General features: G+C 30.6%; 58 protein-coding genes and 1 other RNA gene (2 of these 59 running past the window's edge). 37 read left to right on the top strand and 22 right to left on the bottom strand.

The window, feature by feature from the left end; genetic code table 11:
• Positions 1-1,024, top strand: the 3' portion of a protein-coding gene (locus Q1B05_RS12435; protein WP_299781129.1) for a GTP cyclohydrolase. Its footprint begins 95 nt before the window's first position; 1,024 of the gene's 1,119 nt are visible here — the last part of the coding sequence; the start codon falls outside the window, past its left edge; the stop codon is at positions 1,022-1,024.
• A 67-nt stretch (positions 1,025-1,091) separates the two neighbouring features.
• On the opposite strand, the gene Q1B05_RS12440 is transcribed toward Q1B05_RS12435, so the two are convergent.
• The 3 genes from Q1B05_RS12440 to Q1B05_RS12450 form a co-directional block, all read right to left on the bottom strand.
• On the bottom strand, positions 1,092-2,348 hold the full coding sequence (locus tag Q1B05_RS12440; protein WP_299781131.1) for an aminotransferase class I/II-fold pyridoxal phosphate-dependent enzyme: 1,257 nt from the start codon (positions 2,346-2,348) through the stop codon (positions 1,092-1,094).
• 132 nt (positions 2,349-2,480) lie between these two features.
• The gene (locus tag Q1B05_RS12445; RefSeq protein WP_299781133.1) at positions 2,481-3,521 is read right to left on the bottom strand and encodes a PLP-dependent cysteine synthase family protein; all 1,041 of its coding nucleotides are present in this window, start codon (positions 3,519-3,521) and stop codon (positions 2,481-2,483) included.
• Between the two features lie 74 nt (positions 3,522-3,595).
• Positions 3,596-5,653, bottom strand: coding sequence for a S9 family peptidase (locus Q1B05_RS12450; RefSeq protein ID WP_299781135.1), 2,058 nt, complete (start codon positions 5,651-5,653; stop codon positions 3,596-3,598).
• Between the two features lie 81 nt (positions 5,654-5,734).
• Here Q1B05_RS12450 and Q1B05_RS12455 point away from each other — a divergent pair, with 81 nt between their 5' ends.
• Entirely contained in the window at positions 5,735-6,058 is a 324-nt protein-coding gene (locus Q1B05_RS12455; protein ID WP_299781136.1) for a YbaB/EbfC family nucleoid-associated protein, read from the top strand.
• Positions 6,059-6,133: 75 nt separating this feature from the next.
• On the opposite strand, the gene Q1B05_RS12460 is transcribed toward Q1B05_RS12455, so the two are convergent.
• Both Q1B05_RS12460 and Q1B05_RS12465 read right to left on the bottom strand, forming a co-directional pair.
• Positions 6,134-6,310, bottom strand: coding sequence for a hypothetical protein (locus Q1B05_RS12460; RefSeq protein ID WP_299781138.1), 177 nt, complete (start codon positions 6,308-6,310; stop codon positions 6,134-6,136).
• Positions 6,311-6,404: 94 nt separating this feature from the next.
• On the bottom strand, positions 6,405-7,046 hold the full coding sequence (locus tag Q1B05_RS12465; RefSeq protein ID WP_299781140.1) for a peroxiredoxin: 642 nt from the start codon (positions 7,044-7,046) through the stop codon (positions 6,405-6,407).
• A gap of 176 nt (positions 7,047-7,222) precedes the next feature.
• Here Q1B05_RS12465 and fumC point away from each other — a divergent pair, with 176 nt between their 5' ends.
• Entirely contained in the window at positions 7,223-8,617 is a 1,395-nt protein-coding gene (gene fumC / locus Q1B05_RS12470; RefSeq protein WP_299781142.1) for a class II fumarate hydratase, read from the top strand.
• Positions 8,618-8,688: 71 nt separating this feature from the next.
• On the opposite strand, the gene Q1B05_RS12475 is transcribed toward fumC, so the two are convergent.
• Positions 8,689-10,239 (bottom strand): NAD(P)H-hydrate dehydratase, encoded by a 1,551-nt coding sequence (locus Q1B05_RS12475; RefSeq protein ID WP_299781144.1) that lies wholly within the window; start codon positions 10,237-10,239, stop codon positions 8,689-8,691.
• A gap of 360 nt (positions 10,240-10,599) precedes the next feature.
• On the opposite strand from Q1B05_RS12475, the gene thrA reads away from it, so the two are divergent.
• From thrA to Q1B05_RS12520, 9 genes are all read left to right on the top strand, one after another.
• Positions 10,600-13,044 carry a bifunctional aspartate kinase/homoserine dehydrogenase I gene (thrA, locus tag Q1B05_RS12480; RefSeq protein ID WP_299781146.1) on the top strand — a complete coding sequence of 815 codons (2,445 nt, stop codon included), beginning with the start codon at positions 10,600-10,602 and terminating at the stop codon, positions 13,042-13,044.
• A 61-nt stretch (positions 13,045-13,105) separates the two neighbouring features.
• Complete coding sequence (locus tag Q1B05_RS12485; protein ID WP_299781148.1) at positions 13,106-14,029, top strand: homoserine kinase; 924 nt, start codon at positions 13,106-13,108, stop codon at positions 14,027-14,029.
• A gap of 41 nt (positions 14,030-14,070) precedes the next feature.
• Positions 14,071-15,369: a threonine synthase gene (thrC, locus tag Q1B05_RS12490; protein ID WP_299781150.1), complete on the top strand. Its 1,299-nt coding sequence runs from the start codon at positions 14,071-14,073 to the stop codon at positions 15,367-15,369.
• A gap of 222 nt (positions 15,370-15,591) precedes the next feature.
• On the top strand, positions 15,592-16,662 hold the full coding sequence (gene gcvT / locus Q1B05_RS12495) for a glycine cleavage system aminomethyltransferase GcvT (protein ID WP_299781152.1): 1,071 nt from the start codon (positions 15,592-15,594) through the stop codon (positions 16,660-16,662).
• A gap of 30 nt (positions 16,663-16,692) precedes the next feature.
• The gene (locus Q1B05_RS12500) at positions 16,693-17,523 is read left to right on the top strand and encodes a sugar nucleotide-binding protein (protein ID WP_299781154.1); all 831 of its coding nucleotides are present in this window, start codon (positions 16,693-16,695) and stop codon (positions 17,521-17,523) included.
• 55 nt (positions 17,524-17,578) lie between these two features.
• The gene (locus Q1B05_RS12505) at positions 17,579-17,872 is read left to right on the top strand and encodes a 4a-hydroxytetrahydrobiopterin dehydratase (protein ID WP_299781156.1); all 294 of its coding nucleotides are present in this window, start codon (positions 17,579-17,581) and stop codon (positions 17,870-17,872) included.
• A 72-nt stretch (positions 17,873-17,944) separates the two neighbouring features.
• A complete protein-coding gene (locus Q1B05_RS12510) occupies positions 17,945-18,673 on the top strand; it encodes a YebC/PmpR family DNA-binding transcriptional regulator (RefSeq protein WP_299781158.1) in 729 nt (242 codons plus the stop codon).
• Positions 18,674-18,840: 167 nt separating this feature from the next.
• Positions 18,841-19,623 (top strand): DUF3050 domain-containing protein, encoded by a 783-nt coding sequence (locus Q1B05_RS12515; RefSeq protein WP_299781160.1) that lies wholly within the window; start codon positions 18,841-18,843, stop codon positions 19,621-19,623.
• A 39-nt stretch (positions 19,624-19,662) separates the two neighbouring features.
• Positions 19,663-19,989, top strand: a complete 327-nt coding sequence (locus tag Q1B05_RS12520; RefSeq protein WP_159023160.1) for a multidrug efflux SMR transporter — start codon at positions 19,663-19,665, stop codon at positions 19,987-19,989.
• Here Q1B05_RS12520 and Q1B05_RS12525 read toward each other — a convergent pair.
• The 4 genes from Q1B05_RS12525 to kdsB are packed head-to-tail and all read right to left on the bottom strand — an operon-like array spanning position 19,986 to position 23,101.
• Entirely contained in the window at positions 19,986-20,537 is a 552-nt protein-coding gene (locus Q1B05_RS12525; RefSeq protein WP_299781310.1) for a 1-acyl-sn-glycerol-3-phosphate acyltransferase, read from the bottom strand. The genes Q1B05_RS12520 and Q1B05_RS12525 overlap by 4 nt on opposite strands.
• 27 nt (positions 20,538-20,564) lie before the next feature.
• Positions 20,565-21,647: an iron-containing alcohol dehydrogenase family protein gene (locus Q1B05_RS12530; RefSeq protein WP_299781164.1), complete on the bottom strand. Its 1,083-nt coding sequence runs from the start codon at positions 21,645-21,647 to the stop codon at positions 20,565-20,567.
• A 30-nt stretch (positions 21,648-21,677) separates the two neighbouring features.
• Positions 21,678-22,382, bottom strand: a complete 705-nt coding sequence (locus tag Q1B05_RS12535) for an HAD family hydrolase (protein ID WP_299781166.1) — start codon at positions 22,380-22,382, stop codon at positions 21,678-21,680.
• Positions 22,373-23,101, bottom strand: coding sequence for a 3-deoxy-manno-octulosonate cytidylyltransferase (gene kdsB / locus Q1B05_RS12540; RefSeq protein ID WP_299781168.1), 729 nt, complete (start codon positions 23,099-23,101; stop codon positions 22,373-22,375). Before kdsB ends, Q1B05_RS12535 begins: the two co-directional genes overlap by 10 nt.
• Before the next feature lie 184 nt (positions 23,102-23,285).
• On the opposite strand from kdsB, the gene Q1B05_RS12545 reads away from it, so the two are divergent.
• The 5 genes from Q1B05_RS12545 to Q1B05_RS12565 all read left to right on the top strand — a co-directional run bounded on the left by Q1B05_RS12545 (position 23,286) and on the right by Q1B05_RS12565 (position 27,635).
• Positions 23,286-23,933, top strand: coding sequence for a DUF937 domain-containing protein (locus tag Q1B05_RS12545; protein ID WP_299781170.1), 648 nt, complete (start codon positions 23,286-23,288; stop codon positions 23,931-23,933).
• 128 nt (positions 23,934-24,061) lie between these two features.
• Entirely contained in the window at positions 24,062-24,502 is a 441-nt protein-coding gene (locus tag Q1B05_RS12550) for a DUF6146 family protein (RefSeq protein ID WP_299781172.1), read from the top strand.
• 25 nt (positions 24,503-24,527) lie between these two features.
• Complete coding sequence (locus Q1B05_RS12555) at positions 24,528-25,022, top strand: DUF6787 family protein (RefSeq protein ID WP_299781174.1); 495 nt, start codon at positions 24,528-24,530, stop codon at positions 25,020-25,022.
• Position 25,023: 1 nt separating this feature from the next.
• Positions 25,024-25,356 (top strand): hypothetical protein, encoded by a 333-nt coding sequence (locus Q1B05_RS12560; protein WP_299781176.1) that lies wholly within the window; start codon positions 25,024-25,026, stop codon positions 25,354-25,356.
• A 56-nt stretch (positions 25,357-25,412) separates the two neighbouring features.
• Positions 25,413-27,635 carry a TonB-dependent receptor gene (locus tag Q1B05_RS12565; protein WP_299781178.1) on the top strand — a complete coding sequence of 741 codons (2,223 nt, stop codon included), beginning with the start codon at positions 25,413-25,415 and terminating at the stop codon, positions 27,633-27,635.
• Between the two features lie 38 nt (positions 27,636-27,673).
• On the opposite strand, the gene Q1B05_RS12570 is transcribed toward Q1B05_RS12565, so the two are convergent.
• Positions 27,674-27,985, bottom strand: coding sequence for a hypothetical protein (locus tag Q1B05_RS12570; protein ID WP_299781180.1), 312 nt, complete (start codon positions 27,983-27,985; stop codon positions 27,674-27,676).
• A 51-nt stretch (positions 27,986-28,036) separates the two neighbouring features.
• Positions 28,037-28,633, bottom strand: coding sequence for a GTP cyclohydrolase I FolE (gene folE / locus Q1B05_RS12575; RefSeq protein WP_299781182.1), 597 nt, complete (start codon positions 28,631-28,633; stop codon positions 28,037-28,039).
• A gap of 224 nt (positions 28,634-28,857) precedes the next feature.
• Between folE and Q1B05_RS12580 the strand changes: the two genes are divergently transcribed.
• Genes Q1B05_RS12580 through Q1B05_RS12595 form a run of 4 tightly spaced genes read left to right on the top strand, consistent with a single transcriptional unit; the run spans position 28,858 to position 32,403 of the window.
• Positions 28,858-29,520 (top strand): ABC transporter ATP-binding protein, encoded by a 663-nt coding sequence (locus Q1B05_RS12580; protein ID WP_299781185.1) that lies wholly within the window; start codon positions 28,858-28,860, stop codon positions 29,518-29,520.
• Positions 29,501-30,082 carry a CPBP family intramembrane glutamic endopeptidase gene (locus Q1B05_RS12585; protein ID WP_299781187.1) on the top strand — a complete coding sequence of 194 codons (582 nt, stop codon included), beginning with the start codon at positions 29,501-29,503 and terminating at the stop codon, positions 30,080-30,082. The genes Q1B05_RS12580 and Q1B05_RS12585 overlap by 20 nt, the downstream gene beginning before the upstream one ends.
• Positions 30,082-30,846 carry a TIGR02757 family protein gene (locus tag Q1B05_RS12590; RefSeq protein ID WP_299781189.1) on the top strand — a complete coding sequence of 255 codons (765 nt, stop codon included), beginning with the start codon at positions 30,082-30,084 and terminating at the stop codon, positions 30,844-30,846. Before Q1B05_RS12585 ends, Q1B05_RS12590 begins: the two co-directional genes overlap by 1 nt.
• A gap of 60 nt (positions 30,847-30,906) precedes the next feature.
• On the top strand, positions 30,907-32,403 hold the full coding sequence (locus tag Q1B05_RS12595; protein WP_299781191.1) for a carboxypeptidase: 1,497 nt from the start codon (positions 30,907-30,909) through the stop codon (positions 32,401-32,403).
• 269 nt (positions 32,404-32,672) lie between these two features.
• Here the strand turns inward: Q1B05_RS12595 and rny are convergent, their stop codons facing one another.
• The 4 genes from rny to Q1B05_RS12615 all read right to left on the bottom strand — a co-directional run bounded on the left by rny (position 32,673) and on the right by Q1B05_RS12615 (position 35,093).
• The gene (gene rny / locus Q1B05_RS12600; RefSeq protein ID WP_299781193.1) at positions 32,673-34,247 is read right to left on the bottom strand and encodes a ribonuclease Y; all 1,575 of its coding nucleotides are present in this window, start codon (positions 34,245-34,247) and stop codon (positions 32,673-32,675) included.
• Positions 34,248-34,306: 59 nt separating this feature from the next.
• A non-coding RNA gene (ssrS, locus tag Q1B05_RS12605) (6S RNA) lies at positions 34,307-34,436 on the bottom strand.
• Between the two features lie 53 nt (positions 34,437-34,489).
• Positions 34,490-34,783: a cell division protein ZapA gene (locus Q1B05_RS12610; RefSeq protein ID WP_299781195.1), complete on the bottom strand. Its 294-nt coding sequence runs from the start codon at positions 34,781-34,783 to the stop codon at positions 34,490-34,492.
• Positions 34,784-34,802: 19 nt separating this feature from the next.
• Positions 34,803-35,093 (bottom strand): hypothetical protein, encoded by a 291-nt coding sequence (locus Q1B05_RS12615; RefSeq protein ID WP_299781197.1) that lies wholly within the window; start codon positions 35,091-35,093, stop codon positions 34,803-34,805.
• A 179-nt stretch (positions 35,094-35,272) separates the two neighbouring features.
• On the opposite strand from Q1B05_RS12615, the gene Q1B05_RS12620 reads away from it, so the two are divergent.
• From Q1B05_RS12620 to Q1B05_RS12650, 7 genes are all read left to right on the top strand, one after another.
• Positions 35,273-36,961 carry a M23 family metallopeptidase gene (locus Q1B05_RS12620; RefSeq protein WP_299781199.1) on the top strand — a complete coding sequence of 563 codons (1,689 nt, stop codon included), beginning with the start codon at positions 35,273-35,275 and terminating at the stop codon, positions 36,959-36,961.
• Between the two features lie 54 nt (positions 36,962-37,015).
• Positions 37,016-39,436 (top strand): carboxypeptidase-like regulatory domain-containing protein, encoded by a 2,421-nt coding sequence (locus Q1B05_RS12625; protein WP_299781312.1) that lies wholly within the window; start codon positions 37,016-37,018, stop codon positions 39,434-39,436.
• A gap of 474 nt (positions 39,437-39,910) precedes the next feature.
• Positions 39,911-40,630 carry a hypothetical protein gene (locus Q1B05_RS12630; protein WP_299781201.1) on the top strand — a complete coding sequence of 240 codons (720 nt, stop codon included), beginning with the start codon at positions 39,911-39,913 and terminating at the stop codon, positions 40,628-40,630.
• A 561-nt stretch (positions 40,631-41,191) separates the two neighbouring features.
• Positions 41,192-41,773, top strand: coding sequence for a hypothetical protein (locus tag Q1B05_RS12635; protein ID WP_299781203.1), 582 nt, complete (start codon positions 41,192-41,194; stop codon positions 41,771-41,773).
• Between the two features lie 241 nt (positions 41,774-42,014).
• Positions 42,015-42,485: a hypothetical protein gene (locus tag Q1B05_RS12640; RefSeq protein WP_299781205.1), complete on the top strand. Its 471-nt coding sequence runs from the start codon at positions 42,015-42,017 to the stop codon at positions 42,483-42,485.
• Positions 42,486-42,664: 179 nt separating this feature from the next.
• The gene (locus Q1B05_RS12645; protein WP_299781207.1) at positions 42,665-43,123 is read left to right on the top strand and encodes a hypothetical protein; all 459 of its coding nucleotides are present in this window, start codon (positions 42,665-42,667) and stop codon (positions 43,121-43,123) included.
• A gap of 3 nt (positions 43,124-43,126) precedes the next feature.
• Complete coding sequence (locus Q1B05_RS12650) at positions 43,127-43,552, top strand: hypothetical protein (RefSeq protein ID WP_299781209.1); 426 nt, start codon at positions 43,127-43,129, stop codon at positions 43,550-43,552.
• 1,108 nt (positions 43,553-44,660) lie between these two features.
• Here Q1B05_RS12650 and Q1B05_RS12655 read toward each other — a convergent pair.
• Positions 44,661-45,293: a hypothetical protein gene (locus Q1B05_RS12655; protein ID WP_299781211.1), complete on the bottom strand. Its 633-nt coding sequence runs from the start codon at positions 45,291-45,293 to the stop codon at positions 44,661-44,663.
• Positions 45,294-45,337: 44 nt separating this feature from the next.
• Positions 45,338-45,928: a hypothetical protein gene (locus Q1B05_RS12660; RefSeq protein ID WP_299781213.1), complete on the bottom strand. Its 591-nt coding sequence runs from the start codon at positions 45,926-45,928 to the stop codon at positions 45,338-45,340.
• 634 nt (positions 45,929-46,562) lie between these two features.
• Here Q1B05_RS12660 and Q1B05_RS12665 point away from each other — a divergent pair.
• The 9 genes from Q1B05_RS12665 (at position 46,563) to Q1B05_RS12705 (ending at position 55,924) form a co-directional block, all read left to right on the top strand.
• Positions 46,563-46,832 (top strand): hypothetical protein, encoded by a 270-nt coding sequence (locus Q1B05_RS12665; RefSeq protein WP_299781215.1) that lies wholly within the window; start codon positions 46,563-46,565, stop codon positions 46,830-46,832.
• 1 nt (position 46,833) lies between these two features.
• Positions 46,834-47,454 carry a hypothetical protein gene (locus tag Q1B05_RS12670; protein ID WP_299781217.1) on the top strand — a complete coding sequence of 207 codons (621 nt, stop codon included), beginning with the start codon at positions 46,834-46,836 and terminating at the stop codon, positions 47,452-47,454.
• A 588-nt stretch (positions 47,455-48,042) separates the two neighbouring features.
• Positions 48,043-49,371, top strand: coding sequence for an ankyrin repeat domain-containing protein (locus Q1B05_RS12675; protein ID WP_299781219.1), 1,329 nt, complete (start codon positions 48,043-48,045; stop codon positions 49,369-49,371).
• Positions 49,361-51,046: a histidine kinase gene (locus Q1B05_RS12680; RefSeq protein WP_299781221.1), complete on the top strand. Its 1,686-nt coding sequence runs from the start codon at positions 49,361-49,363 to the stop codon at positions 51,044-51,046. Before Q1B05_RS12675 ends, Q1B05_RS12680 begins: the two co-directional genes overlap by 11 nt.
• The gene (locus Q1B05_RS12685) at positions 51,043-51,780 is read left to right on the top strand and encodes a LytTR family DNA-binding domain-containing protein (RefSeq protein WP_299781223.1); all 738 of its coding nucleotides are present in this window, start codon (positions 51,043-51,045) and stop codon (positions 51,778-51,780) included. The genes Q1B05_RS12680 and Q1B05_RS12685 overlap by 4 nt, the downstream gene beginning before the upstream one ends.
• A gap of 294 nt (positions 51,781-52,074) precedes the next feature.
• Entirely contained in the window at positions 52,075-52,488 is a 414-nt protein-coding gene (locus Q1B05_RS12690) for a hypothetical protein (protein ID WP_299781225.1), read from the top strand.
• 339 nt (positions 52,489-52,827) lie between these two features.
• Entirely contained in the window at positions 52,828-53,574 is a 747-nt protein-coding gene (locus tag Q1B05_RS12695) for an AraC family transcriptional regulator (protein WP_299781227.1), read from the top strand.
• A gap of 96 nt (positions 53,575-53,670) precedes the next feature.
• Entirely contained in the window at positions 53,671-54,567 is an 897-nt protein-coding gene (locus Q1B05_RS12700) for a 3-hydroxyacyl-CoA dehydrogenase (RefSeq protein ID WP_299781228.1), read from the top strand.
• Positions 54,568-55,156: 589 nt separating this feature from the next.
• Positions 55,157-55,924: a hypothetical protein gene (locus tag Q1B05_RS12705; RefSeq protein WP_299781230.1), complete on the top strand. Its 768-nt coding sequence runs from the start codon at positions 55,157-55,159 to the stop codon at positions 55,922-55,924.
• Between the two features lie 34 nt (positions 55,925-55,958).
• Here the strand turns inward: Q1B05_RS12705 and Q1B05_RS12710 are convergent, their stop codons facing one another.
• From Q1B05_RS12710 to Q1B05_RS12725, 4 genes are all read right to left on the bottom strand, one after another.
• Positions 55,959-56,804 (bottom strand): hypothetical protein, encoded by an 846-nt coding sequence (locus Q1B05_RS12710; protein WP_299781232.1) that lies wholly within the window; start codon positions 56,802-56,804, stop codon positions 55,959-55,961.
• A 213-nt stretch (positions 56,805-57,017) separates the two neighbouring features.
• A complete protein-coding gene (locus tag Q1B05_RS12715; protein WP_299781234.1) occupies positions 57,018-57,308 on the bottom strand; it encodes an antibiotic biosynthesis monooxygenase in 291 nt (96 codons plus the stop codon).
• A 4-nt stretch (positions 57,309-57,312) separates the two neighbouring features.
• The gene (locus Q1B05_RS12720; protein WP_299781236.1) at positions 57,313-57,504 is read right to left on the bottom strand and encodes a hypothetical protein; all 192 of its coding nucleotides are present in this window, start codon (positions 57,502-57,504) and stop codon (positions 57,313-57,315) included.
• 1 nt (position 57,505) lies between these two features.
• On the bottom strand, positions 57,506-57,671 hold the 3' portion of the coding sequence (locus tag Q1B05_RS12725) for an aspartyl protease family protein (RefSeq protein ID WP_299781238.1). 1,040 nt of this gene lie beyond the right edge of the window; the window shows 166 of its 1,206 coding nt (coding positions 1,041-1,206); its start codon lies beyond the right edge, outside the window; it ends in the stop codon at positions 57,506-57,508.

The raw sequence follows: 57,671 nt of genomic DNA on the forward strand, positions 1-57,671 counted from the left end.
TCCTATTATTTCACAAGAAATGGAGGTGTTTAACAAAGATAAAAACCCAATATTTAATAATGCCAAAGCGCATTTATTTGTAGCTCTTAAAAATAATAAAATAGTAGGTAGAATTGCTATAATTATAAACAGTTTAGATTTAAAACAATCTCAAAACAAAATACGTTTTGGATGGTTCGATGTTGTAGATGATATAGAAGTTACAAAAACATTATTAAACAAAGTAAACACTATTGGTAAACAGCATAATCTAGAGTATATGGAAGGACCTATTGGTTTTTCTAATTTAGATAAAGTTGGTGTTTTAACTGAAGGTTACGACCATATTGGATCTATGATTACTTGGTATAATCACCCATATTATGTAAATCATTTAGAAAAATTAGGCTTAATACAAGAAAAAGAATATCAAGAAAACAAGTTTCCGTTTTCTAATGTAAAGCCAGAATTTTTCAAGAGAATAAATAATTTAGTTAAAAAGCGTTATGGTTTACACCCATTAAATTTTACCAAAACAAAAGATTTAATGCCATATGTAGACCAAATGTTTGATCTCTTTAATAATAGTTATTCAGAATTAGCTTCTTTTGTTGAAATTACAGAAAGACAGAAAGACTATTTTAAGAAAAAATTTATCTCCTTTATCAACCCTGAATTTATAAAATTTGTGATGGATGAAAATGATAATATGGTTGCTTTTGCTGTAGTTATGCCTTCTTTTGCTGAGGCACTACAAAAAGCAAATGGTAAGCTTTTCCCTTTTGGTTTTTTACATTTATTGAAAGCAAAAAAGAAATGTGAAACGGTTTCCTTTTACTTAATTGGAGTTGAACCTAAATATAAAAACAAGGGTGTTACCGCTATTATTTTTAATGAATACTATGAAACCTTAAAGCCTATGGGCGTTAAAAATTGTATTCGTACTCCTGAATTAGAAGAAAACTATGCATCTCATCAAATTTGGAAACATTTTGATGCAAAAACGTATAAACGTCGAAAAACATATCGTAAAGATTTAGAATAAAATTAAAACATAAAAAAACCGAAACTTTAAAGTTTCGGTTTTTTATATAAATAATAAACTGTTTTCTTTATTCCATTGCTGCTGCAACAGAAGCAGATAAACGTTTGTAAGTTCCATTTTCTAGACGAGAACGAATCGCTTCAAAAGCATCTAATGTTTCATTTACATCTTGAATATCGTGAGTAGCCGTAGGAATTAATCTTAATAAAATTAATCCTTTAGGAATTACAGGGTATACAACTATAGAACAGAAAATTCCGTAATTTTCACGTAAATCTTTAACTAAAGCCATAGCTTCAGGAATACTTCCTTTTAAATATACAGGTGTTACACAACTTTGCGTTGTACCAATATCAAAACCACGAGATTTTAATCCCGATTGTAAAGCATTCGTATTTTCCCAAAGTTTAGCTTTCAATTCTGGCATGGTTCTAAGCATATCTAAACGCTTTAAAGCCCCAACAACCAGTTGCATTTGTAATGATTTAGCAAACATTTGAGAACGTAAATTATATTTTAAATAATCTACAATTTCTTGATCTGCAGCAATAAAAGCGCCTGTACTCGCTAAAGCTTTTGCAAAAGTTGCAAAATAGACATCTATTCCATCTTGAACACCTTGCTGTTCACCTGTTCCTGCACCTGTTTTACCTTGAGTTCCAAACCCATGTGCATCATCAACTAAAAATCTAAAGCTATATTTTTCTTTTAAAGCAACAATTTCTTTTAAACGACCTTGTTCTCCTCGCATACCAAAAACACCTTCAGAAATTACTAAAATTCCTCCACCAGTGTGTTCTGCCATTTTCGTAGCACGATCTAGATTTTTTTCTAGACTTTCAATGTCGTTATGTTTATAAGTAAAACGTTTACCCATATGTAAACGAACACCATCAATAATACATGCATGTGCATCTACATCGTAAACAATAATGTCGTCTTTAGATACTAAAGCATCAATAGTAGACAACATCCCTTGGTAACCAAAGTTTAATAAATAAGCAGCCTCTTTACTTACAAATTGAGCTAACTCATTTTGTAACTTTTCATGAAGATCTGTATGACCAGACATCATCCTTGCTCCCATTGGATAAGCAGAACCATAAGCTACACCAGCTTCTGCATCTACCTTCCTCACTTCTGGATGATTTGCTAATCCTAAATAATCATTGATACTCCAAGTAATCACATCTTTGCCTTGGAACTTCATTCTGTTAGATATTTCTCCTTCAATTTTAGGAAAAACGAAATAACCTTCTGCTTGAGATGCCCATTTTCCTAAAGGTCCTTTATCCTTATATATTTTTTCAAATAAATCTTTCATTTAAGCTACTAATATTATGTTATGCAAAACTAGCCATTTTTGACATTATGGCATAATAATTTTAAACTCTGTTGTTAACAAACTTAATAACAAAGCACAATGTGTCTAAAATCAAAACATTGTGCTCTATTATTATTTTATATATTCTATATTTTGTACTGTTTTTTTATTTACACTATCAAAAAAACCCTGTTCAGTCATCCATTTATCGCTATAAATCTTACTCATATAACGAGAACCATGATCTGGAAAAATAACAACTACAACATCTTTTTCTGAAAATCTGTTATCTGCTCCTAGCTGTAAAACAGCTTGCATGGCTGCTCCAGATGTGTAACCTACAAATAGCCCCTCTGTTTTAGCAATATGTCTTGCTGTATGAGCACTTTCTGCGTCTGTTACTTTTATAAATTCATCTATAACATCAAAATCAGTAGCTGTAGGAATTAAGTTTTTGCCTAATCCTTCTATACGATAGGGATAAATTTCCTTTTCGTCGAACTCTTTAGTTTCATGATATTTTTTTAATACCGAACCAAAAGCGTCTACACCTAATATTTGAATATTCGGATTTTGTTCTTTTAAATATTTTGCAGTACCTGAGATTGTTCCTCCTGTACCACTACACGCTACTAAATGTGTAATTTTACCTGCCGTTTGTTCCCAAATTTCAGGCCCAGTAGATTTATAATGTGCATCAATATTTAATTTATTAAAATATTGATTAATGTATACAGATCCTTTTATTTCTTCATGTAATTTTTTAGCAACCTCATAATACGATCTGGGATCGTCTGCGCTTACATTTGCTGGACAAATATAAACTTTAGCTCCCATAGTTCTTAACATATCAATTTTATCTGCTGAAGATTTAGAACTTACAGCTAATATGCAATTATATCCTTTAATAATACTAACCATAGCAATACTAAATCCTGTATTACCTGATGTTGTTTCGATTATGGTATCTCCGGGTTTTAAAAAGCCTTGTTTTTCTGCTTGCTCTAAAATGTATAATGCAATTCTATCTTTAGAAGAATGCCCTGGATTGAAGGCTTCTACTTTGGCGTAAAAATCACCATTTAATTGAGACGTAATTTTATTTAGCTTTATTAAGGGAGTGCTTCCAACTAAATCCAATACGTTATCAAAAACTTGATTTTTGTGTTCCATAAATACTATTTTAAAGCCACTTCATTTTCACATGAAATAACTAAAACCTGACAAAAATAAGCATTTTTTTTTATTTAACACTTGATTCCTTCTAATTCCAACAGAAAAGCATACTCTAAAGCCACTTCTTTTAAACTTTCAAATCGGCCGGAAGCCCCACCATGTCCTGCATCCATGTCTGTTTGAAACAGCAGAAGGTTAGAATGAGTTTTAACATCTCTTAACTTTGCTACCCATTTTGCCGGCTCCCAATATTGCACTTGAGAGTCGTGCAAACCTGTAGTGACTAACATATTTGGATATGCTTTTGGTTCTACATTATCGTATGGTGAATAGGACTTCATATACTTATAATAAGTCTCTTCATTTGGATTTCCCCATTCGTCATATTCCCCAGTTGTTAGCGGAATAGTATCATCTAACATTGTAGTTACAACATCTACAAAAGGTACTGCCGCAAGTACACCATTATACAGTTCAGGATTCATATTAATAATAGCTCCCATTAATAATCCGCCTGCAGAACCACCATAGGCATACATATGTTTGGTAGATGTATATTTTTCGTTTATTAAATGTTTTGTACAATCTATAAAATCGTAAAACGTATTAAGTTTAGTTAGTAATTTACCATTTTCGTACCAATCTCTTCCTAAGTATTCGCCTCCTCTAATATGTGCAATTGCATAAATAAATCCGCGATCTAAAAGACTTAATCTTACCGTAGAAAAATACGGATCGATTGTTGCTCCATAAGAACCGTAAGCATATAATAACAATGGATTTTCACCATTCATTTCTAAATCTTTCTTATAAACCAAAGTAACCGGAACCTTAACTCCGTCTCTTGCCTTGGCCCAAACACGTTTTGAGGTATAATTGTCCTTATTAAAAGTATCTCCTAAAACCTCTTGTTGTTTTCTAACTATTTCGGTTTTCGTTTTAAAATTATAATCTATAACAGAACTTGGTGTTGTTAATGAATTGTAACTGTAACGTAAGAATTCACTATCAAAATCAGGATTATTACCTGTATTAGCCGTATATGTTTCACTATTAAATGGTAAATAATAATCTTCTTTACCGTCCCAGCTCATGATTCTAATATTATTTAAACCGTTTTCACGCTCGCTAACAACCAAATAATCTTTAAAAATCTCGATATCTTCTAAAAGTACATCTTTACGGTGTGGTAAAACCTCTTTCCAAAATGCTTTTTCGGTTTGGGTTTCATTAGTTTTTAGAAGCTTAAAGTTCGTTGCTCCATCTGCATTTGTAATCACATAAAAACTATCTTTATAATGTGCGATAGCATAATCTAATTCTCGAATACGTTCCTGAAATATTTTAAATTCTTCATCTGGAGTATTCGCATTTACAAACCGGTATTCTGAAGTTAAAGTACTAGAAGATCCAATGACTATATACTTATCAGATTTTGTTTTATACACAAATGTATTATAGGTTTCGTCTGTTTCATGAAACACCTCTTCATCCTCTAAATTTGCATGTAATTTATGCTTATATACTTTGTCTGAGCGTAATGTAACCTCATCTTTTCGTGTATAAAAAAACGTTTTACCGTCATTTGCCCAAGTTGCACTACCCGTAGTATTTAATATCTTATCTTCATACACTTCACCTGTAATTAAATTTTTAACCTGGAGTGTATATTGCCTTCTACTAACCGTATCTACAGAAAAGGCTGCTAACGTATTATCTTCACTAATTGAGATACCTCCTAACTTAAAATAAGAGAAACCTTTAGCCATTTCATTACAATCAAAAATCACCTCTTCTTCTGCTTCTAGAGTATCTTTTTTTCTAGTGTAAACGGGATAATCTTTACCTTTTTCGTAACGTGTTATATACCAATACCCATTTAATTTATAAGGTACAGACTCATCATCTTCCTTAATTCTAGACTTCATTTCTTCGAACAAATCTTTTTGAAATTGTTCTGTATGTGCCATTTTTTGTTTGGTATATTCGTTTTCAGCATTTAAATATGCAATAACATCATCATCTTCTCTATCATTTAACCAAAAATAATTATCGATTCTTATATCGTTATGAATTATTAATTTTTTGGGTATTTTTTTTGCTATTGGGGGTTGAATATCTTTTTTCAAATGCTTTTTATTTATTCTTAAATTTAACCTTCAAATGTATAAAAATTAAATAATTTTGCGTTGAATTTAAAATATAAAAATATGTTTGGAGACCTAATGGGAATGATGGGTAAATTAAAAGAAACCCAACAAAAAGTTGAAGACACAAAAAAACGATTAAATACAGTTTTAATTGACGAAAAAAGCAATGATGGTAAGTTAAAAATTACTTTAACTGCCAACAGAGAAATAAAATCTATTGAAGTAGACGAATCGTTGCTTGAAGACAAAGAACAACTAGAGGATTATTTAATTTTAACCTTAAATAAGGCGATTGAAAAAGCAACAGCTATAAACGAAGCCGAATTAGCTGCTGTTGCTAAAGATGGCATGCCAAATATTCCAGGAATGGATATGTTTAAATAATTAAAACTTAAACGCAATAAAAAAGGGAGCTACAATGTAGCTCCCTTTTTTTATATAATATTATAAGAATGAGAATTAAAGCGCTTCTCTTTGTGCTTTCTTTTCTTCTTTAATTTCTTTAAAACGTTCTAATAAAGCTCCACCAATCCAATAAGGAACTACAAAAGTTAATAAGAATGTCAATAACCAAAACCCAATGGTTAAGATTGTTAAAAATGCTAAAAAGCCTAAATATTGATCAAATTCGAACATAATTGGTGTGTTTCTATATTATAATAGTGGCAAATATATATTAAAAGCTTTTTTTAAACAATAGCTATTTAATATTTTATTAAAAGATTTTAAATTATTTTAAATCCGGTTGTGGAGTCATTCTTAAATACGGTTTAATTTCTGTATATCCTTTTGGAAAAATATCAGGAATATCTTTAGATTCAATATTTGGAGACACCACACAATCGTCTCCGTTTTTCCAGTTTGCAGGTGTTGCCACTTTATTATAAGCTGTTAATTGAAGGGAATCGATAACACGTAAAAGTTCATCAAAATTACGACCAGTAGATGCTGGATACGTGATAATAAGTTTTACTTTTTTATCTGGATCAATTACAAATACAGAACGTACTGTTAATTTGTTATTTGCATTTGGATGAATCATATCGTACAATTCTGAGACTTTATGATCTTCATCTGCTATAATAGGAAAATTAACTGTTGTATTTTGAGTTTCATTAATATCATTAATCCAACCTTTATGCGACTCTAAACCATCTACACTTAAAGCTACAACTTTAACGTTACGCTTATCGAATTCGTCTTTATATTTTGCTACTGTACCTAATTCGGTTGTACAAACAGGAGTATAATCTGCTGGGTGCGAAAATAATATTCCCCAACTGCTACCTAACCATTCATGAAAATTAATATCTCCTTCTGTTGTTTTTGCTGTGAAATTTGGAGCTTCATCTCCTAATCTTATTGTTGACATAATTTTTATAATTTATTGATTATTTTAATGCCTACTAAATTAATAGATTTATAAAATATAATCAACTAATCCATCTTAAGTTTATCTTAAATTTTCGTTATAAAAAATATATGTACGAAGTGTTAAAATGAAATTCAAAATCGTTAAATTTGTTACTCATAAAACTATAATTAAAAATGGACTATCGGATAGAAAAAGACACCATGGGCGAAGTTAAAGTGCCTGCAGATAAACTTTGGGGTGCACAAACAGAACGTTCTCGTAATAATTTTAAAATTGGTGCTCCTGCATCGATGCCAATAGAAATTGTTTATGGATTTGCATACTTAAAAAAAGCTGCTGCTTACTCTAACCACGACTTGGGTGTACTTTCAAAAGAAAAACGTGATTTAATTGCAAAAGTTTGCGATGAAATTTTAGAAGGAAAGCACGACGATCAATTCCCATTAGTGGTTTGGCAAACAGGTTCAGGTACACAAAGCAACATGAACGCTAATGAAGTTATTGCCAATAGAGCTCACCAACTTGCTGGTAAAGTTATTGGAGAAGGCGAAAAAACAATTCAGCCTAACGACGATGTAAATAAATCTCAATCTTCTAACGACACCTTCCCTACTGGAATGCACATTGCTGCTTATAAAAAAATAGTAGAAAACACTATTCCTGCAGTAACACAACTACGTGATACACTTCTTAAAAAAACAGAAGAATTTAAAGATGTAGTTAAAATTGGACGTACCCACTTAATGGATGCGACACCGCTTACTTTAGGTCAAGAATTCTCTGGTTACGCATCTCAATTAGATCATGGTTTAAAAGCTTTAAAAAACACATTACCTCATTTAAGCGAATTAGCTTTAGGAGGAACTGCTGTAGGAACAGGTTTAAACACACCTAAAGGCTACTCTGAAAATGTTGCAGGATTTATTGCTAAATTTACAGGTCTTCCTTTTGTGACTGCTGAAAATAAATTTGAAGCTTTAGCTGCTCACGATGCTATCGTAGAAACTCATGGTGCTTTAAAACAATTAGCAGTGTCTTTAAATAAGATAGCTAACGATGTTAGAATGATGGCTTCCGGACCACGTAGTGGAATTGGAGAAATTATTATCCCTGCAAACGAGCCAGGAAGCTCTATTATGCCAGGAAAAGTAAACCCTACACAATGTGAAGCTTTAACAATGGTTTGTGCTCAAGTAATTGGTAACGATGTGGCTATTTCTATTGCAGGTACACAAGGACATTACGAACTTAACGTGTTTAAACCTATTATGGCTTTAAACTTCTTACAATCGGCTCAATTATTAGGAGATGCTTGTGTAAGTTTCGATATTCACTGTGCTCAAGGGATTAAACCTAATCATTCAAAAATTAATGAATTATTAAACAATTCGTTAATGCTTGTAACTGCTTTAAACACAAAAATTGGTTATTACAAATCTGCTGAAATAGCAAACACCGCTCACAAAAACGGTACTACACTTAAAGAAGAAGCCGTGAATTTAGGATATGTTACTGCTGAAGAATATGACGAATGGGTTAAACCAGAAGACATGATTGGATCTTTATAATAATTCCTATTTATAGATAAATAAAAATCCCTTGAAATAAAAACTTCAAGGGATTTTTATTTTTGAAAAACCTATTGCACTTCCTGCTTGGGTTGTTCTGAAGAAATTTCTGTTTGTTCGAATAAATCTAAATACGCTTGTCCTAAATAATCAGTCACATCTGAAGCTATTAAACTTTGGTATCCTTTAGTCTCTACTGCTATATCTGCAGACTTTCCATGTAAATACATACCAAAACAAGTTGCCTCAAGAGCTGTATATCCTTGAGAGACTAAACCTGTTATAATTCCCGTTAATACATCACCTGTTCCGCCCGTAGCTAATCCTGGATTTCCTGTAGAATTTACATAAAGTTTATCTTTATATACAGCTATAGAATTAGCGCCTTTAATAAGTACTAAAACTTTATATTTTTCAGCAAATGCTTTAGTTTTCTTTAGTTTATCAAAATCATCTTCCCAAACTCCTATTAAGCGTTCCAATTCTTTAGGATGTGGCGTTAAAATGGTATCTTCTTTTAAATGCTTTAGCAAATTTCTGTTTTTAGATAAAATATTTAGTCCATCAGCATCTATAACTAATGGTACAATATTAGTTTTTAAAAAGTTTTGTAAAGCTTGTTCTGTTTCTTTAGCGGTTCCAATACCTATACCTAATCCTATAACGGTTGGTTTTATAGTATATTCAATATTAGTAATTATTTTTTTTCCTGTATCTGTAATAACCATAGCTTCAGGGAAAGCTGTTTGTAAAGGTATGTATCCGCATTTAGGTACAAACGCTGTTACCAAACCTGCTCCAGCAACTAAAGCCGAACGACATGCCAATTGCACTGCCCCTATTTTACCGTAACTTCCACCAATAATTAAACTGTGACCACAAGTTCCTTTATGAGCAAACTTATCACGTTGTTTATACATGGGCAACACATCAAATTTTCCTAAAATCTCAGCTTCCGTCTCTGTATTCTGTAAAAATTCAGGATCTATACCTATATCTAAAGCTTCCCATTGTTCTATATACTTTGAAGTTTCAGGCAAGAAAAATACTAATTTAGGTGTTTGAAAACTCAAAATAAAATTAGATTTAACAACATGATCTTCATGCTTTGGTATTCGATCTGTAAATAATCCAGATGGAATATCGACTGAAACGGTAAGTGCACCTGAAGCTTTAATATGCTTAAATAAAGTAACTACCCAGTCTGAAATAGATCGATTTAATCCCACTCCAAAAACAGCATCAATAATAATATCGTTATTCGTGATTTCAGGAAAATCGTCTACAGTATGTATACTAACTGGCCAATCGGTAGTGGTTTCTTTTAAGCATTCGTAATTCTGTAAAAAATCTGGAGAGCGCTTATCACTAAAATCTACAATAAAGGTTTTTACATTATAACCATGTATCACTAAATGTCGTGCTAAAACTAATCCATCTCCTCCATTATTTCCAATACCACAAAACACTAAAATGGGAACAGGTGCACCTTGCAAGCGCAAGTCTAACCAATTAAACAGACTCGTACCAGCACGTTCCATTAAATCGGCTGAGCTTATATTTTGTTTTTTTATAGTTAATCTATCTCCTTCATAGATTTGTTCTTTAGAAAAAATTTTCATTGTTATTTTTTTAAAAAATTCATTAAAGATTATTCAGTTAAATAGATTTAAATTGGTTTTAAATAAACGATTTAAGCATAACAATAAATAATCTGTAAAAACGTATAATACATTTTTTTATAAGAGTAAAAGTAATACATTTGAGAAGCTTAGTAGTAAAAAATGCAAAATACAGAACATACAATTCGTTTTATTTCTAGACCGACAATCGTTGGTAGCATTGCTATTATTATTACCTCTATTACAAACATTATTACCCCTTGGGGTAATTAATTATATATCTTCCGTCCACAGAATTTGTAATATTATGTTACAATATCAAAAATATTTAGCTATTAAATTTATACAATCTACTTTAAAATGAAAGTATTAAAATTCGGAGGAACATCTGTTGGGTCCTCAAAAAACATAACTAACGTTGTATCCATCTTAACCAAATATGCCCAAACAGACAAAGTTATTTGTGTTGTTTCTGCAGTAGGTGGAATTACAGATAAATTACTAGAAGCTGGTCAATTAGCACAATCTAAAAATAGTGCTTACAGCGACTCTTTTACCAACATTAAAAACATTCACTTAAATATTATTAAAGAATTAATACCTACTAATAATGAGGCTGTAATACAGCATGTTGAATCTAAATTAGAGGCTTTAAAGAATCTTTTAGATGGTATTTATTTAATTAATGAATTATCACCTAAAACATCAGACAAGCTAGTCAGTTTTGGAGAACTATTATCGTCTTATATTATTGGTGAAACTTTAAAAAGTAAAGGTGCTAATGCAGAACGTAAAAACAGTCAGGAGTTAATCACTACGAACTCTAACTTTACAAAAGCAGAAGTAAATTACAACATTACAAACACAAATATTCAAGAGTATTTTAAAACAAGTACTTTCGATATTACTATACTTCCTGGATTTATTTCAAAGTCGGTTACTGGAGAAATTACAACTTTAGGGCGTGGTGGATCAGATTTTACTGCGGCAATTGTAGCAGCAGCTTTAGAAGTAGATCAATTAGAAATCTGGACAGATGTTAGTGGTATGTATACTGCAAATCCTAAATTGGTAAAACAAGCTCTTCCTATCGATAAATTATCGTATCAAGAAGCTATGGAATTATCTCATTTTGGTGCAAAAGTATTATACCCACCAACAGTACAACCCGTATTGAGTTTACAAATTCCAATTCATATTAAAAACACTTTAGATCCAGATGCTGTAGGAACTATTATATCTAAAGACGGTAGTAACGTAAACAATACTGCTAAAGGAATTACAAACATTAGTAATATATCGTTATTAACCCTTCAAGGGAATGGAATGGTTGGAATTCCTGGTTTTTCTAGACGTTTATTCCAAACTTTATCTCAAGAAAAAATAAATGTAATATTAATCACACAAGCATCATCAGAACACTCTATATGTTTTGGTATTGATGAAAAAGATGCGGTTTCTGCTAAATCGGCTATCGATGCTGAATTTGAAAATGAAATTTCTTTAAAGAAAATCGACCCTATTTTAGTTGAAAGTAACTTATCTATTATTGCTCTAATTGGCGATAGTATGAAAAGCCACCAAGGTATTAGCGGAAAAATGTTTAGTGCTTTAGGAAAAAATAACATTAATATTCGTGCAATTGCTCAAGGAGCTTCAGAACGTAACATTTCAGCAATCATCTCTCAAAATGATGTCAAAAAAGCGTTGAATATTTTACACGAAGTTTTCTTTGAAGGGAATATTAAACAATTAAATGTATTTATTACAGGTGTTGGTAATGTTGGTGAACGCTTAGTTGAACAAATAAAACAACAACGTAAATACTTAAAAGAAAACTTAAAAATCAATCTTCGAGTAGTTGGACTTTCTAATTCTAGAAAAATGATTTTTGATGCAGATGGATTATCATTAAAAAACTGGAAAGAACAGTTGGTAGATGGTGAAGATGCAACTTTAGAAGGGTTTTACCAATCTGTAAAAAAATTAAATTTACGTAACAGTGTCTTTGTAGATGTTACAGCAAATAAAGACGTTGCAGACTTATACGCGATGTATTTAAAGCAAAGTATTGCTGTTGTAGCATGTAACAAAATTGCATGTTCTAGTAAATTAGAAAAATATAAAGAATTAAAACAATTATCATTTAAATATAATGCTCCTTATTTATTTGAAACTAATGTTGGCGCTGGTTTACCAGTAATTGACACTTTAAATAACTTAATTGCTTCTGGAGATAAAGTAACCTCTATACAAGCCGTATTATCAGGAAGTTTAAACTTTGTATTTAATAACTTTAACGATACCACTAAGTTTTACGATGTGGTTAAGCAAGCCGCTGCCGAAGGTTATACAGAACCAGATCCGCGTATTGATTTAAGTGGTGTAGATGTTGCTAGAAAAATCTTAATTCTTGCTCGTGAAAGCGGTACAGAAATGGATTTAGAAGACATAGACAACACACCATTCTTATCAGATTCTGGTATAAAAAGTGATACTGTGGCCGATTTCTACGACACTTTAATTGCAGACGAAGCACATTACCAAAAATTATATGCTTCAGCAAAAGCAAACAACAGCCAGTTAAAGTATGTAGCCGAATTTAACAACGGTCAAGCTAAAGTTGGATTAAAAGAAATCCCTGAAGGTCACCCGTTTTATAATTTAGAAGGAAAAGATAATATCGTTATGTTTTATACGCAACGTTACCCAGAACAGCCTATGATTATTAAAGGTGCTGGTGCAGGAGCAGATGTTACTGCTTCCGGTTTATTTGCAGACATTATACGTATAGGAAACAACTAATTATAATCTTAAAAGACAATTTTTATCTTAGAATTTTAATAAAGTTGTCACTTTAGAACTTATGAATGAAATAAGAATATTTTCACCTGCAACTGTAGCGAACGTCTCTTGCGGATTCGACGTTCTTGGCTTCTGCCTAGATAGTGTTGGAGATGAAATGATAATACGTAAAACCGATAAAAAAGGAATCTTTATCACTAAAATTGAAGGTTACGATTTACCCTTTGAAGCCGAAAAAAACGTCGCTGGAGTTTCTGCTCTAGCAATGTATGCAGCTGCTAAACCTGATTGTGGTTTCGAAATAGAAATTTATAAAAAAATTAAGCCAGGAAGTGGTGTTGGTAGTAGTTCTGCTAGTGCTGCAGGTAGCGTTTATGGTATGAATGTATTATTAGGAAAACCTTATAATAATACAGAGCTATCTTATTTTGCCATGAAAGGTGAAGCTTTAGCTAGCCAAAGTGAACATGCAGATAATATTGCTCCTGCCCTATTTGGTGGGTTTACTTTAGTAAAAAGTGTATCGCCTTTAGAAATTTTAGAAATCCCTACGCCTAATAATTTATATGCCACAATTATTCATCCGCAAATAGAAATTAAAACGTCTGAAGCGCGTGCTATTTTACCAAAAGAAGTCGCTTTAAAAGATGCCATTTCACAATGGGCAAATGTAGGGAGTTTAATCCATGGTTTACACACTAGTAACTACGGATTGATTGAACGTTCGTTACACGATTCGATTGTAGAACCGCACAGAAGTAAACTCATACCATTGTATCACGATGTAAAAGCTTCAGCAAAAGCAGCAGGTGCTTTAGGATGTGGTATTTCTGGTTCAGGCCCTTCTATTTTCTCACTATGCGAAGGTATAGACTCGGCTAAAAAAGTAGAACAGGCTATTAGAAAAGTGTATGCAGAAAGTGATATTGAATTCGACACCTATGTATCGAAAATTAATGCTGAAGGTATGAAAATCCTGAAGTAATACGAATAAAAAAAGCTTAGACAAAACCAAAACAAACTGCTATGAATTATTTTAGTTTAAACAAAAAAGCTCCTAATACAACATTCAAAGATGCTGTAATTAGAGGACTTGCTCCTGACCGAGGTTTATATTTCCCAGAAACCATAACGCCTTTACCAGAATCCTTCTTCAAGAATATTGATAATTTATCTCATTCAGAAATAGCTTTTGAGGCGATTAAACAATTTGTGACTCCAGAAATTCCTGAAGCCGATTTAAAAACAATTATTGAAGACACTTTAGCGTTCGATTTTCCGATTATAGAACTCAATAAAAACATTTCATTTTTAGAATTGTTTCACGGTCCAACCATGGCTTTTAAAGATGTAGGTGCACGATTTATGGCACGTTGTTTAAGTCATTTTTCTAAAGAAGATGCTAAACAAGATGTTACTGTTTTAGTTGCGACTTCTGGAGATACAGGAGGTGCTGTAGCAAATGGTTTTTTAGGTGTAGAAGGTGTGAAAGTCGTTATTCTATATCCTAGCGGAAAAGTAAGCGATATTCAAGAAAAACAATTAACCACTTTAAAAAAGAATATCACCGCATTAGAAGTAGACGGAACGTTTGACGATTGTCAAGATATGGTAAAGCAAGCCTTTTTAGACACAGAATTAACAGATAAAATGAAGTTAACCTCTGCTAACTCCATAAACGTAGCGCGTTGGTTACCACAATTATTCTACTTTATGTTTGCTTACAAAGCCCTACATAATAAACATGATAATTTAGTATTTTCTGTACCTAGTGGAAATTTTGGTAATGTTTGTGCAGGAATGATGGCGCAACAGTTAGGTTTACCTATAAAACATTTTATTGCATCTAACAACGAAAACAACGTAGTTACCCGCTTCTTAGAATCTGAAAACTACGAACCAAAACCATCGGTACAGACTATTTCTAATGCCATGGATGTTGGAAACCCTAGTAACTTTGTAAGAATTCAAGAAATTTATAAAAACGATTTTAATGCACTAAAAGAGAATCTATCATCTTATAGTTTTACAGATGAAGAAACGAAAATAGCAATGAAGGAGATTTATAACGATTATAGTTATGTTGCAGATCCGCACGGTGCTGTTGGTTATTTAGGTGCTAAAAATTACGTCGCTTCACATCCAGAAGCTCATTGCGTGTGTTTAGAAACCGCACATCCTACAAAATTTTTAGATGTAGTAGGTGAAGTTATCCCAGAAAACATCGCGCTTCCGTCTCAAATTTTAGCCGTAATGGATAAAAAGAAAAAATCTATTAAAACAAGTACTTACAACGATTTAAAATCTTATTTACTAAGTCGTTAATAATAAACAAATTAAACACATATATAAAAAGGTCATAAATATTAATTTATGACCTTTTTTAGTTTTTTACCTCTATTATTTTATTAAAAACATTAAAACACAAAACTATCAGCATTTTTATACAAAATTTATAGCCTTTCTATTTAACCATATTTTATAAACTCCTATTCTTTGTATACAGATTAAATTCTCTATTTTTACGCTATATTCAATATAAACTAAATGAAAAATACAGCTTTAACAACAACTCACGAAGCCCTTGGAGCCAAAATGGTTCCTTTTGCAGGTTACAATATGCCTGTGCAATACGATGGTGTAAATATAGAACACGAAACAGTAAGAAAATCTGTTGGAGTTTTCGATGTAAGTCATATGGGAGAATTCTTAATAGAGGGGCCAAATGCCTTAGCTCTTATTCAAAAAGTTAGTAGTAACGATGCTACAAAATTAACTATTGGAAAAGCGCAATACAGTTATTTACCTAATGATAACGGTGGTGTTGTAGATGATTTAATCATTTACAAAATCAAAGAAGAAACCTATTTATTAGTTGTTAATGCGAGTAATATTGAAAAGGACTGGAATTGGATATCATCTAAAAACAATGTGGGGGCAGAAATGCGCGATTTAAGTGAAGATTATTCTCTTTTAGCTATTCAAGGTCCTAAAGCTATTGAAGCCATGCAACCACTTACTAGTCATAATTTAGCTGGAATTAAATTTTACAGTTTTGAAGTCGGTGATTTTGCAGGCATAGAAAATGTTATCATTTCGGCTACAGGATATACTGGTAGTGGCGGATTTGAAATTTATTGTAAAAACAACGAAGCCAAACAAATATGGGATAAAGTTGTTGAAGCTGGAGCAAAACCAATCGGACTTGCTGCACGTGATACATTGCGTTTAGAAATGGGGTATTGCTTATATGGAAATGATATAGATGATACAACATCGCCTTTAGAAGCAGGTTTAGGATGGGTAACAAAATTCACCAAAGCATTTACAAATTCTGAAGCTTTATTAGCTGAAAAAACTGAAGGCTTAAAAAATAAATTAGTCGCTTTTACCTTAGATGAACGTGGTATTCCGCGTCATGGTTACGATATCGTTGATGCAGATGGTAATAAAATAGGAGTTGTAACTTCTGGAACCATGTCTCCTTCTTTAGGTATTGGTATTGGTTTAGGTTATGTCCCTAAAGATTTTGCTGGGATAGATGGTAAAATTCAAATTCAAATTCGTAAAAAAGCGATTCCAGCAACAGTGGTAAAACTACCATTTTACAAAGGATAAGAAAAACAAACTTCTCAAGGAGCAGATAGAATGAAGGAGAGCAGAAGTAAACATAGAATATTAATTTTAGGAGCAAGTGGCTTTATAGGTAATGCTATTTATAAAGAACTTTGCTCCTATTTTAATACGTTTGGCACTTACAATACAGCGAGACGTGAATTTGAAGAGAATCATCATTTCTTTCAATATAATGTTGAAGAAGATGATGTTTTTGAAATTTTTGAAGCCATTCGTCCAACCATTATTATTTCGGCTTTACGTGGCGATTTTTCAGCACAAGTGGTTGCTCATAATCACATGGCCGAATATATTTTAGCAACTAATGCTAGGTTGTTCTTTATCTCTTCAGCAAATGTTTTCGATGCATATAGTCAGTTTCCTAGTTACGAATTAGACAAAACATTAAGTCATAGTATTTACGGGCATTTCAAAATTAAAATTGAAAACATGCTCATGCGTTTGCCTAAAAAACAAATTGCAATTTTAAGATTACCTATGGTTTTTGGTACACAATCGCCAAGAATAAAAGAAATAAAACAGCTTTTGCACGATAAAGCACCCATAGAAGTATTTCCTAATTTAATAATGAATGTGACTACAGACTCTAAAATCACACAACAAATTCATTATTTAATCAATAGAAATAAATATGGTATTTATCACTTAGGGAGTTCAGATTTAGTGTATCATAACGATTTTACAAAAGAAATTATTTCTTCTATAGGCCTTTACAATCCCATTTTCAAACAAGTATACACCACCAATAACGATAGATATTTAGCTGTTTTACCAAAGGAAAATCTATTACCCAAACACTTACAAGTTTTAAGTAAACAAATTTTAACAGAATTAGAAGTGTAATTGATTTTAAGCTTAAAAATCACTATTTTTAATAACAGAAAAAAATAAGTTTATTATGAGCAAATTATCAGAACACGATATTGAAAAACGTTTACTACAATTTCCTGAATGGGAATATTATGAAGACGCATTACATGCCGAATTTGAATTTGAAAATTTTAAAGATTGTTTTAGCGCAATGAGCAGAATTGCTTTCGATTGTGAAGCATTAAACCACCATCCAGAATGGACTAATGTGTATAATGTACTTACAATTACACTTACAACACAAAGCGAAAATGGTGTAACAGACAAAGATTTTAAATTAGCTGAAGCTATTGAGGCTATTGTAGAACCAGAAGACGATTAAACTTAACACGGTTGACATATTTTTTTTTAAATTTGCAGCCAACTCAATACAAAATTAAAATACACATAAGAAATGGGAAGAGCTTTTGAATTTCGTAAAGCACGCAAAATGAAACGTTGGTCTGCCATGAGTAAAGCTTTTACTCGTATTGGTAAAGACATTGTAATGGCTGTAAAAGAAGGTGGTCCTGATCCTGATAGCAACTCTAGGTTAAGAGCTGTTATACAAAATGCTAAGTCCGTTAACATGCCAAAAGACAATGTAGAACGTGCCATAAAGCGAGCAAGCGACAAAAGTTTAGGAGACTATAAAGAAGTTCTATTTGAAGGTTACGCTCCCCATGGTATTGCTATTTTAGTTGAAACAGCAACAGATAATAATACACGTACCGTTGCCAATGTACGTAGTTACTTTAATAAGTGTGATGGAAGCTTAGGAACCTCTGGTTCTGTAGTTTTTATGTTCGACCATACCTGTAATTTTAAAATTTCTGGAGAAGGTTTAGATCCTGAAGAATTAGAGTTAGAATTAATTGACGCTGGTGCAGAAGAAGTATTTGCAGATGAAGACGATATTTTAATCTATGCTCCTTTTGAAAGCTTCGGAGCTATTCAATCTGAATTAGAAGCCAAAGGCATTGAAATTTTATCTTCAGGTTTCGAACGTATACCACAAGTTACAAAAGAATTATCTGCTGAAGATGCTGCAGATGTAGAAAAACTTTTAGAAAAAATTGAAGAAGATGATGATGTACAAAATGTATATCACACCATGAAGGAATCTTCTGAAGAAGAGGAATAAACACCTTAAAATTATATACTAAAAAGAGGACTCACTGTCCTCTTTTTTATTCACTTTATCTTTTTTATTAATACAAAGAACGAATAAAGGATTTAAACATATAAATAAGTGAGAGTGGTTTTGTAAATTTGCCATCTTTTAAAATTATTCATTTAGCTAACTACCATATGCCTTACATTAAGCGTATAGAATCAGAATTATCGTTACTACAAAACGTACTTCGTCATCATAAATTATATAACGTACTTAAAACTACTGAAGATGTAAAACTCTTTATGGAAAACCATGTGTATACCACTTGGGATTTTATGTCGTTACTTAAAACATTACAATTGCAGTTTGTAACTTATAAATCGCCTTGGGTTCCTAATAAAAATCCTGAGATTTTTAAATTCATAAATGAAATTGTTGCTGCTGAAGAAAGCGATGTTAACGAATTAGGTCAAATTAGAAGCCATTTCGAGATGTACATCGATTGTATGGAGCAAATTGGAGCTAGCACCACGCTTATAAATACGTTTACAGAGCTTATAGAAAATGGTATTGATGTTTCTAAAGCTGCTAATTTGGTATATATCCCTGAATTTATAAAAGATTTTATTGAATTTACCTTCAATATTATTGAAACAGAACAACCACACCTGATGGCTTCTGTATTTATTTTTGGAAGAGAAGATATTATTTCTGAAAAAGTACTAAATGTAGTGAGTAATATAGAAGCAGATAAAACACCTTGTACTAAGCTTACTTATTTATTAAACAGATATTTATTTTTAAAGCAAGAAGATCAACGAGCATTATCTTATAAAATGCTAATTGAATTGTGTGGCGATGATACCGAAAAATGGGATGGCGTTTTAACAGTTGCAAAAGAAGCTTTAAAGCACCGTACCATACTTTGGGATAATATTTACGATATTATTGTTACAAATAAAGAAGAAGAAGCTTAAATTAAAACAACGTATTCATACTAAATCGAATAAGAAACTTTGAATTGGATTCTATTAATAATTGCGGGTTTATTTGAAGTTGGTTTTGCAACCTGTTTAGGTAAAGCAAAATACGCAGAAGGCCAAATTGCAACCTATTGGTATATTGGGTTTTTAATTTGCTTAACCTTTAGTATGATCCTATTAGTAAAGGCTACAGAAACGTTACCAATAGGAACTGCTTATAGTGTTTGGACCGGTGTTGGTGCTGTTGGAACCGTTTTGGTTGGTATATTTATATTCAAAGAACCTGCCGATTTTTGGCGTGTATTTTTCATTTCAACCCTTATTATGTCTATTATCGGACTAAAGTTTGTTTCACATTAATCTTTCTCAAAACTATATTCTGGAACTTTTCCTACAACGTCTTTAAAAAAGGCATGCATAAATTTAAAATCTGCTTCCATATCATCTGTTGGATAAAATGGTTTAGAAATTATATTTTGCTTTTTACCAAAATCAAACGTAATCATAACAATAGGCACATTAGCTTCTTTAGCGATATAATAGAAACCTGTTTTCCATTTATCTACTTTTTTACGTGTTCCTTCTGGAGCAATATTTAAACGGAATTCATCTCGAGTTTTAAACAATTTTGCAATAGACTCTACTTTATTCTGCCCTGGTGTTCTATCTAATTCTACACCTCCAACTTGCTTTAAATACCATCCTAAAAGGCCTTTAAACAACTCCTTTTTACCAACAAAATTTATAGGTGTTTCTTTAATTTTCCTTAAAAGTAAACCAATATAAAAATCATGCCAACTGGTGTGTGGTACAGCTATTACAATATACTTTTTTAAATCGGAAGGAAAATCACCTATAAGTTTCCATTTCATCAATTTAAAATATATAAACTTATATAGCGATTTCATCATAACAACATTTTTTTAATTATACAACTACATTAGTTCGTACATGCTACGCAACTTTTCTCTAGTCATGGTTTTATGCCAATTATTACCTAGTGCATTTTCCCAAAGCGGAACCATCCCTAAGGCAACATCTATCATGGTTTCAAAATCTTTATCGCTTAAATCTTTACAAATCCCTTGAGGTAATTCAATATTATGTTTAGCTTTCATTTCTTTAAACAACTTTACCCCTTCTGGATAAAACTCTCCTAAATGATCGAAAACAATACAATTCCCTACGCCATGTTTTGTGCCTAATAAATACGATAAACCATAACTCATGGCATGTGCTACTCCTACTTGTGAGTATGCAATACTCATACCGCCATGCCAAGACGCCATCATTAATTTGTCTTGCGATTCTTTTTTACTTAAATCGTCACTCAAGAAAATTTCTTTACATAACTCAAGTGCTTTTTCACCATAACTTTGGCTAAAAGCATTTAAATATGTACCTGTTAACGATTCTACACAGTGAATATAACAATCCATACCTGTATAAAACCACTGTTGTGTAGGTACATCTTCAATTAATTCAGGGTCTAAAAGAACTTGATCAAACGGTGTATAATCTGAGTTTATACCTAATTTTTTTTCTGGCCCAGTTAATACTGTTGTTCTTGAAACTTCTGCTCCTGTTCCTGATATTGTTGGAATACCTACGTGATAAATAGCTGGATTTTTAACTAAATCCCAACCCTGATAATCGCTAGTTTCTCCTTTATTAGTTAGCATAATAGCTACCGCTTTAGATAGGTCTAATAGCGTACCGCCACCAATACCAATAATCCCAGAAGGTCTGTCTTTATATTTTAATATAATATGCTCTACTAAAGCATCTACTTGTTTTGTTTTAGGTTCTTCATCTGCTGAAATAAAAATAATTTCATCTTCATAAGATAACGGTATTCTTGAAGTCATTTTATCATTCCCTTGAAACACTTCATCTACTAAAAATATAAATGGAGCATTTACATTTAAGCGTTTAAGAAGTAATATTTCTTCTAATTGATTAAAACTACCTCGTCCAAATACAACTTTGGACACCATCGGAAAATTCTTAAAATTCATTGTATTTTGGATAATAACGTATGTAATAATTTATTTAAAAAACTGTAAAATATCGGTTAATTCATTCACAGTCTTGTAGGCTTTACCTTTTATGTCTTGTTCTGAAACCTGTTCATGTACCCAAGTGGTATGAAATGGAACATGAATGGCTTTTGCTTGTATGTTTATTAATGGTAAAATATCTGATTTTAATGAATTTCCTACCATTAAGAATTGAGTCGGATCAATATTTAAATGATGCAATAAGTTTAAATAATTAGCTTCTTTTTTATCGCTAACCACTTCTATATGATGAAAATAATCTAATAATCCAGATTGTTTTAATTTGCGTTCTTGGTCTAATAAATCACCTTTAGTAATCACAATTAAGCGGTATTTTTCTGAAAGTGTTTTTAAAACAAGTTCTACCCCATCTAACAACTCTACAGGTTTATTAATCATGTCTTTACCAAGATCTAAAATAGCTTTTATAGTCGTATTAGAAACGGTGTTATTAGATAATTCTACAGCCATTTCAACCATAGATAAAACAAAACCTTTAATTCCATAACCATAAATAGGTAGGTTTTTAAGTTCCATTTTAAACAATTCCTGATCAATCTTATTTATAGTTTCAAACTGCGATAATAATTTACCAAATTCTACTTCGGCATCTCTAAAATAAGTTTCATTAACCCAAAGCGTATCATCTGCATCAAAACCAATAACTTTAATGTTACTGTAATCTATTTCCATAATTTCTTAGCACGTTCTAGATCTTCTGGTGTGTCTATTTCTACACCTTGTACATCTGTTTCAACCATTTTTATACGTTTTCCATATTCTAAATAGCGAATGCATTCAATTTTTTCTGAAGCTTCTAAAGGTTTCATTGGTAATTTATAAAAGTCTAATATGGCTTCTTTTCTAAACGCATAAATCCCTTTATGTTTGAAGTATTTTACATCTATAGTTTTATCTCTCGGATAAGGAATCGGACTTCTAGAAAAATATAATGCAAAGTTAAAATTATCAACAATAACTTTTACCGTATTCGGATTGTTAATCTCATCTTCTTCTGTAATATGTACCATTAATGATGCTAAATCAATTTGTTTTTCAGCATCATTTCTAAACACATCTATTAATTTTCCTAAAGATTCTACATCGGTAAATGGCTCGTCGCCTTGGACATTTACTACAATGTCTACATCTAAAGACTCTACTGCTTCTGCTATTCTATCGCTTCCACATTCATGTTCTTTAATACTCATCATGGCTTTACCTCCATTATTTACAATCTCTTTATAAATAATATCGCTATCTGTAACCACAATAACATCATCAAACAGTTGGGTAGCCACAGTCGCTTCATAAGTGCGTAGAATTACTGTTTCACCTCCTAAGTCCTGCATTAATTTTCCAGGAAAACGAGACGCACTATAACGGGCAGGAATCATTGAAATTATCTTCATATACTAAAACTAAATCTAGCCCAAAAATAAGGTTTTTAAAATAGAATTTAGGTGTCGTACTTAGTAATATTTTTATAAGACTGAAAATCTGAAAAAAGAACTTTTTAAAATATAATACTTACTTTCTAACACCTATTTTTGTTTTTTTTGTAACTTGAAATATTAATTTAAAATAAAAACAAACATGTCTGGTATAATAGATTTATTAAATAGTGACTTAGGAAAAAGTGTTGTAAGCGGACTTGCAGGTCAAACAGGACAAGACACAAGCAAAACTAGCAGCCTACTTACAATGGCTTTACCATTACTTACTCAAGCAATGACTAGAAATGCACAAGCTTCTCCAGAAGGTGCAGATGGGTTATTAAACGCGCTTAGTAGTGGAAAACATGATGGTAGCATTTTAGATAATTTAGATGGTTTCTTTAATGGTGGTGTAGATGACAGTGAAATTAGTGATGGTGGAAACATTTTAAACCATGTTTTAGGTGAAAAACAACACAATGTTGAACTTGCTTTAAGTCAGAAATCAGGAATAGACGCAAGCTCTGTTTCTCAAATATTAAAAATGGCAACACCTTTATTAATGGGATACTTAGGAAAACAACAACGCGAAAACAATGTTTCTAGCTCTAGTGATTTAGGAAGTATGTTAGGCGGATTAGTTCAAGGAAATTCTGCAAGTGGAGAACAAAGCTTTTTAGAATCTATGTTAGATGCCGATGGAGATGGTAGTATTGTAGATGATGTTGCTGGAATGTTTTTAGACGGAAACAAATCGGACTCTAATGGCGGCGGAATTGCTGGTATGTTAGGAAATTTAATGAAATAAAATACACTTAAGTATTTTTAACCAAATATAGCCAAGCTTTTACTGCTTGGCTTTTTTTATGCCTACACCAATTTCCCTTTTTTAAACTGGTCTAAAAAGCGTATCTTTAGATTATACGCGATAGTAATATGAAAATTTTATTTTATCTAATTATAATTAGCTTTTGTTGTATTGGTTGTAATACCAGTAAAACTGCTGTGGTAAAATCTAGCTATAATTCAGACATAAAAATTACAGAAAATGATACCGTACGTATAGAAAACGATAGCCTTGAGTACGAAATTATTATTATAGAACCTGGTTTTAATAGTTGGCTTACAAGTACGGCAAAACCAGAAGGTTATTACTCTCAAGAATATTTAGAATCGAAAAATTACATTCTAGTAACCGAATGGAATAACAGAGTTTCTAATCCGCATCGGTACGATCCAAATTTATACGAATTAAGTATAGATTACAGACCAAATGTAGACTATGGTTACGAAGTTAATTACAAAATGTATAATTACTTTATTTATTTTCAGTTAAAATACAAACAAAAATTGTCTGGTTTTGTTCCTAGAATTTAATATATATTTGCAGCTGTAAATATTTATGGAAAAATTCAAACAACATTGGGAAATTACAAAAAATTGGCAATTCTTATTTCCTATTTTAGGGTTTCTGGTTCTTATTTATAGTGCCTTTAAAATTGGACGTTCAATTTTAGGAAACAATAACATAATTCTTCTTGTTATATCTACCGCTATCCTTACTTTTATACTCTTAAAGTTCTTTCTTTTTTTATTTAAAAAATTAGAAAACAAATGGGTCTTAGATTATAAATGGGAAATGATTCGTGTATTTATGGTATTTGCTGTTACAGGATCGTCGTCACTTTTTATAGGTCGACCTATTATAAAATGGATTGGTATAACTAAAGATAATTTAAATCCGTTTTTGTATTGGACACTTTATATTCTTTTAGGAATATTGTTTTATCAAATACTTCTTGTGTTTTTCGGATGGCTATTTGGTCAATTTAAATTCTTCTGGAAGTTTGAAAAGAAAATGCTACGCCGTTTTGGTTTTAAACGATTTGTAGATTAATATGAGTAAACTAAAAAAACATATCGTTTTTAAGTTTTTCACTCTAGTTTTAGTGTTAACACTCTTAACACCAACTCTTGTGAAGTTTAACCATGTGTTCGAACACCACCATCGTGAACTTTGTCATGGAGAACAACAAACACATTTACATACAGCAAATGTAGATTGTGAATTCTACAAGTTTCAATTAAATCATCTTTTTACAATTCCAGAATTTATTGCAAATACCCCTTTAGTTGAAGAAAATCATCAACTAATAGCATCGCAATATTATTTTTTAAGTGATTATCAACAACTTCATTTTTCATTAAGAGGACCTCCTATTTGTATTTAAAAATAGATTTTTACTGACTAAAAACCAGTATTTTATAATACTTTAATACAAATACAATGAGATTATTTATAATTATCTTATTATGTTTTATAGCAACTCCTGTTGTTTCCCAAAACATAATAGAAGGTCGTGTAATTGATAACACGACAGAATTACCTTTACCGTTTATAGACGTCTATTTTCCTCAGCTTGAAAAAGGAGGTACTACAGATGAAAACGGGCATTTCAAAATTGAAAACCTACCAACAGGATCATACAAATTAGTATGCTCGTCTATGGGTTACAAAACTTACGGACAAATAATTTCTATACCTTATAAATCACATCTTGCAATTGCTTTAAATACATCGGCTATAGAAATGGAAGAAGTTATTGTCTCTACACCATTTCATAAACTACAACGCGATAATGTTATGAAAGTTGAGCGCGCAAAAATTGCTGATTTAAAAGCAAGTGGAGCAGTAACACTAGCACAAGGAATTTCTGATATAGCTGGAGTAGAATCTATAACTACAGGAATGAGTATTGGAAAACCTGTAATTAGAGGACTAAGTTCCAATCGTGTTTTGGTCTACACTCAAGGAGTACGATTAGAAAATCAGCAATTCGGAGACGAACATGGCTTAGGTTTAAATGATGCAGGAGTAGAAAGTGTTGAAGTTATTAAAGGCCCAGCATCTTTACTTTATGGTAGCGATGCTTTAGGTGGTGTTTTATATTTAAACCCTGAGCGTTTTGCTAACCAAGACGAAACTCATGCCGATTTTGGAGCAAGCTATTACGGAAACACTCAAGGTACAAGTGCAAATGTTGGTTATAAAACTTCTGGCAATGGTTTTAAATTTTTAATTCGTGGAAGTGCAGCAGAACATGCCGATTACGATACAAAAGACTACCGTGTTACAAACACCCGATTTAAAGAAAAAGATTTAAAAGCAGGTTTCGGATACCAAAATACTCGTTTTAAAACAGAATTTAGATATAATTTAAACGACTCTAAATTGGGTATTCCTGAAGAAATAGGAATACAATCTACAGATAAAGATCCGTTATTACCATATCAAAAAATTACCAATCATGTCTTTAGTTCTAAGTCTAATATCTTTTTCGATAATTCAAGTTTAAATGTTACTGTTGGATATTTATATAATGATAGAAAAGAATTTGAAGAAGAACACGATCATGATGAAAGTGAAGATGAAGACCATGAGGATGAAGATCATGATGAAATCTTAGATCCCGCATTACACATGAAACTTAAAACCTTTAATTACGATGTAAAATACAACTTACCAACTTATGGTAAATTTGAAACTATTATTGGGGTTCAAGGAATGAATCAAATAAATACCAATTACGGAGAAGAAACTTTAATTCCGAATGCAACAACCAATGATATTGGTATATTAGCAATGTCTCACATCCATTTTAATACTGTAGACATACAATTAGGAGGTCGGTATGATAATAGAAACATTTCTACAGAAGATGATTTAAACAGAAGTTTTAATAGTTTTAATGGTGCAGCAGGTATAAAAACTAACATTACTAAAAAAATTACTTTACGCTTAAATTTAGCAACCGGATTTAGAGCTCCAAATCTTGCCGAGTTAACTTCATACGGATCTCACGAAGGTACAAATCGTTTCGAAATTGGTAATGCCAATTTAAAAAACGAGCAAAATTTTCAAACCGATTTAGCATTAGAATATAAAAACAAACATCTAGAATTTTTTGCTAATGGTTTTTACAATAGCATTAATAATTACATCTATATTTCTCCAAATGGTGAAGCAATAAATAACGATCCTGTGTATTTATACTTACAAGATGATGCTGCTTTATATGGTGGTGAAGTTGGTATTCATTTTCATCCACATCCTATTCATTGGTTACATTTTGAAAGTAGTTTTGAAACGGTTACTGGAAAACAAGATGGTGGAACGTATTTACCTTTAATTCCTGCAAACAATTTTAATAATACAATTCGAGTTGAATTCGATAATAATTGGATAGAAAAAGGATACGCCTTTGTTAAACTAAGCAGTACACTAGCACAAAATAATATTAGCGAATTTGAAACAGATACAGATGGTTATAATCTATTAAGCGTTGGTTTTGGAGGAGATTTACAAGTATTTAAAAACACTTTAAACGTGAGTATCTCAGGAAGCAATCTTACAAATAAACGATACATCAATCATTTATCCAGATTAAAATCAGATGGTATTTACAACATGGGCAGAAACCTTAGTGTGGGCTTAACTTATAAAATATAAGCTAAAGCACATTTTTTATACCCCCAAAAAAAAGACACTTATATAAGTGTCTTTTTTGATTTTAATACTTTATTTTCATTTTTATTAGCACTTAAAACATACGTGTAAAACCACATTAATGTAAATGTTGGTATAACATCTAAACCAGGCATGGCTTCCTCTAAAAATGAAATTCCAGCAGCTATTTTTCCTTGTTGTCCTTTATACAATTTGGTCATAATCCAAGCCGAAGCAGGCGCCCAAATAATATCGGAAAATTCTCCTATTCCTGGAATGATAAAACTAGTATACCCTACAGCATCTAAAAGAATACATAAGGCTAGTTTTTTATAATTTTTGGTCTTAGGCATATATATTAGTATTTATAACTACTTATTATCAAGAAATATACCAAAAATAAATTATGACAAATCTGCACTTATTAACTTTAAAAACTCATTTCTGGTTTCTATCTTTTCAAATTGACCACGAAAACCAGATGTTGTTGTTACAGAGTTTTGTTTTTGTACACCTCTCATCATCATACACATATGGCTTGCTTCAATAACTACAGCTACACCTTGTGGTTTAAGGGTATCGTTTATGCAATCTAATATTTGCTTGGTTAGACGTTCCTGAACTTGCAATCGTCTGGCAAATACATCTACAATTCGTGGTAATTTACTTAGTCCAACAATATGCCCATTAGGAATATATGCAATATGTGCTTTCCCAAAAAAGGGTAACATGTGGTGCTCGCAAAGAGAATATAACTCGATGTTTTTTACAATTACCATCTCATTATAAGATTCTTTAAACATTGCACTTTTTAAAATTTCTGCAGCATCTAAATCGTAACCTTGAGTTAAAAATTGCATGGCTTTAGAAGCACGTTCTGGTGTTTTAATTAATCCTTCTCGCGAAACATCTTCACCAATATTCTCAATAATATTTTGGTATTGCGATTTAATTTCGTCTGTAATTTCAATATTGTATTCTTCGTAATGCTTGTAAGACATAAGTCGTCTGATTTTAATTACATCAAAGATATAGATTTTAATGTTGACTCTTTCAATTTATCCTTTAACCAATTCATTTCTATAGGAAGTAAAACAATTACATTATAAACTCATACTAACTTTTAATAAATTATAATACAATTTGTAATCTGTTTGAATCAAAATCTATTTAATTTTGTGAGATTACTATTAAAGTATTACTTTACTCATCTTAATTACAATGCATGATTCAAGCAAAAAACATTCATAAATATTACGACGACTTTCATGTTTTAAAAGGCGTAAATCTTCATATTAAAAAAGGAGAAATCGTATCTATAGTTGGGGCTTCTGGAGCTGGAAAAACAACACTGCTTCAAATTTTAGGCACATTAGATACCCTCTCAAAAAAGGAAGATTGCGAGCTCATAATCAATGGAGTAAATATTCAAAACTTAAAAGAAAAAGGATTAGCGAAATTTAGAAACGAACATATTGGTTTCATTTTTCAATTTCATCAATTATTACCCGAGTTTACGGCCTTAGAAAACGTATGTATTCCAGCATATATAAAAGGCATAAAAACAAGTGAGGCTGAACCAAGAGCTAAAGAATTATTAGATTTTTTAGGATTATCTCATCGTCATAACCACAAACCAAACGAACTGTCTGGAGGAGAGCAACAACGTGTTGCTGTAGCACGTGCTTTAATAAACAATCCAGGTTTAATTTTTGCAGACGAGCCTTCTGGGAATCTGGATAGCGAATCTGCAGAACAATTACACAATTTATTCTTTAAATTACGCGAACAATTCGGACAAACCTTTGTTATAGTAACACATAATGAGGAGTTAGCCAATTTAGCCGATCGAAAATTAGTAATGGTAGATGGAAATATTACAATCTAAAATTGAAACTTATGGTGCAATTTTAAAACAGTACCTAAAGTTTATTAAGCAACCAGAATTAAAGGAAGACAAAACTTTATTTGAGGGACACTCTAAAATTAACGTTTTTGTTACGGCTTTAATTGTCGCTTTTATCTTAAATATTGGTTTTACCATCCTTTTTTCAATCATTGAAGCTTTTGGACTTGTTAATTTTGACAATCATGCTTCTGCACAATTATTTGAAGATTATCCGTATTACGTCGTCGTATTATTAGGTGTAGTCCTCGCTCCTATTTTAGAAGAATTCTTTTTTAGAGGTCCACTGACATTATTTAACACGAAGCATTATATATCTGTATTTTATTTTTTTACTCTAGCCTTTGGTTTTGTACACATTACCAATTTCGAAATCACTAGAAATGTATTGATACTATCTCCAATTCTTGTGGCTCCACAAATTATTATAGGTCTATTTTTAGGTGTTATTAGAATACAATACGGACTAGGCTATTCTATGCTATTTCATGCCATTTATAATGGGATATTAATTATTCCAGCCATATTTTTCCTTCCTGAATAATGAATAAAAAAGAACTAAAAGAATTCCTAGATGCTAAAGTAATAGAGTACAATAATCCTAATTTTATTGACAGTGATCCAATTCAAATTCCGCATTTATTTACTCTAAAAGAAGACATTGAGATTTCGGGTTTTTTAACCGCTACCATTTCTTGGGGAAACAGAAAAAGCATCATTAAGAATGCAAAATATTTAATGGAGTTACTAGATCAATCTCCTTACGATTTTGTAATCAATCATTCTGAAAAAGATTTAGAGACTCTAAAATCGTTTGTACATCGTACATTTAATGGAGACGATTTATCTCAGTTTATAATAAGTCTGAAACATATTTACACACAACATAACGGTTTAGAAGCTCTATTTGCTAAACATGCTGTTACAAATTCTTTACAGCCAGCTATTCACGAATTTAAGCAAGTGTTTTTTGAAAACGAACATTTACAACGTACACAAAAACACATTAGCGATCCTAATAAAAATTCAGCAGCAAAACGCATTAATATGTTTTTACGTTGGATGGTAAGAAACGATAATGCTGGCGTAGATTTTGGAATATGGGACAAATTATCTCCATCACAACTCTCCTGCCCTCTAGATGTGCATTCTGGTAATGTTGCAAGAAAATTAGGCGTGCTTACAAGAAAACAAAACGACGGTAAAGCTTTAACAGAATTAGATCTTGCATTACGAAAACTAGATAAGACAGATCCTGTAAAATACGACTTTGCACTCTTTGGCTTGGGTGTGTTCGAAGGATTTTAAACTACACCTTTTCTATATTTATAAATCGATATCTTTTAACCTTTAAAAACCCAACGTTATATGAAACACTATTTTTCTATTCTTTTTATCCTTTTTACAATATGTACGTTTTCACAATCTGTAAAAACACCTATAGATACCATGGTGGTAACTACACACATAACCACTATTAAAAATAAAAGTATTTCATACACAGCAACAACAGGTATGCAACCGGTTTGGGATAAAAAAGGAGATCCTATTGCGTCATTGTATTATACCTATTACGAACGTAACAATGTTAAAGACAAAGCCAACAGACCTTTATTAATTTCATTTAATGGTGGCCCAGGTTCGGCTTCTGTTTGGATGCATATTGCTTACACAGGTCCTAAGGTTTTAAATATTGATGACGAAGGTTATCCTGTACAACCGTATGGCGTAAAAGACAATCCGAATTCTATTTTAGATATTGCAGATATTGTTTATGTAAACCCAGTAAATACAGGATATTCTAGAATGATTCCCGATAAAGAAGGTAAACTACCTGAACGTGACATCTTTTTTGGAATAAACGCAGATATTAAATATTTAGCGGCATGGGTAAATACTTTTGTAACTAGAAAAAACCGATGGGAATCGCCTAAATATATTATTGGAGAAAGTTATGGAGGCACACGTGTTATGGGATTAGCCAAGGAATTACAATCTAAACAATGGATGTATTTAAATGGTGTAATTATGGTATCTCCAGCAGATTACCAATTATATAGTACTAGTCAACCTATATATTCTGCTTTAAATTTACCTTATTTTGCTGCAACAGCATGGTATCACAAAGTTTTACCTCCAGAATTACAACAAAAAGACTTATTAGACATATTACCCGAAGTTGAAAATTACGCTATAAATAACCTCATGCCTGCAATTGCTAAAGGTGGATTTATTTCTGAAACTGAAAAACAACAAGTCGCAAAAAAAGTAGCTTATTATTCGGGGTTAACAGAAAAAGAAATATTACAAAGTAACCTAGAAGTACCTAATAATTATTTTTGGAAATCCTTACTACGCGATGAAACAGGCCAAACTATTGGCCGTTTAGACTCTAGATATTTAGGAATAGACAAAACCGAAACAGGTATTTCTCCAGATTATAATGCTGAAATTAGTTCGTGGTCGCACTCCTTTACGCCTGCTATAAATTACTATATAAGAGAAGAACTAAATTTTAAAACCGATTTAAAATATAATATGTTTGGCGATGTTCATCCTTGGGATCGTAGAAACAATAATGTTAGAGAAGGTTTAAGAGACGCTATGGCACAGAACCCGTATTTAAAAGTCCTTATCCAATCTGGATATTACGATGGCGCAACAACATATTTTTCTGCAAAATATACCATGTGGCAGATTGATCCAAGCGGGAAAATGAAAGACCGTTTTACACATAAAGGGTATAGAAGCGGACATATGATGTATTTGAGAAAAGACGATTTAATTTCTGCGAATGATGATATTCGTGAGTTTATTAAAAACGCTTCTAGCAACGGTAAAGCAGCTAAATACACTACAGAGTAATAGTTTTAAATTTAGAACTTAATACTACAAAAAACGATTGGTTATACATGTAACCAATCGTTTTTTGTTTTATATAAACTTATCTGATTAAGTTTGTTGTGTCATTTGTATTCACACATTTAAAAAAGGCTAAACACCTCACTCAATTAACTTCAGTATTACAATGTATAGAATTTATAAACTGATTTCTATCCTTTATTTAAAGAAGTCTTTTAAACAAAAAAATCCAGCTAAATAGCTGGATTTTTTATATTTATAAGATATAAATATTACTTCGCAATATTTACGGCTCTTGTTTCTCTAATTACAGTCACTTTTACTTGACCTGGATATGTCATATCTGTTTGGATTTTTTGTGAAATATTGAATGATAAGTCAGATGCATTTTGATCTGTTACTTTTTCACTTTCAACAATTACACGTAATTCTCTACCGGCTTGAATAGCATATGCTTTTTTAACACCTGTGAAACCGAAAGCTATATCTTCAAGATCTTTTAAACGTTGAATATAACTATCTAAAACTTGACGTCTTGCTCCTGGTCTTGCTCCTGAAATAGCATCACACACCTGAATAATTGGTGCTAATAACGATTTCATTTCTATTTCGTCGTGGTGAGCTCCAATGGCATTGATTACATCGTCTTTCTCTCCGTATTTCTCAGCCCATTGCATACCTAAAATAGCGTGAGGTGTTTCCATGTCTGCTTCTGCATCTGGCACTTTACCTATATCATGTAATAAACCAGCACGTTTAGCTAATTTTGGATTCAATCCTAATTCTGCTGCCATAATTCCACAAAGCTTAGCAACTTCACGCGAGTGTTGTAGTAAGTTTTGGCCGTAAGACGAACGGTATTTCATACGTCCTACCATTTTAATAAGTTCTGGATGTAAATTATGAATTCCAAGATCGATTACCGTACGTTTTCCAACTTCGATAATTTCTTGTTCAATTTGTTTTCGTGTTTTCTTAACAATTTCCTCAATACGTGCTGGGTGAATACGGCCATCGGTGACTAATTTGTGTAACGATAAACGTGCTACTTCACGTCTCACTGAATCAAAACAAGATAAGATAATTGCTTCTGGCGTATCATCTACAATAATTTCTACACCGGTTGCAGCTTCAATAGCACGAATATTTCGACCTTCACGACCAATAATACGTCCTTTAACATCATCACTTTCAATATTAAATACAGAAACACAATTATCTACCGCTTCTTCTGTACCAATACGCTGAATGGTATTTATAATAATTTTTCTTGCTTCTTGCTGTGCTGTAAGTTTAGCTTCTTCTAAAGTTGTTTGAATATATGCTAAAGCATCATTCTTTGCTTCACCTTTTAAAGACTCTACTAATTGTGATTTTGCTTCTTCTGCAGATAAACTTGAAATAACTTCTAATTGATCGATTTGACTTTTATGAAGGCGCTCAATCTCTTCTTGTTTCTTATCTAAGAAATCTAATCTATAATTGTAATCTTTTAATTTCGCATCAAACTCTGCGTTTAATTTTTTGTTTTTAGAAAGTTCGTTAGACACTTGAGACTCTTTATCTCGTGTACGTTTTTCGGCATCTGCAATCTTCTTATCACGGCTTAAAATTACTTTTTCGTGTTCAGATTTTAGTTCAATAAACTTTTCTTTTGCTTGTAATATTTTATCTTTTTTAATGGCTTCACCATCTACGTTAGCATCTTTTATGAGTTTTACAGCTTCTGCTTTTGCATCAGAAACGATTTTTGATGCATTATTCTTTTCTAAAATTCTGGCTATTACAAAGCCTATTATTACGCCTAGTAGCGCTCCTCCTGCAATTAATATAATTGAGTTCTCCATGGTTCAGTTAGTAATTATTAATATAAAAAAAAGCCTGTACTGGTTTTATAGTTTTGTATAAACTCCTTAAAAAAAAGTTTAGGGCTAACAAGCTGATCAAGGATCTGCCCAAACACCGAAAATAAATTCAGTATTAGCAGCATGCTTTTACAACTTAAACTCACCCTCTTTAAAGAATTAACGTTGAGTTTATCAAAAAAAATAACCAATACAGGCAGTAACTTTGTTTATTTTAAAGATCGTTAAGAATTCAATTGGTCTTCTAATAGGCGGTTTAAAGCGTTTAACTTCTCCTCTACATGTTCACTAATTGATTCTGTATCTATTTGTTTTTGTTCTACTTGAGACGCAAACTGTAAAGCACACATGGCTAAAACATCTTGTTTATCTCTAACAGAATAACTTTGCTCAAATTGTGTTATCATAGCTTCAATTTCTTTCGCTGCCTTACGTAACCCCTCTTCTTGCTCTGGAGCAATTGTTAAAGGATATACTCTATTGGCGATAGAAAGTTTAATTTTCTGCATCTCTGACATAAATCATTTTATGATTACATTATTCTGAAAGTTGTGAAATACAATAATCTATCTCTCTAACTAATGAATTTATTTTAAGCTTTGTTTCCTTTTTGTTATCGTCACTGCCAAGCATACTTTTTGCAATTTTGAGTGCTTCATATTTTTCTACCCAAGCTTCAATTTCTTGTTGATTATTTTGAAGGTTGTGCTGAGATTGTTCTAAATCCTCTTTTAATTTAGCATTTGCTTGCTGTAACGCATCAACTTTGCGCAGCATCTTGCTAATTTTATCTTCTAGAGCATCTACAATTTCTTCAATATTACTCATTTACAATTACCATACTTATCTCACAAAGTTAACATACCTAGTTAAAAATAACAATTGTTTTGGATATAAAATTTAAAATAGTTTCTTGTCTCTCATTTTCAATATGATGAGAGTCTAATGTAATATTATACTTTGCATATTGACTTCAAATAATTACATTAGTGGCTCAATTTTAATATATGAGAATTCCCTTCCTTTTATTCTTCTTAATGCCTTTTGTCTTGTTTTCACAAAACCCTTATCCTCAGGATTATTTTAATAATCCGTTGGAAATTCCTATTGTTTTAGCTGGAACTTTTGCCGAATTAAGATCTAATCATTTTCATTCAGGAATGGATATAAAAACACAACAACGCCAAGGATTAAATGTATTGGCTGCTGCAGATGGTTTTGTAAGTCGTATTAAAATCTCACCTTTTGGTTACGGTAAAGCGCTATACATAACTCACCCTAACGGATATACAACCGTGTATGCACATTTATCTAAATTAGCACCCAAAATTGAAGCCTATTTAAAAGAACAGCAATACGAGAAGCAATCTTATGCTATAGAATTGTTTCCTCCCATTAAGGCACTATTAGTAAAACAAGGAGACGTTGTTGCCTATAGCGGAAATACAGGTAGTTCGGGTGGACCACATTTACATTTTGAAATTCGAGATAAAAACGAGCACCCGTTAAACCCAATGTTATTTGGTATAAACACAAAAGATACAAAGCCACCTTTAATTAATAGTTTATATGCTTATCCTATTAGTAAAGATGCTCAGATTAATAAATCGAATAGCAAACAAAAAATTAGACTTAGAAAACAAGCCAATGGTAATTTTATTGCTGAACCTATTCAAGCGGTTGGAAAAATTGGATTTGGAATTGAAACTGTAGATCAGCAAGATTTAGCATATAATAAAAATGGTGTGTATAACATACAAACCTCGTTTAATGGAAACCCTAATTTTGAAATAGATTTTACATCCTTCTCATTTTTAGAAACCAATGATATTAACCGTTTAATTGATTACGATATTTATAAAAATGAAAAAGATCACATTCAGAAATTATTTATAGATACAAATAACGAATTAAGCTTATATAAAAACACCATAGATCATGGGTATTTAACCATTGTAGACAGTACTTCGGGTGTATATAAAATTAAGGTAAGTGATTTTAAAGGAAATGAAAGTTTGGTTACAGTAGCAATAGACGGAAAAAAAACTTCTGATGTTTTAACAAAATCGCCAGCCGTTACTCCTTATTATATATACGAAAATAAAGCGACAACATTGGCTGAAGAAAATGTAACGGTAAATATTTATAAAAACACCTTTTACGACGATTTCTTTGTAGACTTTAAAGTATCTAACGACACCTTACAATTACTACCTATTGGACATGCTGCTAGAAGAAACTTTAGAGTTGCTTTCGATATTTCTAAATACAACGAAGCAGATAAAAATAAACTTTTTATTGCAGAATTAGTCGGCTATAAAAAATGGCCAAGTTATAACAATACCCTTAGAAAAGATAACACACTGTTTACTTACACAAAAGACTTAGGCTATTACACTTTAGTTTCAGATACAGTGGCTCCTACTATTAATCCTCTTAACTTTAAAAACAATCAATGGCTAAGTAGTTCAAAAACACTTCAGGTTAAAATTGAAGACGATATGTCTGGTATATCAGATTATAGAGCAACCATAAATGGAGAATGGATTTTAATGGAATACGAATATAAAACCAATGTATTAACTTACAATTTTAGCGACCAGAAAAGTATTGAAGGACAAAACGATTTTAAATTAATTGTAACTGATAATGTAGGAAATAGTTCTACTTTTGAGGCTAGTTTTCATAGAAAATAAATGAATATATTTTTAAACCACAAACGTTTCATATTAAACGTACTCTACTTTTTAATGCCTATTATGGCCGTAGCACAAAGCGGTACTTTACAAGGTGTTATTTTAGACGAACAAAATCATCCCATTTCCAACGTAAATATAAAAGCAGGAACACAGGGTACACAATCAAACGAAAACGGGTTTTATTTTATAAAAATACCACATAACGAAAACGTAAAATTAGTTTTTACCCACTTGTCTTTTAAATCTATTACTGCTAGTTTTAATTTAAAAGATGGCGAGATTTTTGAATTCAATCCTGTAATGAATACCAAAGTAGAACAAATTGCTACCGTAGTGTTATCTGGAACAAAACGTAAAGATGTACAAGGCATAGTCACTTTAAACCCTACAGTAATTCGTAAAATACCAGGAGCAAATCCAGGTATAGAAAATCTTTTAAAAACGCTTCCTGGAGTAAGCAGTAATAACGAGTTAAGTACACAATACTCTGTGCGTGGAGGAAATTACGACGAAAACCTTGTTTATGTAAATGGTATAGAAGTGTACCGACCGTTTTTAGTCCGTTCTGGTCAACAAGAAGGGTTAAGTTTTGTAAATACCGATATGGTACAAAATGTAGACTTTTCTGCTGGTGGGTTTCAAGCCAAATATGGCGATAAATTATCTTCGGTATTAGATATTACATATAGAAAACCAGTCAATTTTGGTGTGAATGCCGATTTAAGTTTACTTGGCGGAAGCGTATCTGTAGAAGGTATTAGTAAAGATTCTAAATTCACTGGTCTTGTTGGTTTACGTTACCGCGACAACAGTTTATTGGTAAATGCTAAAGAAACCGAAACTAATTACGATCCTAAATTTGCAGATATACAGACGTATTTTACGTATCAATTTACAGATAAATTCAGTTTAAATTTCTTAGGAAATGCATCTATAAATAAATACAATTACGAACCAGAAACACGTCAGACTAACTTCGGAACTTTAGATGATGCACAAGCCTTGTTGGTATATTACGAGGGCGAAGAAAAGGATGCATACCAAACACTTTTTGGTGCTTTAGAAGCGACTTACAACGTTAACGACGACTTAAGCCTGCATGTTGTTGGATCTACTTATCATACCACAGAAGAAGAACACTTCGATATTTTAGCCGAATACAGATTAGGTGAGGTAAATAGTAATATAGGTGATGAAGATTTAGGTGAAGTTGAATATAGCGAAGGTATTGGCGGACAACTTAACCATGGAAGAAACGATTTAGATGCTTTAATTACAAACATAGAACACAAAGGAACATATACTAAAAATGGTAACGATTTTAATTGGTCTATTAAATATACCAATGAAGATATTCGTGATAGATTGGTAGAATGGGAAGTTATCGATTCTGCAGGATTCTCTATTAATGCACCTGATTATTATGTACCTAACGACCAACCATACAATGCTTACGAAGGCCCGTTAGTTGCCTATCAGAATGTAAGAGCTACTAATAGTACCAAAATAAATCGCTTACAAGCATATGCACAATGGAGTCGTCGTTTTGAAATGGGCGAACATGAAGTTTGGGTAAACGCAGGTATTCGTTCTCATTCTTGGACCGTAAGTGGCGACAATATTGATAAAACATCGCAAACAGTATTTAGTCCTAGAGCTCAATTTGCTATAAAACCAAATTGGAAAACCGATATGTTATTTAGAGTCTCTGGAGGATTATATTATCAGCCGCCATTTTACAGAGAATTAAGAGATGCAACAGGAACAGTAATTCCAGAAGTAAAAGCTCAAAAATCAATTCATTTTGTAGTGGGTAACGATTATAGTTTCCAAATGTGGGAACGTCCTTTTAAATTAACTACCGAAGCTTACTATAAAGACATAACCAATGTAAACCCATATACCGTAGAAAATGTACGGATTAGATATAGTGCAAGCAATAATGCCGTAGCATATGCTTACGGATTAGATTTGCGTTTAAACGGCGAGTTTGTTCCTGGAACAGAATCTTGGTTTAGTTTCGGATATTTAAAAACGGAAGAAAATATCGATAACCGTGGGTATATTGCAAGACCAACAGATCAGCGTTTAAAATTTGGTGCCTTATTTCAAGATTATGTACCAAACATACCTGCTATGAAAATGTATTTAAATCTGGTATATAACACAGGATTACCGGGAGGCTCACCAAGTTATGCAGATCCTTACAACTACCAAACCAGACTTCCCGATTATAAACGTGCAGATTTAGGATTGCAATATGTTATTGTAGAAGAGAATAAAGAATTCCAAAATGGTTGGAAAAAACCTTTTAAATATTTATCTGTAGGATTCGAGATTTTTAATGTATTCGATGTACAAAATTCAATCACAAATACGTGGGTACGCGATGTATATAGTAAAAAACAATATGCAATCCCGAATTATTTAACACCTAGAGTTTTTAACATTAGAACGACTATGAAATTTTAATTTACAAAAAACATAAATACTTGTAAAACAATAGTTTGCATATAATTTAACCATATATAAAAATCAAATTATCTATTTTTATAATTTCAGGAGCTTTAAACGTTATAAGAGAATAACATAAAAACAGACTCATCCTCTTTTTGCTTTCTTTTTTATAGATTTTAATTTAGTGCTTTTTATTAAAATGCTAACTTAAGCAATCTATAATTAATAGAGACTTCTAGCCTACTCATAAAAATAATCTCAGATTTTATATTCGCTTTTCTTTACTAAATTTAGTGTTTAAACAAAAAAAGAGAACTTATAAATATTCTTAGCTACTTTATAGAAAAAGCAGATTGGTACATCTCATAGATCTATAATTTTAAAACACCTTATAATTTTCATTTGTTTATATCTAAATATTATTTATTACAAAAAAAAGAGCTAGTCAAGAGCATTCAATAAACATTTAACTAAATAACCATAAAAATCATGACTTATATTATTCCATTAATTATTATTCTAGCAATTGGCGGATATTTTCTTTACATGAAAAAATCAGGAAAATTTGATGCCTTAGGAAATAATTATGTAGAAGCAGAAAAAGAAGCTACAGAAAAATTTGACGACTATTTTAAAGACTTCAAAAATGACCCGAATACCTTTAAGCCAATTGTAGATATTGTTGGAGGAGATTTTGAGGCAATAGCCTCATGTAAAAAACCTAAAAGTATTGTAGGTGCCGTTGCAGACACGGCCAAAACAATGCTTACAGGCGTTGTTATTGAAAACACAAATGAGCATTTATTAGTTCTTCAAAATGATAAAATTCATTATATAGAATACAATACAGGGAGTAAAACTTCTGCAAAACACTGGGAGTTTAGAAAACAAAACATTAATAATTTTGAGTTTAAAAAAGGACAGTTAACAGATAATTTAAACCAATCCATGTCTTTTAAATTAAAAAGCGGAGGTGAGAGTGGAGATACTCAAAAAAACAGTGACTTACATAAATTATCATTTGAAAGTAAAGATAAAACGTATGCGTTTTTTGTTTACGACGCAGTAGGTTTTGGAGCTGGTTTTGAAGTAGAAAATAAAATTGGAAATATGGCTATGAATCAAACTAAAGACGATGTTTTAAAAGGAACACTTTTACCTATCAAGCTAGGAAAATTATTCTTTGATAAAATAAAAAATTTCAAATAAAACTAATAGTAACACTATATAATATTCCAGATCATAATACATTAATACTTATTACGGTCTGGAATATTCTTTTAAAGATCAAAACAAAGATTAGTTACTGCATACCTTCTACTCAAAACCTGAATCTACTTCCAAAAAAATTGGAATGAAAATGAAGCGTTTTATAAAATGAGAAACAACCAAAACAACCAACTTCTAATCTGTTTTATAAAATGAAACTTTTATAAAAGGCTTTTATTGACTCATCATCTCCACATTCAGCTACTGCATTTATACCCCATAATATTATAAAAGTAAAATTTACTGAAGCAGTAACACATAATAGTAAAATCTAAAAAACAAGTACAGCTTAATAACTTAAAATCAGGAAAATTATTAAAAACAAATATTTACTGGTTCCCAGCGCTTATAAATCAGATACTGTTTTCTATCACAAAAAACTTTAATATTACAGTAAATAATTAGGAACAATAAAGCTAGGTACAAGTTATAAAACACGTTAAGTAATAATAAGACGAATAATTAATTAATATCTGAAAATAAAAATTTTAAACAAATAAAATGACATTAGAAAGATTTAAAAATCAATGCCTTGGAAGCCTAGAAATGCCTGAAATTTTAGCAAAAATTTATCAATTTGAGGCTAAACATCATTTTTTTTGCAAAGATTTCCAAATTTCAGTTGAAGAAATAAGTTTACCAATAGACGATGTATTTACATACAATCAATACATCAAGCCTTTTGGATACACGGGAGATGGTTTAACTGCGTTTTGGGTACAAGAAAATAAAGATGTAGAAAATGCTCCAATTGTCTATTTTAATTCAGGAGGATCAATGCGAATTATAGCTAAAAATTTTAAAACGTTTATGCAAATACTAACTCTTGATGTAGAAATTTGTAGCGACATGTTTAAAATTAAAGCAGATTATAAAGAGAGCGAATACAAGCAAACATACATTAAGTGGATAAAAAAAGAATTTGATTTAGATCCGGTTTGTGATATTAAAACAGATGAAAGATACGGTTACAGTAAAGATATTATTAATATTATAGATGAAGCTGAAATGTTATATAAAGCTAAGTTTATGGCTTGGCATGAACCTTTTAGCGACATTGAAGATTACTATAATGACTTTTAAATAGCCACACGCCAAAACCTTAACATAATAATACATTATTTAATAATTAAGATGTATTAGCCATTTCAAATATTTTTTCAGGAGTAACCACTAATTATATAAAGCACATTGTAACCAGCATAAAAAACAATTACAAACACATAACACACTAATAACTACCAACTGTTTATCAACACATTATCAGTACACTCTATTGTTTACATTTAACTAACCAACCTTAATTGAAACTAGAAAAAAAACCATGAAGAAACCATTTTTAATTTTTACTTTTTTAATTGCTTCGACTTTTAATTTAAGTGCCCAGAATAATTCCATTCCCCAAACTATAGCACAACAAAAAGCAGCTAAAAATATAGCTATGGAATGGATTAAGCTATTTTACGAAGTAGACAACACAGATGCGTTACTTAATATCTCTAAAATTCCTTTTGCCGTCTCTAATGAACAAATTCTGAATTCTGAATCAGAATTAAAAACATTATACAAAAAAATAATTAATGGCAAAAGCGAAATCACAGCATCTAAAATTTCTTCAGAAGTTTATAGTTCAAGATATGAAATTATAGATAAATGTATTCCCATTAATGTTTTAATTATTATGGTGACTTTAGTAGAAACAGATTCAGATAATGAAACGTTTTCTAGAAGTATAGGCGTAAGTGTAGAACTTTCCGGAAACAATGTGAAAATAATAGGGCTTACAGACAAATAATTAAAATGTAAGTTACAAACCAGATTATTAGATAAAGGGTAAAAGAAACAGAAAAGGCATTATTCCCCACTCTCCTACCTCAGAAACAGAAAAATAACACACTCCTATTTTATTTTTTAAAATATTAACCCAACACAATTTATATAACACATATTCACCACTAACAACAAAATTACAACATGAAAACAATTAAAAAAGTTATTCTATTTAGTTTCTTAATTTTTGGAATCACTAGTTCTTATGCAAAAGTTAAAATTCCTTTTGGTAAAAAAGAAGTAATTACTATCGTATCTGAATTACCAGATAACGACATGTATAAAACTGCAGAAAACAGTAATGAGTACCTAGATTTAGCTACTATACATGAAGAATTTAATGTTGCTTGGATTTTACCTTTATGGATTACTCAAGACCCGAGGCTTGTTTTATATAATGAAAAAACAGAGACATATTATGACGTTTCTAATGAAGAAATGACAGCGATATTAAAAGATAATAATATTACTAAAGAAGATGTTTTAAAAGTTCCTTTTTATAATAAATATGGAGGAAAAGCCATTCTTCTATTACTTATAATACTAATTATTTGGAGCAATTTAAGTAAATCAGAAAATAACGTAGAAGCTAAAGAACTATAAATTATGAATACATTTTTATTACCAGCAATAATACTATCTGTGGGATTTCTCTTGATGTTTTATATGATGAGAAGAAACAAGAAACATATAAACAATGAAGATTTAGACAAAGAAATATTAAATGCAGACCAATACCAGAGAGATTTTTTAGATAAAGATTACGCTTACATTAAGGGTTGGATGAAAAACGCTACAATAGATGCATTTACATCTGCTTCTATTCCTTATACAAATGCAGATAAAGCTAAGGACATGGGTAAAGATATCTTAAAGTCGGCAATGACATTAGGTACCGTAAAATACACCACTGTAGAAACACCCGCTTTTGTTGTATTAAGTGAAGGTAAAATGCACTATTTTAGTACAGATGTATATGGAGATTTAAAAGAACATTTAATATTTAACTCAGACCGTTTCACTAACACCTAGTAAATCTAAAGAAATCATTCCTAGTAAATACATTTTTACCTTTAATATAGATGGAACAAAAAGCATCATAGAAATTCATAACGCATTAGAATTTAATAGTGATATGTCTTCTATGTTGGGTAGTAACTATTCTAAAACGTTAACAAAAAACAGAGTTATGGGAGAACAATTTTACACTAAAATAAGTGTACTGTATCCCAACTTAAGAGTGAAAAGTTAATTTTTTTAATTGTTAAATTTTCAAAACCGAATTCAATATATTTTGAATTCGGCTTTTTTTATGTCAATTAAACAATATCCTTTTTAATTACACATCTCCCCTATTTTAGTACATTATTTAACTACGTCTTAAAAGGCGCCAGATACTATGGTATTAAATCGCAATCCAGAAGTCGATTTGGAAGATCTTGGTTATAAATTTGCTATTAAACTAAAAAAGTTAAATATTAAACCTTAATAAAACTCAAGAGAAATCTAAGAAATTTGATTCTTTACCTACTATATTCAGTTGCTTTATACAAAAACGTAATACTTATTATAAATTTAAAAATAGAGCTGATAAACGTTTAAAAATAGAATAACAGATTATTAATATAGTTAGAAATAGACGTGAATTCTTTCCTAGAAAAGGTATGTAAAAACCTGTAAAACAATTAAATTTTTATTTTAGAAAAGCAATTCTTAAAGTTTGTAGATATCAACTATTCAATATATTAAGAACTAAAAACAGGCTTACTCTAAGAAAAAAACACAGTACTAAGACAACCAACTCAAATCATCGATTTTATAAACATAATAAAAGATATATGTTATAGAAAACAGGTTAGTTAAGGACTTAAAAACAGAAAAAGAGCACTTAATAATGCTATATATTAAGCTAAAGATATTAGAGAACTCATACATCATTCCTATAAAGGAATAGCTAATCTTAGTTACAAACTAGTTATACCCTAAATATCGTTCTAGAACATAATATAACACACAAGAAGCTTAAAAAAGGTATTAAATAATAACTAAAAAAATCTCAGATTAATATTTAATCTGAGATTTAAAACTTATGCAGTTTAAAAATACTGCCTTTATTTAGTCTGAATTAGCGTTTAATAGCTTATCCTTCTAGACCTTCTGTACATTTTAGAACGTTATCTTTATCCGTTTCAAATTCAAATTGAAACGTGTTGGTGTTTCTTACTCTGTCTCCGTAATACGTAGTTTCACCATTTGGTTTTTCGCCTTCTATAATAAATTTAACCGTTATTTTATTTTCATTAGAAACATTAATATTAAAGTCTTTTACATGAAAATTAGAGAATTCATCTGTTGTGCCTTCAATCATTTTAATGGCTTTATTGTAGTTTTCTAAAATGATATTAAAATCAATGTCTTTAACCATTACCTTACCTTGTCTGTCTTTAAAGTATGATTCATTTTGAAACGCATCTTGAATTGCTGTTGGCTCCATTTTCATTCCATAAGTACCCGTTATAAAAGATTGAGAATATGCCTTATTATTTTCTAAGAATGTTATTGTAGCCATTTCAAATTCACTTGTTAAATGGTCTTTTGTTGTCAAAGACATACCATGTATAGCTCTATCGCCACCAAATTGCTCTATCAAGTTAGTTTTTAACCCCTTAAGTTCTTCTGCATTGTTAAGATGGTAAGTGTCGCTTCCGCTAGATCCACAAGATTGAAGACAAAGAAGTAAAAACGTATAAACGATTAATATTGTAGTTTTCATATAATTGTAATTTTAATTAATTTATAGTATAAAGCATTTACACCTTACATTTCAAGTTGTAAATTACCATCCTTATCAAAAGTAAATTCAAATTCATAATAGTTAGTTACTATAGATTTACCTTCCATATGGCTTCCTTCAGATTTCTTAGTACCATTTAGCGTAAAAGTTGATGTTACCTTATTGTTTTTGTCAACAACAAACTCCCATTCGTACATTACAAAATCATGGTATTCATCAGTTTCTGATTTTATTATTTCAACGGCTTTATTAAAACTTGGAGGAATCTGCTCAAAATTAAATTCAGATATTTTTATAGCACCATCATGTAAATTTCTTTGAATTATTGATTTTTTAGGATCGTTAACTACCTTTAAAAAATAATCTTGAGAATATTCTTTACCGTCTCTAATATAAGTTATTTGAGCTCTTTCAAATTGGCTAGATAGGTAATCATCTGCTCTAAGAATTAATTTGTTAACCATCTTGTCAGCACCAAGTTTTTCTTCAACTGTCGCTTTTATTTTTGAAATGTCATCTGCATTATCTAAGTTTTTTGGAACAAGGGCATCTGCACCACAAGATGATAATGTTAATACTAAAACGGCTAAAAAGGTTTTTAAAATGTTTTTCATAATGTTTGATTTGTTTTCGCTAAAATATTTAACGCGTAAATGGATTAATTTTTAATTTATGTTTTTTGAACACTAAACTGTTTATGATTAATTTTTATAATTAAAGACGGCACAAAAACTATTATTGATTTGTTCACTACAAGATTACAGGATTATGTAATCTATTTAAGATGCCAACATTTATTCGTTAACGATGAGTCTATATTTGATAATTATAAGTGTTCGATCTTTAAATACTAAAGAAGAAGAAATCTATTTGTGAGTCGTACTATTAGATAAGTAGCACATGATAAAAATTCACACCTATTAAATTATAACTAGCTAACAACATATAAATAGCATATAGAACGCTTAAACCATTTTTAGAAGAATGGGAACTTATGCCATACATAAATCCTTCTTTACAAATACGATAAACAATATACACGAATTGCAAATCATACTAAAAAGAGAAGAAACAGGTTTAACAAATGCAACATTGCTTAATAATTTTTAGATGCACGATTAAAAAACAGTAATTATAATTGAAAACAAAAAAAATCGAATATTAACTCTTTCCTTACAAATAAATGTTGGCACCTTAAATACCAGTAGTCATATTGTATCATTGCCTTAAATAAACAAATCAAATATTATGTTAGAAATATTAGCACTCAGTTATTTTGCAAAGCAAATAAAAAAAATAGCAGAAGAAAAAGGTATTAAACCAGGAAAATGGATAGCGGCTACATTTATATCTTGGTTTGTAATCGAAATATTAATTTTCATACTTGCTTTTACATTTTTTAATGTTGATAGAGATGGAATTGTTGTCGTTATGATACCTGCAGTATTAATATCAGCGACAGTAGCTTTTATTATTTTAGAAAAATTGAAACAACAAGAACCAATTAAAATTAATTAAAATGGAAAAATTCATTATTAATACAGAAGCCACTTTTATTAAAAATATATTACTCACGAACGATGTTTTAAACATTTCAGATGGAGATTACAAAACAAAGAATGCGTTTTTAGAAAAAATGAATGCCGAAAAGAAAGGAATTTTAGATACACAACATACAATCGCATATTCTAAAATAACTAAAATAGTTCCTTTTGAAAATGAAAATGGAATTCAACTTTTCTTTGTTGAAAAAAAGAAAAAAGAGAAAACATATTTAGAACTAAATTCTATTGAAGAATATACTGAAGTACTTCAATACATAACACACAAAACCAATCATTTATCACTACAAAGCATACAAAATAAGCCTATATCGAGTTGGATAAAACAAGCTGGTTACACCTTAGTGTCTTTAATTTTTACTTTAGCAATTACCTTTACCGCTGTTGCCATTGAAGCAGGTAAGAATGTTACTATAACAGGTGGAAAACGCGGATTAAAAAGAATTATGCTATCTATAGCAGAAACATTAGGAACATTAAATTCCGTTATTGTTGGGACTTTAATAACACTTGGTTTTGCATTTTGGACTTATAAAAAATATATAAACGGGCAAGTCTCTATAAAGGCATATCAATAAATAAATTTATAAAAAAATAAATAGTCGCTTTAGCACTCTTCACTGTATTCTTTTCTACTTGTAACGGACAAAATAATACCATGTAAAATGTACTATATTAGATAGTCTTTCTATTGGAGAAGCCAAGGAATTACTATTTCAAGATTAACGAAGTATAGCGATCATGCTAAGTTTATCTTCTTTATAAATTGATTTAGACCTACAAACCGAGAGCGTTGGTAAATCTTCTCAAACCTTATTTAAGGATGAGCTAATTCGTATTTACACTAAAGATTCTATTGTAAATCAGGTTAAAGAATTAATTAAGAGTCAAGGTTTTCAAAAAAAGGGTATGGTAATCATTTTTCAAATTTTCAACTTATATCTTAATAGTAAAGATCCAAACCATTGAAAATGGGAATGAGAATTTCTATATTTTAAGAATAAAAAGAGCTGAAGCACATACTTTTTATTAAAAAATAATTATTGCATCTATTAAATTAATTGATAAGGGTTTGGTACAGGAGGTTACTAAAAATATTGTAATTCAAGAATCTTTAAGAATGAACAAATTAGAATTAAATCGTTAAATAAATCAACATTCAATCTATGAAAACACTAAAAACACCAAACTTTATTATAATACTAACCTTATTATTTGGGGTATTTACAGCATGCGAAACTCAATACTCAGAAAAAGTTGTAGAAGATGCTTTGTGGAGAGATGATATTGTAAAGGTTAAACAACTTTTAAAAAAAGTAGATATAGATACATTAAGATTTCTTGATGGAAGAAATATTTTACAAATAGCCATTTTAAGAGGCGCAACAAATGTGTCTAATTATTTAATAGAAAACAGTAATTTACAAGACTCTACAGATAATTATGGCTACACAGCTTTGCATATAGCTATTCTAGAAGATCATAATGAAAAGGCAAGCTTATTGGTAAACAAAGGCAGTGATTTAAATATTTTGGACGATAGTGGATATACACCATTACATTATGCTATTTTAAAAGAGAATATTGATTTAGTAAAGCAAATGGTGGCAAAAGGTGCTAATATTAATTCTAAAACAGCTAGTATGAAAAATACACCTTTACATTTAAGTATTGAATTAGAAAATGCAGATCTTGTTGCTTTTTTCAATTCTAAAAATGCCATAGATACCATTACAGATTATAATAATAAAACAGTAAAAATGCTCGCACTAGAATCTATCAATCCTAAAATAGTAAATATGTATTTTGATAGTTTTTCAAATGAAGAAAAAAATGTTTTACTTTACAATACCATTAGTCAAGATAGTATAACAACAAACTTACAACAGTGGTTAGGCCAGAAATGGGTTTCAAAAGAGACGGTAAAAGAAGGTTTTGTATTTGCTAAATATTCTACTATTACTGCATTATTATTAAAAAACGGAATAGACATTAATACCGTTTCAAATAGATATGGTTATGCCGCCATTAATAATGCTGCAATCTGTGGAAATATTAAAATGTTAGCTTTTTTAATTGAAAATGGAGCTGATATTAATAAAATAAGTGATAGAGAAAGAAGCCCTTTAATGCAAGCGTCAAAATTACATGATCCGCTTATCATAAATCAAGAAATTGGTGATTTTGAAATATCTATGAATCCAGCATTTTTAAAAAATTTAGAAACTAGCCCCGATAAAAATGCAGAAAATAGTTTGGCTTGTGTAAAATTATTGATTGCTAATAATGCAAAACTTAATTACACCAATAAAGATAAAGAAAATGCACTATATATTGCAGAATCTACTTTTAATCCTAAAGTGGTAGATTATTTAAAGGAACAAGGCGCAAAAGAATCAAAACCCTTTGTAGAAAGTCAATCTAGTAAAACAAGGCGGACTATGGATAATATTAATAGAAGTGTTGAGAATAATAAAAACCTGTATGGCTATTAAAACCTATTTAAAAGTGAAACTACAATATTTAATAGTCTGTTTTTTTATGTTACTTTTTGTAACATCACTTAGCGGACAAAATAATGTAGAAAAACTTTTTACAAATAGAGAATACACTAAGGTTATAGAGATTTTAAGAGAAAAAGAAGCTAAAGAACCACTCACATTACGCGATTATTTTTTACTAACAAAGTCTTATGGTCGTACCCAACAATATGCAAATGGTTTAATTTACTCTAACCAAATGATTGGTAGAAGTTTAAAAGACAAAGACACTACCAATTTGATAAAGGCCTTTAATTTAAAAGCTGAAAACTTAATAGATTCTGGTGGCTATAATGATGGTCTTATATTTTGTGAAAATGTAAGCCCTATTTTTAGAGAACAAGACTCCATAGTATTTCAAAACTTATGCTTTAAATGGGGTATGATGTATTACCATACAGACCAATATCAAAAAGCTTATGAAACCTATAATAAAATTACCTTACCAAAATATAGAACTCTAAATCTATTTAATAATAATTACGCTTTAACTCTTATGGGGTTAGAAAAATGGGATGAAGCCTTATACTATTTTAAAAAATCGATTAAACAATACAAGTCTAATAATAACACAGAAAGCTTAAATTTAAACTACTCTAATATTTCAATTGTTTATATGCATCTTGGAAAGTGGGAAGAATCAAAAGTATATTTAGATTCAGCGGCTAGTGTCTTAAATAGTGACAGTCCATTACGAGCAAAAAAAGGAATTTATACCAATTATTTTAAATTATATCAAATTCAAGGAAATCAGGAGAAGGCTGCCCGTTATCTAGAATTAATTTCACAAGTAAACGAAAATATTTACAGAGCAAAAATCAATGAAGAAATCGATGCTCTTGAGACTTCCAACAGAAGAGAAGACCAATTAAAAGGAAAGATTAGATCATCTGAAAAACAAAAACTTTGGGGAGCAATTGCCTCATTATTGGCTTTAATAGGTTTTATAAGTACTATTTTCTATTTTAAATATAAAAATGTAAAAGCTGCTCATGAGAAATCTGTGACAGAGCAACAGCTTCTACGTTCCCAAATGACCCCACATTTTATTTTTAATTCGTTGTCTGTAATTCAGGGTATGATATTAAATAAAGAAGATAAAAAAGCAGTAAAGTATTTGTCTAAATTTTCTAAATTATTAAGGCTAATTTTAGAAAGCTCAAGAGAAAAATTAGTATCTGTTAAAGAAGAACTTTTAGCTATGCAAAGTTATGTAGAATTGCAAAACCTAAGCCGATTGCAACCGTTTGAATATAATGTAGATATAGATGAATCTATAAATGAAGAAGACATCCTTATTCCTCCAATGCTAATTCAACCTTTTATAGAAAATGCTATAGAACATGGATTTAAAGATCAAATAGACAATCCGAAAATTAAAATAGAATTAACAACCAAACAAAATGTGCTTATTTGTGTTATAAAAGATAATGGAATAGGTCTTAATGCAACCAAAAACACAACTAAAAGTCATAAAAACTCGCTTGCCACAAAGATTACTTCAGAGCGTTTAAAAATATTGTCTAAAGATTTTAAGATCGAATCGAATCTTATTCTCGAAGACAGAGAAAAATATAACGAAAAGGGAACTCAGGTAACGTTAATGATTCCGTTTAAAAAAGAAACATGAAAATGAAAGCTTTAATAGTAGAAGACGAATTATACATTAGAAAAGGACTTCTAGCTATGATAAATAGTTTAGATAAAGACATTACAATTTTAGGCGAATGCGAATCTGTAAAAGAGGCTGCTACGGTAACCAATGCTTGTAAACCAGACCTTATTTTCTTAGATATTAATTTACGTGATGGCAATGCTTTCGATTTCTTAGAGCAAGTTGAAAACCTAGATTTTCAGGTAATTTTTATAACCGCATACGAGCAATATGCGTTACAAGCCATAAAAAATGGAGCTATAGATTATATTTTAAAACCAGTAGATATAGAAGAGCTAGAGTTAGCTATAGATAAGGCATTGGGTACAGACAAATCTGTACGCGAAGAACAAATTGAAATTGTAAAAGATCAGTTAATAAACAAAGACAAAAACAAACTAGTTTTGAGTTTGCAAGAAGGATATCAGGTTATTGATTTTAAAGAGTTGTTGTATTGTAAATCTGATAAAGGTTACACCACATTTTTCTTAACTAACGGGAAATCTTTTTTAGCTTCAAAACCTATTAAAGAATATGAAAGTCAATTACCCGAAGATAATTTTATCCGCACACACCAATCTTACATTGTTAATATGACTTTTGTAGATAAATACGATAAGAATGGCTATATCTATTTAAAAAGTGGCGAAAAAATACCAGTGGCTTCACGCAGAAAAGACAATTTTGTCTCTAAGTTAATTAAGGGATAGTTTAGCTGTTAGTTTAGAACTATAGTCTTTATAAAAATATTCTTTCAAGCTTTCTAATAATCAACATTAGTCTAATAGAGGTTCATCCTTTTTAGAAAAAACCGACTTCAAAAATAAAAAGATATTCTTGTTCCCGACACCTATAAATCAGAAAGGTATAAGCAGAAACGATACTATTCAAAATGTTTCATTCAAATCTAGCTCACGAATATTAATTCAACCCAATCACATATTAATTGCTTCATTTTTATTGATTGTATCTATTTTAATTTAGTTACTCATAATAACTAAATAATGGAAAACCACACCACACAAGAAATCGAATTAAAGGTTTTAGAGGCTTTACCACAGGAGAAAACTCAAGAAATGATGGCCCTTTACGGAACATCTATGAACATGGAAACTTATGCAAAATTATGTTTTGTACTATTGTTTGTACTCGTTTTAATTCATAATATATTTATTGCAGGTAATAGTTATGCCATAGATACTTACGATACTATCATGACTGTGGAGTTATCTATAGTAGGTGTTATTGTCTTTACAGTTTTTATAATTGCTGGTATTGCAATGTCTAAATTAAGCCAAATAAAAAAGTTAATTATAGAAAACAGTAAAAGATATAAGCTTAAAAAACAAGAACTAGGTAAGGAATTTAGCTTCTTAGCTATTCATTTATATGGTGGTCGAGGTATTACTATTAAGTAAATAAAAAATCTGGAAATATAAAATAGGATTAGCCATTAGCAGCCTATGAATAGTGTCTTGAGGTTCTAAAAGAAAGATCTCAAGAAAGAAGTTTTTTTATTCAAACTTAAACTTTAGGCCTATACAATTAACAACTCATCTTAAAGCACTTAAAGAGGTTCTATTCAACTTTTATTTATTAAATTACATACATAATCATGTAGCAAAATACTTTTGTACACCTCTTTAAAACAGACACTTTCTTTTTTTAAAATTGAATGTAATAGACCTTATTACATCTCTGCAGGTAGTGATTTTTTAAAATTTCAAAAAAAACCATTTAGAATAAATTTTTACGCGTTGTTTATTTGTACTCGTGGAAATATTATCATTGAAGTAGACAATAAAGAATATACAATTAGTAAAAATAATATACTTGTCTCTGCACCATCTACAACCATTTATATTAAAAACGTATCTGAAAATTTAAAAATAGATATGCTGTTATTCGAGAATAATTTCTTGCTTAAAAATGTAAGTGACCCCTTTATTGTTGAAAAAATTTTATTATTTCAGAACGACAACTATTCTCTGATTTTTACAGATATTACCGCTACAAAAAACCTGATTAATCTATTTATTTATTTAAAAGCCAAATCTGAAAAGCAAACGAAATTTACAGACGAAATTATTAGAACCATTATTTTTAATATGCTTTTAGAAATTGCAGAACTATCAGATCAGTTTAATACAGGAAACCCCCATGCTAACAAGTCTACTTCAGATTTACACCTAAAATTTAAAGAACTCGTTGCTAAACATATTTTAGAACATAAATCTGTCAATTTTTACTGCAAGAAATTAAACATATCAAATAAATATTTAATAGAAATTGTAAAAAAATCTAGCGAAAAAACACCACATGAAATTATAGATGAAATCTTACTTAAAGAAGCCTACATTCTATTAGGAAACACCAGTTTAACCATTTCAGAAATTTCGTTTAAACTTCAATTTAATTCGGTATCTGCTTTTGGTCGTTTTTTTAAAAAACACACAACACACTCTCCTACAGCTTACAGACAAAAGGAACACTTAAAGGCATAAAAAAACATTTAAGGACACTAAAACAGAAATTCAGGATAGTATTTAAGCGCAAGTTTGAAGTAACTTTATAATATATAATAATTAAAAAATCACACAATGAACTACAAATACGTAACTGTGGCTGGAAGTGGTGTTTTAGGATATCAAATTGCTTTCCAAACTGCTTTTCATGGATTTAATGTGACAGTCTATGATATAAATGATGACGTTCTAGATAAAGCAAAAGCTAGATTTAAAACATTATGTGAGAATTACAAAACAACTTTAAATGCTACAAAAGAACAATTAGATGCTACCTATAAAAATTTAAGTTACACTTCAGATTTAAAAGTAGCAGTAAAAGATGCCGATTTAATGATTGAAGCTGTCCCTGAGAATCCAAAGATTAAAATAGATTTTTATGAAAAACTAGGTCAGGTAGCTCCCAAAAAAACAATTTTTGCAACCAATTCTTCTACACTTATTCCTAGTCAATTTGCTCATGCAACAGGAAGACCTACTCAATTTTTAGCCTTGCATTTTGCTAATAAAATTTGGAAATACAATACAGCCGAAATTATGGGGCATCCAGAAACAGATCCTAAAGTATTTAACGATGTTGTGGCATTTGGTAAAGCTATAGGCATGCTAACTCTACCATTGCATAAAGAACACCATGGCTATATACTAAACTCATTATTAGTGCCTTTATTAAGAGCAGCGTCAGAATTACTTATAAAAGGAATTGCTGAACCTGAAATAATTGATAAAACATGGATGAAAGCCACTGGAGCTCCAGTTGGACCTTTTGCTATTCTAGATACGGTTGGCATAACAACAGCGTATAATATTTATAAAATGTCTGCAGAAAAAACTAAAGATCCTAATGCAATTAAAGCTGTAGAATACTTAAAAGAACATTTTATTGATAAAAATAGACTTGGCGTATCTACAGGAGAAGGTTTTTATAAATATCCAAACCCGACATACTTAGAACCTGATTTCTTAAAATAAGAAATGCACTCCTACAGTGTTAGTTTTTTTAGCGACTATTATGCTTAATTAAATTTTTGCTTTTAGTCGCTTTTGTATAAACAAAATGTACATGTATTACTTTGTATTTCTTTTTTAACACCTAATTTAATGCCTACTCTATTTTCTTAAAACTAAACGTTCCCAAAAGAAGAAAATAAAATTATAAGATTAAACAATTACGCTCCCATTTTCTAAAACACATATTATTTTCCCTTTCTTTTTGTATGAATTAAATTCGTTTCATAAAAGACAGTGTATTCATCAAATCATACGCGCTATTATTTTAAATCACAAAATTCTTATATTACTCTTTACTATTACCACGGTTTTATTAATTTCATTTTAAATAGACAGAAAAAACCTTGTACTATACATTAGGAATAGACTTATGAAACAAAAGAAAGAGAATCGAAAACAAACCAAAAAGACAAGGCGTATACTCCTTTTTATTGTATTAAGTGTGATTTGTATATCTATTATAAGTGCTATTCTTTTAAAAAAACCAGAGATTATTATATTTATTGTTTTCTTTACTTTTATCCTAGTATTCATGTCTTTTGGCATAAAGATGTTACAGACAAGAATAAAAATTCTGAAAAGTTCGGAAGGATTATTAACTACCATTTTAAACTCTAATAAAAAAGACTTACAGGCTCCAGGTCCTCAATTTTATTCGAATCCGATGTATTTTCACATCTTCCTAATCGTCTTAATTTTATTAAATTTAATTCTATCTCAATTCAATATAGAAACCTTTAACGACTCGTATTACGATCGCTTTTATGATGATTTAGTTTTTCAGTTTAACGTCGCAATTTTATTCACTATTATAGGCGTTCTTAATCCGTTTTTAGAATTACCAAAACGTGTAACAGATAAAATTAAAGATAGTAACCACAAATTTTATCTGTTTCTTTTAAACAAAACCAAGTTGTTTTATTCTAGAGTATTGGCATGTATTTTAGTTATTTTATGCTTTATCTATAAAGATTGGTTAGTGTTCTCTAATTTTTTTCAAGATAATTTAGTCTTAAAAGGGATAGATATAGCCTTAGTTGTTTTTGTATTAAGTGTTACTTATAGAATGATTACGTATGCTAAAAGTTTTCTACTTGAAAATATTTTTAGAGTTATAAAAACGTTTTCTATAGTCACAACTTCTCTATTTATTTTAGTCCCTCTTGTCCCTTTAACACTGATTACTTTATTTATTTTAGATATAGATGAACGCACATTTAACTTTATGCCCATCCCTTTTATTGGTTTTAATCTTATAATGGTTTATGTAGAATATAGCTTGCATGACAAACAAAAAACCAGCAACTATATAGTATAGTTACTGGTATACATTATTTGATGCTGAACGTATATTATTCTATAAAACGACCTTTCAATTGTAATTCTGCTTGTTTGTAACCAATGTCTTTTACATATTCACTAGTTGAAACATCGTCGTAAACAATATATCCTAGATTTTCGTTAAAGTTAAGAGTAAATAAGGCCGTAGCGGTGTATTCGCCTATTACAGAAGCGTTAGATGTAAACACGTTAACCTGACCTTCTTCATTAGGATCTATCATATCTAAATCATTAGTTAACGTTGAACTAAAAATATTGTTTCCTCCCGTTTCTGGCGTAGTCACATTTGTATATTCTGTAGTTCTTAAGGTAAGTCTAATAGGATAATTTCCAACATTTGTCCAAGTCTCTATTTCTATACCATTATAATTGGTATTTACTGAGGTGTCTGGTATGGTAATTTCAGAATTATTAAATACAATGGGGTGTTCTGTATCTACAATAATTCTGTACACTTTAGAATTTGAATTGTCGGAGTTTGTAATTTTAAAATCTACTGTATTTGGGTAACTAAAATTTATGCTTTCTCCTACAGTTGCAGAATAAGTTTTAAATTCTTCGTCGTTAATTCTATATGAAATACTAGAGCCTTCAAAAGCAATTGTTGGTGTTATATTAGCAAAATCTACAGCCGATGGAAATAAACAAATAACTAAAGAATCTACAGGTTGAATATTTGCTGCTATCACAGAAAAAGTATGGTCCTGAGTTAACATATCGAAACTCGTAATTGCTAGTTCCTCATCTGTAACACCTGCTTCGCTGGAATTGTTAGTATCATCAGAACTACATCCAGAAAATAATAGCGTTGCAATAATTATTAAAGGCAATTGAAGGTGTTTTTTTAAATTTATCATATTTATATATTAGATTAAACATGTGTGGCTATTTGCAAAAGTCTTGCCAAAATAAAAACGTTCAATTCTGATTAAAAAAATAATTGATTATCTGTTTGTTTTAGCCCTGATTGCAACGGCATCCTTTTTTATTTTTTTTATAAAAAAGATAGAGTGAAAAGCAGGTATCAGCTACTAAAAAACGAAAATAATATAAGAGACTTAAAGGTGTTTTTAAATTACCGTTTCATAATGTTCTACAGTTGGAAACGGATCGTAGTAATGATGTAATAAGGCTTTCCATTTTAAATACGCTTCAGAGGTTCTAAATCCAATATTATGGTCGTCCAGAGTATCCCAATTTACCAATAAAATGTATTTATTTTTATTCTCTATACACTTCTTTAAAGTATGATTGTGATAGCCTTTTATACCTCTTATATATTGTCCTGCTAATGCAAAATCTGCTTCAAATTGTTCACTCTGCCCTACTCTAACATTTAAAATGGCTACTTCAAGTATCATCGTATTATGTTTTATTTTTTTCACTTTTATAAAAAACATACGCAGATCCTGCTATAATAAGCATCCAAACAAGTCTGTAAATCCAAATATCCAAGTCCATGGTTAAAAATCGTCCAGTCGCGGCGTTGTTCCAAAAACTATATGCAATTTTAAAAACAGCAAAAATTAAGATTAGTATTGGTACTAATTTATTCATATTATTCTCGGGTATTAAGTAATGTATTTTTAGTTAATAGCTGCTTATTTACAGTAATTTCGAACACCTCTCCCTCTATAGGTTTAATTTTTAATGTGACATTATCACCCAGATCTAAATTAGATTTTTTATTAATTAAATCGCAAATTACAACCTTATTGCCATTA

Source organism: uncultured Formosa sp., from assembly GCF_947500765.1.
Classification (GTDB): domain Bacteria; phylum Bacteroidota; class Bacteroidia; order Flavobacteriales; family Flavobacteriaceae; genus Formosa.

What these genes read in the sequence shown, in the direction of transcription:
- Q1B05_RS12440 (WP_299781131.1), bottom strand. Translation starts at nt 2,348, where the DNA reads ATGAAAGATTTATTTGAAAAAATATATAAGGATAAAGGACCTTTAGGA.
- Q1B05_RS12445 (WP_299781133.1), bottom strand. Translation starts at nt 3,521, where the DNA reads ATGGAACACAAAAATCAAGTTTTTGATAACGTATTGGATTTAGTTGGA.
- Q1B05_RS12455 (WP_299781136.1), top strand. Translation starts at nt 5,735, where the DNA reads ATGTTTGGAGACCTAATGGGAATGATGGGTAAATTAAAAGAAACCCAA.
- Q1B05_RS12460 (WP_299781138.1), bottom strand. Translation starts at nt 6,310, where the DNA reads ATGTTCGAATTTGATCAATATTTAGGCTTTTTAGCATTTTTAACAATC.
- Q1B05_RS12465 (WP_299781140.1), bottom strand. Translation starts at nt 7,046, where the DNA reads ATGTCAACAATAAGATTAGGAGATGAAGCTCCAAATTTCACAGCAAAA.
- fumC (WP_299781142.1), top strand. Translation starts at nt 7,223, where the DNA reads ATGGACTATCGGATAGAAAAAGACACCATGGGCGAAGTTAAAGTGCCT.
- Q1B05_RS12475 (WP_299781144.1), bottom strand. Translation starts at nt 10,239, where the DNA reads ATGAAAATTTTTTCTAAAGAACAAATCTATGAAGGAGATAGATTAACT.
- thrA (WP_299781146.1), top strand. Translation starts at nt 10,600, where the DNA reads ATGAAAGTATTAAAATTCGGAGGAACATCTGTTGGGTCCTCAAAAAAC.
- Q1B05_RS12485 (WP_299781148.1), top strand. Translation starts at nt 13,106, where the DNA reads ATGAATGAAATAAGAATATTTTCACCTGCAACTGTAGCGAACGTCTCT.
- thrC (WP_299781150.1), top strand. Translation starts at nt 14,071, where the DNA reads ATGAATTATTTTAGTTTAAACAAAAAAGCTCCTAATACAACATTCAAA.
- gcvT (WP_299781152.1), top strand. Translation starts at nt 15,592, where the DNA reads ATGAAAAATACAGCTTTAACAACAACTCACGAAGCCCTTGGAGCCAAA.
- Q1B05_RS12500 (WP_299781154.1), top strand. Translation starts at nt 16,693, where the DNA reads ATGAAGGAGAGCAGAAGTAAACATAGAATATTAATTTTAGGAGCAAGT.
- Q1B05_RS12505 (WP_299781156.1), top strand. Translation starts at nt 17,579, where the DNA reads ATGAGCAAATTATCAGAACACGATATTGAAAAACGTTTACTACAATTT.
- Q1B05_RS12510 (WP_299781158.1), top strand. Translation starts at nt 17,945, where the DNA reads ATGGGAAGAGCTTTTGAATTTCGTAAAGCACGCAAAATGAAACGTTGG.
- Q1B05_RS12515 (WP_299781160.1), top strand. Translation starts at nt 18,841, where the DNA reads ATGCCTTACATTAAGCGTATAGAATCAGAATTATCGTTACTACAAAAC.
- Q1B05_RS12525 (WP_299781310.1), bottom strand. Translation starts at nt 20,537, where the DNA reads ATGAAATCGCTATATAAGTTTATATATTTTAAATTGATGAAATGGAAA.
- Q1B05_RS12530 (WP_299781164.1), bottom strand. Translation starts at nt 21,647, where the DNA reads ATGAATTTTAAGAATTTTCCGATGGTGTCCAAAGTTGTATTTGGACGA.
- Q1B05_RS12535 (WP_299781166.1), bottom strand. Translation starts at nt 22,382, where the DNA reads ATGGAAATAGATTACAGTAACATTAAAGTTATTGGTTTTGATGCAGAT.
- kdsB (WP_299781168.1), bottom strand. Translation starts at nt 23,101, where the DNA reads ATGAAGATAATTTCAATGATTCCTGCCCGTTATAGTGCGTCTCGTTTT.
- Q1B05_RS12545 (WP_299781170.1), top strand. Translation starts at nt 23,286, where the DNA reads ATGTCTGGTATAATAGATTTATTAAATAGTGACTTAGGAAAAAGTGTT.
- Q1B05_RS12550 (WP_299781172.1), top strand. Translation starts at nt 24,062, where the DNA reads ATGAAAATTTTATTTTATCTAATTATAATTAGCTTTTGTTGTATTGGT.
- Q1B05_RS12555 (WP_299781174.1), top strand. Translation starts at nt 24,528, where the DNA reads ATGGAAAAATTCAAACAACATTGGGAAATTACAAAAAATTGGCAATTC.
- Q1B05_RS12560 (WP_299781176.1), top strand. Translation starts at nt 25,024, where the DNA reads ATGAGTAAACTAAAAAAACATATCGTTTTTAAGTTTTTCACTCTAGTT.
- Q1B05_RS12565 (WP_299781178.1), top strand. Translation starts at nt 25,413, where the DNA reads ATGAGATTATTTATAATTATCTTATTATGTTTTATAGCAACTCCTGTT.
- Q1B05_RS12570 (WP_299781180.1), bottom strand. Translation starts at nt 27,985, where the DNA reads ATGCCTAAGACCAAAAATTATAAAAAACTAGCCTTATGTATTCTTTTA.
- folE (WP_299781182.1), bottom strand. Translation starts at nt 28,633, where the DNA reads ATGTCTTACAAGCATTACGAAGAATACAATATTGAAATTACAGACGAA.
- Q1B05_RS12580 (WP_299781185.1), top strand. Translation starts at nt 28,858, where the DNA reads ATGATTCAAGCAAAAAACATTCATAAATATTACGACGACTTTCATGTT.
- Q1B05_RS12585 (WP_299781187.1), top strand. Translation starts at nt 29,501, where the DNA reads ATGGAAATATTACAATCTAAAATTGAAACTTATGGTGCAATTTTAAAA.
- Q1B05_RS12590 (WP_299781189.1), top strand. Translation starts at nt 30,082, where the DNA reads ATGAATAAAAAAGAACTAAAAGAATTCCTAGATGCTAAAGTAATAGAG.
- Q1B05_RS12595 (WP_299781191.1), top strand. Translation starts at nt 30,907, where the DNA reads ATGAAACACTATTTTTCTATTCTTTTTATCCTTTTTACAATATGTACG.
- rny (WP_299781193.1), bottom strand. Translation starts at nt 34,247, where the DNA reads ATGGAGAACTCAATTATATTAATTGCAGGAGGAGCGCTACTAGGCGTA.
- Q1B05_RS12610 (WP_299781195.1), bottom strand. Translation starts at nt 34,783, where the DNA reads ATGTCAGAGATGCAGAAAATTAAACTTTCTATCGCCAATAGAGTATAT.
- Q1B05_RS12615 (WP_299781197.1), bottom strand. Translation starts at nt 35,093, where the DNA reads ATGAGTAATATTGAAGAAATTGTAGATGCTCTAGAAGATAAAATTAGC.
- Q1B05_RS12620 (WP_299781199.1), top strand. Translation starts at nt 35,273, where the DNA reads ATGAGAATTCCCTTCCTTTTATTCTTCTTAATGCCTTTTGTCTTGTTT.
- Q1B05_RS12625 (WP_299781312.1), top strand. Translation starts at nt 37,016, where the DNA reads ATGCCTATTATGGCCGTAGCACAAAGCGGTACTTTACAAGGTGTTATT.
- Q1B05_RS12630 (WP_299781201.1), top strand. Translation starts at nt 39,911, where the DNA reads ATGACTTATATTATTCCATTAATTATTATTCTAGCAATTGGCGGATAT.
- Q1B05_RS12635 (WP_299781203.1), top strand. Translation starts at nt 41,192, where the DNA reads ATGACATTAGAAAGATTTAAAAATCAATGCCTTGGAAGCCTAGAAATG.
- Q1B05_RS12640 (WP_299781205.1), top strand. Translation starts at nt 42,015, where the DNA reads ATGAAGAAACCATTTTTAATTTTTACTTTTTTAATTGCTTCGACTTTT.
- Q1B05_RS12645 (WP_299781207.1), top strand. Translation starts at nt 42,665, where the DNA reads ATGAAAACAATTAAAAAAGTTATTCTATTTAGTTTCTTAATTTTTGGA.
- Q1B05_RS12650 (WP_299781209.1), top strand. Translation starts at nt 43,127, where the DNA reads ATGAATACATTTTTATTACCAGCAATAATACTATCTGTGGGATTTCTC.
- Q1B05_RS12655 (WP_299781211.1), bottom strand. Translation starts at nt 45,293, where the DNA reads ATGAAAACTACAATATTAATCGTTTATACGTTTTTACTTCTTTGTCTT.
- Q1B05_RS12660 (WP_299781213.1), bottom strand. Translation starts at nt 45,928, where the DNA reads ATGAAAAACATTTTAAAAACCTTTTTAGCCGTTTTAGTATTAACATTA.
- Q1B05_RS12665 (WP_299781215.1), top strand. Translation starts at nt 46,563, where the DNA reads ATGTTAGAAATATTAGCACTCAGTTATTTTGCAAAGCAAATAAAAAAA.
- Q1B05_RS12670 (WP_299781217.1), top strand. Translation starts at nt 46,834, where the DNA reads ATGGAAAAATTCATTATTAATACAGAAGCCACTTTTATTAAAAATATA.
- Q1B05_RS12675 (WP_299781219.1), top strand. Translation starts at nt 48,043, where the DNA reads ATGAAAACACTAAAAACACCAAACTTTATTATAATACTAACCTTATTA.
- Q1B05_RS12680 (WP_299781221.1), top strand. Translation starts at nt 49,361, where the DNA reads ATGGCTATTAAAACCTATTTAAAAGTGAAACTACAATATTTAATAGTC.
- Q1B05_RS12685 (WP_299781223.1), top strand. Translation starts at nt 51,043, where the DNA reads ATGAAAATGAAAGCTTTAATAGTAGAAGACGAATTATACATTAGAAAA.
- Q1B05_RS12690 (WP_299781225.1), top strand. Translation starts at nt 52,075, where the DNA reads ATGGAAAACCACACCACACAAGAAATCGAATTAAAGGTTTTAGAGGCT.
- Q1B05_RS12700 (WP_299781228.1), top strand. Translation starts at nt 53,671, where the DNA reads ATGAACTACAAATACGTAACTGTGGCTGGAAGTGGTGTTTTAGGATAT.
- Q1B05_RS12705 (WP_299781230.1), top strand. Translation starts at nt 55,157, where the DNA reads ATGTTACAGACAAGAATAAAAATTCTGAAAAGTTCGGAAGGATTATTA.
- Q1B05_RS12710 (WP_299781232.1), bottom strand. Translation starts at nt 56,804, where the DNA reads ATGATAAATTTAAAAAAACACCTTCAATTGCCTTTAATAATTATTGCA.
- Q1B05_RS12715 (WP_299781234.1), bottom strand. Translation starts at nt 57,308, where the DNA reads ATGATACTTGAAGTAGCCATTTTAAATGTTAGAGTAGGGCAGAGTGAA.
- Q1B05_RS12720 (WP_299781236.1), bottom strand. Translation starts at nt 57,504, where the DNA reads ATGAATAAATTAGTACCAATACTAATCTTAATTTTTGCTGTTTTTAAA.